The sequence below is a fragment of the Polaromonas sp. genome (assembly GCF_030680935.1).
Lineage (GTDB): Bacteria > Pseudomonadota > Gammaproteobacteria > Burkholderiales > Burkholderiaceae_C > Polaromonas.
Map to the genome: position 1 here is coordinate 1 of NZ_JAUXUP010000042.1, position 55454 is coordinate 55454.

62 protein-coding genes (1 of these 62 running past the window's edge) are annotated in these 55454 nt (G+C 62.0%); 34 read left to right on the top strand and 28 right to left on the bottom strand.

Going from position 1 to position 55454, the window contains the following annotated elements:
• Positions 1–266 precede the first annotated feature (266 nt).
• The 3 genes from Q8L50_RS10850 to Q8L50_RS10860 all read left to right on the top strand — a co-directional run bounded on the left by Q8L50_RS10850 (position 267) and on the right by Q8L50_RS10860 (position 2158).
• A complete protein-coding gene (locus tag Q8L50_RS10850) occupies positions 267–1574 on the top strand; it encodes an NAD(P)/FAD-dependent oxidoreductase (RefSeq protein ID WP_305348687.1) in 1308 nt (435 codons plus the stop codon).
• 52 nt (positions 1575–1626) lie between these two features.
• Positions 1627–1770 carry a hypothetical protein gene (locus Q8L50_RS10855; RefSeq protein WP_300561999.1) on the top strand — a complete coding sequence of 48 codons (144 nt, stop codon included), beginning with the start codon at positions 1627–1629 and terminating at the stop codon, positions 1768–1770.
• Between the two features lie 121 nt (positions 1771–1891).
• On the top strand, positions 1892–2158 hold the full coding sequence (locus tag Q8L50_RS10860) for a VF530 family protein (RefSeq protein ID WP_305348688.1): 267 nt from the start codon (positions 1892–1894) through the stop codon (positions 2156–2158).
• Between the two features lie 9 nt (positions 2159–2167).
• Here Q8L50_RS10860 and atpE read toward each other — a convergent pair whose 3' ends face one another.
• Positions 2168–2407: a F0F1 ATP synthase subunit C gene (gene atpE, locus Q8L50_RS10865; RefSeq protein WP_305348689.1), complete on the bottom strand. Its 240-nt coding sequence runs from the start codon at positions 2405–2407 to the stop codon at positions 2168–2170.
• A 42-nt stretch (positions 2408–2449) separates the two neighbouring features.
• Here atpE and Q8L50_RS10870 point away from each other — a divergent pair, with 42 nt between their 5' ends.
• The 3 genes from Q8L50_RS10870 to Q8L50_RS10880 all read left to right on the top strand — a co-directional run bounded on the left by Q8L50_RS10870 (position 2450) and on the right by Q8L50_RS10880 (position 4694).
• Positions 2450–3142, top strand: a complete 693-nt coding sequence (locus tag Q8L50_RS10870; protein ID WP_305348690.1) for an RluA family pseudouridine synthase — start codon at positions 2450–2452, stop codon at positions 3140–3142.
• A 159-nt stretch (positions 3143–3301) separates the two neighbouring features.
• Complete coding sequence (locus Q8L50_RS10875; RefSeq protein WP_305348791.1) at positions 3302–3874, top strand: protocatechuate 3,4-dioxygenase; 573 nt, start codon at positions 3302–3304, stop codon at positions 3872–3874.
• Between the two features lie 64 nt (positions 3875–3938).
• Complete coding sequence (locus tag Q8L50_RS10880) at positions 3939–4694, top strand: SDR family NAD(P)-dependent oxidoreductase (RefSeq protein WP_305348691.1); 756 nt, start codon at positions 3939–3941, stop codon at positions 4692–4694.
• Between the two features lie 114 nt (positions 4695–4808).
• Here the strand turns inward: Q8L50_RS10880 and Q8L50_RS10885 are convergent, their stop codons facing one another.
• The 5 genes from Q8L50_RS10885 to Q8L50_RS10905 form a co-directional block, all read right to left on the bottom strand.
• A complete protein-coding gene (locus Q8L50_RS10885) occupies positions 4809–5246 on the bottom strand; it encodes a universal stress protein (RefSeq protein WP_305348692.1) in 438 nt (145 codons plus the stop codon).
• 79 nt (positions 5247–5325) lie between these two features.
• Positions 5326–5607 (bottom strand): DUF427 domain-containing protein, encoded by a 282-nt coding sequence (locus Q8L50_RS10890; RefSeq protein ID WP_305348693.1) that lies wholly within the window; start codon positions 5605–5607, stop codon positions 5326–5328.
• 169 nt (positions 5608–5776) lie between these two features.
• Complete coding sequence (locus tag Q8L50_RS10895; protein WP_305348694.1) at positions 5777–6460, bottom strand: glycine zipper 2TM domain-containing protein; 684 nt, start codon at positions 6458–6460, stop codon at positions 5777–5779.
• A gap of 167 nt (positions 6461–6627) precedes the next feature.
• A complete protein-coding gene (locus Q8L50_RS10900) occupies positions 6628–7107 on the bottom strand; it encodes a cupin domain-containing protein (protein ID WP_305348695.1) in 480 nt (159 codons plus the stop codon).
• The gene (locus Q8L50_RS10905) at positions 7107–8141 is read right to left on the bottom strand and encodes a methionine synthase (protein WP_305348696.1); all 1035 of its coding nucleotides are present in this window, start codon (positions 8139–8141) and stop codon (positions 7107–7109) included. Before Q8L50_RS10905 ends, Q8L50_RS10900 begins: the two co-directional genes overlap by 1 nt.
• A 115-nt stretch (positions 8142–8256) precedes the next feature.
• Here Q8L50_RS10905 and Q8L50_RS10910 point away from each other — a divergent pair, with 115 nt between their 5' ends.
• On the top strand, positions 8257–8814 hold the full coding sequence (locus tag Q8L50_RS10910; protein ID WP_305348697.1) for a YaeQ family protein: 558 nt from the start codon (positions 8257–8259) through the stop codon (positions 8812–8814).
• Positions 8815–8817: 3 nt separating this feature from the next.
• Here Q8L50_RS10910 and Q8L50_RS10915 read toward each other — a convergent pair whose 3' ends face one another.
• From Q8L50_RS10915 to Q8L50_RS10925, 3 genes are all read right to left on the bottom strand, one after another.
• The gene (locus Q8L50_RS10915) at positions 8818–9732 is read right to left on the bottom strand and encodes an ion transporter (protein ID WP_305348698.1); all 915 of its coding nucleotides are present in this window, start codon (positions 9730–9732) and stop codon (positions 8818–8820) included.
• A gap of 133 nt (positions 9733–9865) precedes the next feature.
• Positions 9866–10858, bottom strand: coding sequence for a catalase (locus Q8L50_RS10920; RefSeq protein WP_305348699.1), 993 nt, complete (start codon positions 10856–10858; stop codon positions 9866–9868).
• Positions 10859–11012: 154 nt separating this feature from the next.
• The gene (locus tag Q8L50_RS10925) at positions 11013–12758 is read right to left on the bottom strand and encodes a long-chain fatty acid--CoA ligase (protein WP_305348700.1); all 1746 of its coding nucleotides are present in this window, start codon (positions 12756–12758) and stop codon (positions 11013–11015) included.
• A 185-nt stretch (positions 12759–12943) separates the two neighbouring features.
• On the opposite strand from Q8L50_RS10925, the gene Q8L50_RS10930 reads away from it, so the two are divergent.
• The 8 genes from Q8L50_RS10930 (at position 12944) to Q8L50_RS10965 (ending at position 20530) form a co-directional block, all read left to right on the top strand.
• Entirely contained in the window at positions 12944–13930 is a 987-nt protein-coding gene (locus tag Q8L50_RS10930) for a tripartite tricarboxylate transporter substrate binding protein (protein WP_305348701.1), read from the top strand.
• Between the two features lie 6 nt (positions 13931–13936).
• Positions 13937–15343, top strand: coding sequence for an amidase (locus Q8L50_RS10935; RefSeq protein ID WP_305348702.1), 1407 nt, complete (start codon positions 13937–13939; stop codon positions 15341–15343).
• Entirely contained in the window at positions 15340–16092 is a 753-nt protein-coding gene (locus Q8L50_RS10940; RefSeq protein WP_305348703.1) for a 2-keto-4-pentenoate hydratase, read from the top strand. Before Q8L50_RS10935 ends, Q8L50_RS10940 begins: the two co-directional genes overlap by 4 nt.
• Before the next feature lie 220 nt (positions 16093–16312).
• Entirely contained in the window at positions 16313–17104 is a 792-nt protein-coding gene (locus Q8L50_RS10945) for a transporter substrate-binding domain-containing protein (RefSeq protein ID WP_305348704.1), read from the top strand.
• Between the two features lie 93 nt (positions 17105–17197).
• Complete coding sequence (locus Q8L50_RS10950; protein WP_305348705.1) at positions 17198–17857, top strand: amino acid ABC transporter permease; 660 nt, start codon at positions 17198–17200, stop codon at positions 17855–17857.
• On the top strand, positions 17858–18511 hold the full coding sequence (locus tag Q8L50_RS10955; protein WP_305348706.1) for an amino acid ABC transporter permease: 654 nt from the start codon (positions 17858–17860) through the stop codon (positions 18509–18511).
• The gene (locus Q8L50_RS10960) at positions 18495–19229 is read left to right on the top strand and encodes an amino acid ABC transporter ATP-binding protein (protein WP_305348707.1); all 735 of its coding nucleotides are present in this window, start codon (positions 18495–18497) and stop codon (positions 19227–19229) included. Before Q8L50_RS10955 ends, Q8L50_RS10960 begins: the two co-directional genes overlap by 17 nt.
• Positions 19230–19390: 161 nt before the next feature.
• Positions 19391–20530 carry an MFS transporter gene (locus Q8L50_RS10965; protein ID WP_305348708.1) on the top strand — a complete coding sequence of 380 codons (1140 nt, stop codon included), beginning with the start codon at positions 19391–19393 and terminating at the stop codon, positions 20528–20530.
• A gap of 57 nt (positions 20531–20587) precedes the next feature.
• Here Q8L50_RS10965 and Q8L50_RS10970 read toward each other — a convergent pair whose 3' ends face one another.
• Entirely contained in the window at positions 20588–21061 is a 474-nt protein-coding gene (locus Q8L50_RS10970; protein ID WP_305348709.1) for a Cd(II)/Pb(II)-responsive transcriptional regulator, read from the bottom strand.
• 69 nt (positions 21062–21130) lie between these two features.
• Here Q8L50_RS10970 and Q8L50_RS10975 point away from each other — a divergent pair, with 69 nt between their 5' ends.
• From Q8L50_RS10975 to Q8L50_RS11020, 10 genes are all read left to right on the top strand, one after another.
• Positions 21131–21769 (top strand): cation transporter, encoded by a 639-nt coding sequence (locus Q8L50_RS10975; RefSeq protein WP_305348710.1) that lies wholly within the window; start codon positions 21131–21133, stop codon positions 21767–21769.
• Positions 21766–22146, top strand: coding sequence for a DUF3703 domain-containing protein (locus tag Q8L50_RS10980; RefSeq protein WP_305348711.1), 381 nt, complete (start codon positions 21766–21768; stop codon positions 22144–22146). The genes Q8L50_RS10975 and Q8L50_RS10980 overlap by 4 nt, the downstream gene beginning before the upstream one ends.
• A 30-nt stretch (positions 22147–22176) precedes the next feature.
• Positions 22177–22626 carry a hypothetical protein gene (locus tag Q8L50_RS10985; RefSeq protein WP_305348712.1) on the top strand — a complete coding sequence of 150 codons (450 nt, stop codon included), beginning with the start codon at positions 22177–22179 and terminating at the stop codon, positions 22624–22626.
• Between the two features lie 123 nt (positions 22627–22749).
• Complete coding sequence (locus Q8L50_RS10990) at positions 22750–23100, top strand: hypothetical protein (protein ID WP_305348713.1); 351 nt, start codon at positions 22750–22752, stop codon at positions 23098–23100.
• On the top strand, positions 23097–24518 hold the full coding sequence (locus Q8L50_RS10995; protein ID WP_305348714.1) for a TolC family protein: 1422 nt from the start codon (positions 23097–23099) through the stop codon (positions 24516–24518). The genes Q8L50_RS10990 and Q8L50_RS10995 overlap by 4 nt, the downstream gene beginning before the upstream one ends.
• 23 nt (positions 24519–24541) lie before the next feature.
• On the top strand, positions 24542–25975 hold the full coding sequence (locus tag Q8L50_RS11000) for a multicopper oxidase family protein (protein ID WP_305348715.1): 1434 nt from the start codon (positions 24542–24544) through the stop codon (positions 25973–25975).
• Between the two features lie 149 nt (positions 25976–26124).
• Positions 26125–26607 carry a Spy/CpxP family protein refolding chaperone gene (locus tag Q8L50_RS11005; protein WP_305348716.1) on the top strand — a complete coding sequence of 161 codons (483 nt, stop codon included), beginning with the start codon at positions 26125–26127 and terminating at the stop codon, positions 26605–26607.
• A gap of 28 nt (positions 26608–26635) precedes the next feature.
• On the top strand, positions 26636–27130 hold the full coding sequence (locus Q8L50_RS11010; RefSeq protein ID WP_305348717.1) for a cupredoxin family protein: 495 nt from the start codon (positions 26636–26638) through the stop codon (positions 27128–27130).
• 25 nt (positions 27131–27155) lie between these two features.
• The gene (locus Q8L50_RS11015; RefSeq protein ID WP_305348718.1) at positions 27156–27635 is read left to right on the top strand and encodes a DUF411 domain-containing protein; all 480 of its coding nucleotides are present in this window, start codon (positions 27156–27158) and stop codon (positions 27633–27635) included.
• Between the two features lie 11 nt (positions 27636–27646).
• Positions 27647–28000: a copper-binding protein gene (locus tag Q8L50_RS11020; RefSeq protein WP_305348719.1), complete on the top strand. Its 354-nt coding sequence runs from the start codon at positions 27647–27649 to the stop codon at positions 27998–28000.
• 401 nt (positions 28001–28401) lie between these two features.
• On the opposite strand, the gene Q8L50_RS11025 is transcribed toward Q8L50_RS11020, so the two are convergent.
• Positions 28402–28764 carry a DUF4148 domain-containing protein gene (locus Q8L50_RS11025; RefSeq protein WP_305348720.1) on the bottom strand — a complete coding sequence of 121 codons (363 nt, stop codon included), beginning with the start codon at positions 28762–28764 and terminating at the stop codon, positions 28402–28404.
• 155 nt (positions 28765–28919) lie between these two features.
• Here Q8L50_RS11025 and Q8L50_RS11030 point away from each other — a divergent pair, with 155 nt between their 5' ends.
• From Q8L50_RS11030 to Q8L50_RS11055, 5 genes are all read left to right on the top strand, one after another.
• Positions 28920–29600 carry a heavy metal response regulator transcription factor gene (locus Q8L50_RS11030; protein ID WP_305348721.1) on the top strand — a complete coding sequence of 227 codons (681 nt, stop codon included), beginning with the start codon at positions 28920–28922 and terminating at the stop codon, positions 29598–29600.
• Entirely contained in the window at positions 29597–31015 is a 1419-nt protein-coding gene (locus tag Q8L50_RS11035) for a heavy metal sensor histidine kinase (RefSeq protein ID WP_305348722.1), read from the top strand. The genes Q8L50_RS11030 and Q8L50_RS11035 overlap by 4 nt, the downstream gene beginning before the upstream one ends.
• Before the next feature lie 230 nt (positions 31016–31245).
• Positions 31246–31764, top strand: coding sequence for a cupredoxin family protein (locus Q8L50_RS11040; RefSeq protein ID WP_305348723.1), 519 nt, complete (start codon positions 31246–31248; stop codon positions 31762–31764).
• A gap of 184 nt (positions 31765–31948) precedes the next feature.
• The gene (locus Q8L50_RS18940; RefSeq protein WP_370869789.1) at positions 31949–32485 is read left to right on the top strand and encodes a copper-binding protein; all 537 of its coding nucleotides are present in this window, start codon (positions 31949–31951) and stop codon (positions 32483–32485) included.
• Positions 32486–32689: 204 nt separating this feature from the next.
• Entirely contained in the window at positions 32690–33124 is a 435-nt protein-coding gene (locus tag Q8L50_RS11055; RefSeq protein WP_305348724.1) for a hypothetical protein, read from the top strand.
• Between the two features lie 64 nt (positions 33125–33188).
• Here Q8L50_RS11055 and Q8L50_RS11060 read toward each other — a convergent pair whose 3' ends face one another.
• The 17 genes from Q8L50_RS11060 to Q8L50_RS11140 all read right to left on the bottom strand — a co-directional run bounded on the left by Q8L50_RS11060 (position 33189) and on the right by Q8L50_RS11140 (position 50418).
• Positions 33189–34481, bottom strand: coding sequence for an MFS transporter (locus Q8L50_RS11060; RefSeq protein ID WP_305348725.1), 1293 nt, complete (start codon positions 34479–34481; stop codon positions 33189–33191).
• A gap of 24 nt (positions 34482–34505) precedes the next feature.
• Positions 34506–35156, bottom strand: coding sequence for a DUF6629 family protein (locus Q8L50_RS11065; protein ID WP_305348726.1), 651 nt, complete (start codon positions 35154–35156; stop codon positions 34506–34508).
• On the bottom strand, positions 35157–35600 hold the full coding sequence (locus Q8L50_RS11070) for a hypothetical protein (RefSeq protein ID WP_305348727.1): 444 nt from the start codon (positions 35598–35600) through the stop codon (positions 35157–35159).
• A gap of 173 nt (positions 35601–35773) precedes the next feature.
• Positions 35774–35974 carry a hypothetical protein gene (locus Q8L50_RS11075; protein ID WP_305348728.1) on the bottom strand — a complete coding sequence of 67 codons (201 nt, stop codon included), beginning with the start codon at positions 35972–35974 and terminating at the stop codon, positions 35774–35776.
• A gap of 140 nt (positions 35975–36114) precedes the next feature.
• A complete protein-coding gene (locus tag Q8L50_RS11080; RefSeq protein WP_305348729.1) occupies positions 36115–37221 on the bottom strand; it encodes an acetate/propionate family kinase in 1107 nt (368 codons plus the stop codon).
• A gap of 10 nt (positions 37222–37231) precedes the next feature.
• Positions 37232–39595: a phosphoketolase gene (locus Q8L50_RS11085; protein WP_305348730.1), complete on the bottom strand. Its 2364-nt coding sequence runs from the start codon at positions 39593–39595 to the stop codon at positions 37232–37234.
• Positions 39596–39623: 28 nt separating this feature from the next.
• A complete protein-coding gene (locus Q8L50_RS11090; protein ID WP_305348731.1) occupies positions 39624–39782 on the bottom strand; it encodes a hypothetical protein in 159 nt (52 codons plus the stop codon).
• Between the two features lie 107 nt (positions 39783–39889).
• Positions 39890–40327 carry a hypothetical protein gene (locus tag Q8L50_RS11095; protein ID WP_305348732.1) on the bottom strand — a complete coding sequence of 146 codons (438 nt, stop codon included), beginning with the start codon at positions 40325–40327 and terminating at the stop codon, positions 39890–39892.
• Between the two features lie 192 nt (positions 40328–40519).
• Positions 40520–41407 carry a ribose-phosphate pyrophosphokinase gene (locus Q8L50_RS11100; RefSeq protein ID WP_305348733.1) on the bottom strand — a complete coding sequence of 296 codons (888 nt, stop codon included), beginning with the start codon at positions 41405–41407 and terminating at the stop codon, positions 40520–40522.
• The gene (locus Q8L50_RS11105; protein ID WP_370869784.1) at positions 41404–42960 is read right to left on the bottom strand and encodes a thymidine phosphorylase family protein; all 1557 of its coding nucleotides are present in this window, start codon (positions 42958–42960) and stop codon (positions 41404–41406) included. The genes Q8L50_RS11100 and Q8L50_RS11105 overlap by 4 nt, the downstream gene beginning before the upstream one ends.
• Positions 42912–44270, bottom strand: coding sequence for an MBL fold metallo-hydrolase (locus Q8L50_RS11110; RefSeq protein ID WP_305348735.1), 1359 nt, complete (start codon positions 44268–44270; stop codon positions 42912–42914). The genes Q8L50_RS11105 and Q8L50_RS11110 overlap by 49 nt, the downstream gene beginning before the upstream one ends.
• Positions 44271–44304: 34 nt before the next feature.
• Positions 44305–46689, bottom strand: coding sequence for a cation-translocating P-type ATPase (locus Q8L50_RS11115; RefSeq protein WP_305348736.1), 2385 nt, complete (start codon positions 46687–46689; stop codon positions 44305–44307).
• Positions 46690–46741: 52 nt separating this feature from the next.
• On the bottom strand, positions 46742–47392 hold the full coding sequence (locus Q8L50_RS11120; protein WP_305348737.1) for an isoprenylcysteine carboxylmethyltransferase family protein: 651 nt from the start codon (positions 47390–47392) through the stop codon (positions 46742–46744).
• Positions 47389–47673 (bottom strand): DUF2933 domain-containing protein, encoded by a 285-nt coding sequence (locus Q8L50_RS11125; protein ID WP_305348738.1) that lies wholly within the window; start codon positions 47671–47673, stop codon positions 47389–47391. The genes Q8L50_RS11120 and Q8L50_RS11125 overlap by 4 nt, the downstream gene beginning before the upstream one ends.
• A 46-nt stretch (positions 47674–47719) precedes the next feature.
• A complete protein-coding gene (locus tag Q8L50_RS11130) occupies positions 47720–49357 on the bottom strand; it encodes a multicopper oxidase family protein (RefSeq protein WP_305348739.1) in 1638 nt (545 codons plus the stop codon).
• 10 nt (positions 49358–49367) lie between these two features.
• Entirely contained in the window at positions 49368–49814 is a 447-nt protein-coding gene (locus Q8L50_RS11135; protein WP_305348740.1) for a hypothetical protein, read from the bottom strand.
• 163 nt (positions 49815–49977) lie between these two features.
• Positions 49978–50418, bottom strand: a complete 441-nt coding sequence (locus Q8L50_RS11140) for a hypothetical protein (protein ID WP_305348741.1) — start codon at positions 50416–50418, stop codon at positions 49978–49980.
• A gap of 229 nt (positions 50419–50647) precedes the next feature.
• On the opposite strand from Q8L50_RS11140, the gene Q8L50_RS11145 reads away from it, so the two are divergent.
• The 4 genes from Q8L50_RS11145 to Q8L50_RS11160 all read left to right on the top strand — a co-directional run.
• Positions 50648–51052 (top strand): hypothetical protein, encoded by a 405-nt coding sequence (locus Q8L50_RS11145; RefSeq protein WP_305348742.1) that lies wholly within the window; start codon positions 50648–50650, stop codon positions 51050–51052.
• A 72-nt stretch (positions 51053–51124) separates the two neighbouring features.
• On the top strand, positions 51125–52462 hold the full coding sequence (locus Q8L50_RS11150; protein WP_305348743.1) for a TolC family protein: 1338 nt from the start codon (positions 51125–51127) through the stop codon (positions 52460–52462).
• Entirely contained in the window at positions 52462–54102 is a 1641-nt protein-coding gene (locus Q8L50_RS11155) for an efflux RND transporter periplasmic adaptor subunit (RefSeq protein WP_305348792.1), read from the top strand. Before Q8L50_RS11150 ends, Q8L50_RS11155 begins: the two co-directional genes overlap by 1 nt.
• Positions 54099–55454, top strand: partial view of an efflux RND transporter permease subunit gene (locus Q8L50_RS11160; RefSeq protein ID WP_305348744.1) — the beginning only. The gene runs 1818 nt beyond the window's last position; the window shows 1356 of its 3174 coding nt (coding positions 1–1356); the start codon lies at positions 54099–54101; the stop codon falls past the right edge of the window. Before Q8L50_RS11155 ends, Q8L50_RS11160 begins: the two co-directional genes overlap by 4 nt.

Genomic DNA, 55454 nt, shown 5'->3' on the forward strand with positions numbered 1-55454 from the left:
AACCCGCGCCCCTTTGGCATGCCGCCGTTTGTGCTGGTGCTGAACGACAGTGATCTGGCAGCGCTGCTGACCTACCTGCGCAGCGCCTGGGGCAACCAGGCGGCGGAAGTGACGCCGACCGAGGTCAACCGGATGCGGGCGCAAAACCAGCGATAGAGGCAGCACCCCAAACCGGCACCCTCTGCATTTGCCACCCTCCCCGCCAGTTACCATGTCGGCAACAACAACACAGTCGGCCACCTGGTGCCGAGGAGGGAAAAAAACCCATGCATCGCATTGTCATCGTCGGAGGAGGAGCCGGGGGCCTGGCACTGGCCACCCAGTTGGGCAAACGCCTGGGCAAAAAGAAGCTGGCCGAGATCACATTGGTCGACGCAGCCCGCACCCATGTCTGGAAGCCGCTGCTGCACCAACTGGCAGCGGGCAGCTTTGACACCCATGCCGAGGAAATCGAGTACCTGGCGCAGGCGCGCTGGAACCACTTCAAGTTTCGCCTGGGCCGCCTCGAAGGTCTGGACCGCGAAAGTAAAACCCTGCAACTGGCGGCCAGCCACGACGAGGCCGGGCGTGAGATCACGCCGCCGCAGCAACTGGGCTACGACACGCTGGTGATTGCCGTGGGCAGCCAGACCAACGACTTCGGCACGCCGGGCGCAGCCGAACACACGATCAAGCTTGACAGCCCGCAGGCGGCCAAACGTTTCAATGACCGTCTCATCAATGCCTGCATACGCGCCCAGACCGTGCCACGCAGCGCGGGCAGCGGCCGGCTGACGGTGGCGATTGTGGGTGGTGGCGCGACCGGGGTAGAGCTTGCCGCCGAGCTGCACGCTGCGGCCAAGGTGCTGGCCAACTTTGGCTTTGACCACATCCACCCGGAAAAAGACCTGCAAATTGTGCTGGTGGAGGCGGCGCCCCGCCTGCTGGCGCAATTGCCCGAGCGCCTGAGTGAATCGGCCCTGCGCGAGTTACGCAAGCTGGCCATCGAGGTACACACCAACGAGAAAGTGGTGGAAGTCACAGAGGGCAGCCTGAAGATGGCCAGCGGCAAGGTGGTTTCATCGAGCCTGTCGGTCTGGGCCGCCGGCGTCAAGGCCGCAGATTTTCTGAAAACGCTGGGCGGTGACAATCCCGTGGAGACCAACCGTCTCAACCAGCTCGTCGTCAACGGCAACCTGCAGACCTCGGATGCCGGCATTTACGCCTTTGGTGACTGCGCCGCCTGCCAGCAGCCCGACGGCACCTGGGTGCCACCGCGTGCGCAGGCCGCTTACCAGCAGGCCATGTACCTGGTTCGGGCGCTGCCGAAACTGCAGCGCGGCGAGCCGGTGCCGCCCTTTGTGTTCAGGGACCAGGGTTCACTGGTGTCGCTGTCCGAGTATTCTTCGGTCGGCAGTTTGATGGGCAGCCTGACCAAGGGAAGCTTCTTCATCGAAGGTCAACTGGCCAAGATCATGTACTGGGCATTGCACAAACAGCACCAGCTGGCGCTCGGCGGCTGGAAAAAAACCGTGCTGATCACCCTGTCTGAAATGCTTGACCGCACCTACCGCCCGCGCATCAAGTTGCACTGATAATCAGCGAATATTTTCTGGCAGATTTCTTATCAACCCAACGGAGAAAACCATGGCAAAAGGACAGCAAAACAAGGACAAGATGGTCAAGAAGCCGAAGAAAGACACCGCACCGCCCAAAGCCGTGTCGCCCGATGCGGTGCGTCCGACCATCGTCACGCAGGTGCCCCTGCGCGGCAAACTGAAAAACAAATAAAAAGGCCCCCACGCTTGTCACTTCGTGTACTGCGCTGCCCCCCGAGGGGGCGCTGCGCCTGCGGGCCGGCAGAGCCGGACCCGCGGCCCCGGCTGGCGAAGACAAGAGCCCTGCAATCGTGATGACCGAGCAGCCCGAAAATCCGCTGCATGGGGTGACGCTGGAGGCCATCGTCACCGCGCTGTCAAACCACTATGGCTGGGAAGAGCTGGGTCAGCGCATCCATATCCGCTGCTTCACCAGCGAGCCCAGCGTCGCCTCCAGCCTGAAGTTTTTGCGCAAGACACCGTGGGCGCGCGAAAAGGTGGAAAGCCTTTACCTTTTCATGCTGCGCGAGCTCAGGCGCAACAGCCCGACCGTCCATAACTTCCCGCCGCCCAGAGCCTAGCCCTTGTTTTCAGACAAAGGGGTTGGCAAACAGCATCATCATGGCCACACCGACGCCGATCAGGAAGTTGGCGTCAATCAGCCCGGCCAGCAAAAACATCTTCACCTGCAGCGGCTCCATCAGCTCGGGCTGGCGCACTGCTCCTTCCAGAAACCGCGCGCCCATCACGCCTATGCCCAGACAGGCGCCAATCGCGCCCAGGCCGATCAACAAGCCAACTGCAATCGAAATGGCACCTGCGTCACTCATGGTTTTTCTCCTTTTTTGAATCTACTTGCCGATGACTGAATCATGAGCGTCACGCTGCCTGAAACCAATGACCTTGCAGGTAATGGCGGGTCGTCCGGTTTTTCACTGGTGTATGCCGACGCCGGACTGCTGGTGCTCGACAAGCCCGCCGGCCTGTTGTCGGTACCGGGGCGCGGCGCGGACAAGCAGGACTGCCTGAGCGCCCGCGTGCAGGCCGCCTACCCTGACGCGCTGGTGGTGCACCGGCTGGACATGGCCACGTCGGGTCTGATGCTGATGGCACGCAGCGTCGGCATCCAGCGTGCATTGGGCGCACTGTTTGAGCGCCGCGAAATCCATAAACGTTATGTCGCTGTGGTGCATGGCCTGCCGCCGCCTCCTCCAGGCCCGGATGGCTGGGGCCTGATCAACCTGCCGATCGCGGTGGACTGGCCGCGCCGCCCCCTGCGCATCATCGGCGCCGGGGGCAAGCCCAGTCAGACACGCTGGCGGGTACTGGCACTGGACGTGTTGGCGCAGAAGGCGCGGCTGGAGCTCGAACCTCTCACCGGCCGCTCGCACCAGTTGCGTGTGCATCTGCAGGCCCTGGGCCACCCGATTCTGGGCGACCGGCTGTATGCGCCTGAGGCTGTGCAGGCCCTTTCCGACCGCCTGCTGCTGCACGCCTGTACGCTGGGCTTGACCCATCCCGTCAGCGGTGAAGCCGTGCGGTTTGAAAGCGCATTGCCGTTCTGAACAAAGTGTTTGTCGGGCGGAACTTCGCAGACCTGGCGAGCCTCTGACAAACTCCCAGGGAGACCGCCGATGTACGCTGCCACGCCACCCCCACCCACCCGCATCACATCCGCCCAGATACAGCTTGGCCGACGCGCCGTGGCAGTGGCTCTGGTGGCCATGCCCGTCCTGTGGCTGGGTGTCCGCGCCCAGCCCGGGAGCGCCCGCCACGCCACACCCGCGCAGACCGAAGGTCCGTTTTACCCGGTGGTTTTCCCCAAAGACAGCGACCATGATTTGCTGCGCAACGGCGCGCTGAACTACCCTGAGGGGCAAAGCGCATGGGTCGAAGGCAGCGTCAGCGACCTGGCGGGCAAACCGGTGGCAGGGGCGCAGGTCGAGATCTGGCAATGCGACCACAGCGGCCACTACCACCACCCCGGCGACGGGGGCAAGGCCGACACACGATTCCAGGGTTTTGGCCGCGTCACCGTGGGGGCCGACGGCAGCTACCGCTTTCGCACCATGCGGCCTGTGGCCTACGCGGGGCGCACGCCGCATATCCACGTCAAGGTCAAGCTGGGCGCGCGGGAATTGCTGACGACCCAGCTTTACGTGGACGGAGACCCTGGCAACACCAGCGATTTTTTGTGGCGCAGACTGGACCAGGCGGGGCGCGCCGCCTTGACCGTGCCGTTCAACGCCGGCCCCGACGGCCTGCGGGCGCGTTTTCCCGTCGTGCTGGCAATCTGAAGTCCGACAGGCGCCTGTGCCGGCCAGCGTCTGGCTGGAGGTTTTTCGGTAACATCAACAGCCTATGACCTCACATCTTTTTATTCTGACCGGCGCGTCGCGCGGCATGGGCCTGGCCATGGCGCGAAGGCTGCTCAAGCCGGGCAACACCCTGCTGTGTATCTCCCGCAAGAGCAACGACACGCTGGCCACACAGGCCAAAATGGCCGGTACTGCGCTAGAGCAGTGGACGCAGGATCTCACCGCCGGCGCAGACATCAGCGCCCGTCTGGAGCAATGGCTGCGCGAGCAGGCCGGTGCCGGGTTTGCAGGCGCCGTGCTGATCAACAACGCAGGCATGATTCCGCGCATCGGGCCGCTCAGTGAAGCCGATGCCGACAACCTGGCCCAGGCCTTGCGCGTCGGGCTGGAAGCACCGATGCAGCTCACCGCGGCCTTCCTGCGCGCCACCGCCAACTGGCCGGGGCCGCGCAAGGTGCTGAACATTTCTTCGGGCCTGGGCCGCAAGGCCATGGCGTCGCAAGCCGGGTACTGCGCGGCCAAGGCCGGCATGGACCATTTCACGCGCTGTGTGGCTCTGGAAGAAACACTCAAGCCAAATGGGGCAGCGGTATGCTCCCTGGCGCCGGGTGTGATTGACACCGACATGCAGACCCAGCTGCGCGGCGCCGATGCAGCGGCCTTTCCCGACCAGCACAACTTCGTCAACCTCAAGGACAAAGGCCAGCTGACGTCACCGGACGAAGCGGCTGCGCGCGTGCTGGCCTACCTCGACAGGCCGGATTTTGGCAGCCAGCCCGTCGCAGATGTGAGGGACTGAGTCCAGAGTCCGTATTTTTTAGCCGGGGCCGCGGGTCTGGCTTTGCCAGCCCGCAGGCGCAGCGGCCCCCTCGGGGGGCAGAGAGTTACGCGAAGCGAACGACCGTGGGGGCCATCAATCCCGCACGACCAGTATCGGCAGATGCGCATGGGCCAGCACCTGCGCGGCCACGCTGCCGAGCACCAGCTTCTCCAGACCCCGGCGACCGTGCGAACCCATGACGATGAGGTCAACTCCGACCGAAGAGGCGGTCTCCAGGATGCCCCGATAAATCGTATGGGCTTCAATAATGGCTGTGCTGACATTGACGCCAGCTGCCGTCAGCAAGGCAGCCGCCTCCTTGAGGGCCTGGTTGCCTTCTGCCGTCGCCGCATCCAGGTACTGCGCCTGCCCGTAGGCGAAGTCGGCACCTACGCCGCTGAAGGCATAGGGATCAATCACATAGATGGCAGTCACAGTGCTGCCAAAAGCCCGGGCCAGCCCAATGGCCTTCTCAACGGCCGTCAGTGAGGTGGATGAACCATCGACGGGCAACAGAATGTGTTTGAACACGGTGCGGTCTCCTCAATATGTGGCTGGCCCTTTGAAGTATGAACCGTTCGCCCTGAGCCTGTCGAAGGGTTGCGTTGCTTCAGGCCTCGATCTTCACGCCCTTCCAGAATGCCACATGGCCCTTGATGTTGTCGGCCTCGGGTTTTGGGTCGGGGTAATACCAGGCGGCATCGGTATTCATTTCACCGTTGACCAGCAGGGAGTAGTAGCTGGCCTGGCCTTTCCAGGCACACATGGTGTGGTGGTTGCTGAAAGTGATGTAGTCGCGGTTCAGCGCACTTTCGGGAAAATAGTGGTTGCCTTCAAGCACCACGGTGTCATCGCTTTGCGCAATCACGGCGCCGTTCCAGATGGCCTTCATATCACTTCTTTCATGGTTGACTGGGGTGAGCTGCAAAAGCGCAAACATCACGCCGGATCATCTTCGCACACTATGCTGCGTCCGTAGCCGCGCCTTACACGCGCCAAAGAAAAAGGCGTGATGGTTGCCCATCACGCCCTGCAGCAAGAGCGCCTTTCGGCGCGGGCGGTCAGGCCATACGCAGGTTGTTGCCTTCAACAATCACGCGCGAGCCAACCGGCACCGAGCTGGAAACTTCCACAGTGCGGGTTGAGCCATCATTCATGCGCACACGCACCTGATACACCGTGACCTTCTTCATGTTCTTTTCGATCTGGTTGCCGGCAAACGCGCCGCCCGCCGCACCCAGAACGGTCATCGCCGTTTTGCCACTGCCGCCGCCTACCTGGTTGCCCAGCAGGCCACCGACCACGCCACCTGCAACGGTGCCAAGGCCAATCGTGCTGTTGCCCACAGCAACACCGTTGACCTCACCCTGGCGTTGCACGGGCGTGACGGCTTCTACCGTGCCGCAGTCCGCGCAGACCACGGGTTTGGGCGCGGGCGCCTGCACCGGGGCCTGGGCCACGACCACCGGTCGCTGCTGGACGGCGGGTTTGGCAGGAGCCGGTTTCGCAGGAGTCGTGGTGTCGCTGGCCAGTTTGGCCGTGGTGCTCGATTGCGTCATCGGCGCCTTGGCGTCTGTGCCGCCAGGCTGCGCGTCAGAGCGGTTGACTACCAGCGCGGCAGCCAGCGCCATAACGGTGACGCCGAGCACGGCGGCAATCGCAATCAGCGCCTTGCTGTGTTGCATGCGCTGGGAAAAAACAGGTTGAGGGCCAGGGGTGGCAGGGATCTGATTATTTGTATCCATGATGGGTACTCCTTGTAAGAACCCCAGTTGTACCCAGCTCGTGTTAACGCCACTGTAGGACGGAGTGACATTCGTAAGTAATGGTGTACCTGCATCGCCCTGAAGTGTGAGGTTTTACGCAGTTTCAGGCACGTTCATCTGACACTCACACCCGCTTGACAGACGCTTTACACGCCGCCTTCGGGGTGCGTGGGGTCAATCCACAAGACCTGCTCGGGCGTTTCGACAGGCGCAATATCCAGATTGATGGCGACCGCCTCACCATCGCTGCGGCACAGCACACACTCGAGCACTTCGGTCGGGCTGGCATTGATTTCCTGGTGCGGCACGTAAGGCGGCACGTAGATGAAGTCGCCCGGTCCGGCTTCGGCCACAAACTCCAGTTCGTTGCCCCAACGCATGCGGGCCCGTCCCCGCACCACGTAGATCACACTTTCAAGCGGCCCATGGTGATGCGCGCCGGTTTTGGCGTTGGCATGGATGGTGACCGTGCCGGCCCAGAGTTTTTGCGCGCCTACCCGCGCGAAATTGATGGCGGCCTTGCGGTCCATGCCGGGGGTCGAAGGGACATTGCCATCGAGCTGGCCGCCGGGGACCACACGCACGCCATCGTGCTTCCAGTCGGCGGGGGGTGCGGGGGCAGGCATCAGACACCGTACCTTTCGCGCGCCAGTGCCGCGCCCTGGGCCAGGGCCTGCAACTTCTTCAGGGCCACCTCGCGGTTCATGGGCGCCAGGCCGCAATTGGTGCATGGCAGCAGCCGGTTTTTGGGCACATATTTCAGCGCTTCACCAATCGTGTCGGCGATCTGCTCCGGGGTTTCAATCTCGTCGCTGGCCACGTCGATCACGCCCACCATGACATCCTTGCCTTCGAGCAGCGCCATCAGGTGCGGCGGCACATGCGAGTGGTAACACTCCAGGCTGACTTGCTGGATGCTGCTTTTTGCCAGCGCCGGAAACACCGTTTCGTACTGGCGCCACTCCTGACCCAGAGTTTCCTTCCAGTCGGTGTTGGCCTTGATGCCGTAGCCGTAACAAATATGAACGGCGGTGGTGCAGGTCAGGCCCTGCGCGGCACGCTCCAAGGCCTTCACGCCCCAGTCGGCGGCGTCTTTCATATAGACATTGAAGGCTGGCTCGTCGAACTGGATGATGTCCACGCCGTCGGCCTGCAGGGCCAGTGCCTCCTGGTTCAGCAGTTCGGCAAAAGCCATGGCCATTTTCACGCGGTCGCCATAAAACTGGTCGGCCACGGTATCCACAATCGTCATCGGGCCGGGCAAGGTGAATTTGATCTTTTTGGTCGTGTGTGCGCGCAGCAGTTGCGCCTCGGCCGCATGCACGCGTCCCTTGAGCTTCAGGGCAGCGACCACCTGCGGCACCATGGCGTCGTAGCGGTTGTTGCGTATGCCCATCTTGACCTTGTGCTCGAAGTCGATGCCCTCGACCTGCTCAAGAAAGCCGTGCACAAAATGCTGGCGCGACTGCTCGCCGTCACCAATCACGTCCAGGCCGGCATCTTCCTGGGCCTTGATCCAGAGCAAGGTCGCGTCGGCCTTGGCCTGCGCCAGCTCGGCGCCCTCGGCCTTCCACTGCGGCCAGAGTTTTTGGGTCTCGGACAGCCAGGCGGGTTTGGGCAGGCTGCCTGCAATGGTGGCGCTGAAAAGTGGGGTCGTCATGGGAAATGTCCTTTTTTTTGTCTCGTTGATGGTCCTGACTATAGCCAGCACAGATGCGCCGCGCTTGTCTGTTCCAATACAGGGTTAATCACGCCACCCCAAGCAGAACAACACCATGGCACTCAAAGCCACCATTTACAAAGCCCAGCTGCAAATTGCCGATATGGACCGCGGCGTTTACGGCGACCACAACGTGACGATTGCGCGGCACCCGTCCGAGGCCGACGAACGCATGATGATCCGCCTGCTGGCCTTTGCACTGAACGTGCCTGCCGACGACAAGAAAGGCCATCTGGAATTTGCCAAGGACTTGTGGGATGTCGATGAGGCGGCGCTCTGGCACAAGGACTACACCGATGCAATCCTGCACTGGATAGACGTCGGCCAGCCCGACGACAAGCGCCTGATGCGTGCGGCCGGCCGGGCAGAACGCGTCAGCGTCTACAGCTTTGCCAGCAGCACACCGGTCTGGTGGAAAACCATGGAAAGCAAGCTGACCCGCGCCGCCAACCTGGTGGTGTGGCAAATCGACGCGGCGCAAAGCCAGGCCCTGGCGAAACTGGCCAACCGCACCATCCAGTTGCAGGTAACGGTGCAGGACGGCACGGTATGGATGAGCACGGGCGCGGAGTCGGTAGAAATCACGCCGCGCCGGCTGACGCCCGGCGGCTGAAGCTCAGGACAGCGGGGCCGGCCGGGACGTGCCCGCCGCCGGATCCTGCTGGTAGGGCGGCAAGCGCGCGCCGCAGTTAAAGCAGAAATTCGAGTCGGCGGCATGGCCTTCCGTGAGGCACTCGTGGCAGGTGCGCGTGGTGGGCTGCAGCCGCCCCTCCAGACGCCGCTGCATCGCCATCTCCGCGGTCACGATACCGGTGGGAACCGCCAGAATGCCCCAGCCCATCAGCATCATGAAAGACGCAATCAGCCGGCCCAGGTCGGTCTTGGGAGTGATATCGCCGTAACCGACGGTGGTCACCGTGCTGATGGCCCAGTACACCGAGGTGGGAATGCTGGTGAAACCATTGGCCTGCCCTTCGACCACATACATCAGTGTGCCCATGACCAGCACCACCATGACCACGGCGGACAGGAACACCAGGATCTTGCGTCCGCTGGCGGCCAGCGCGCTGAGCAGGAACTGGTACTCCGCCACATAGGCGGCCAGCTTGAAGACGCGAAAAACCCGCAGCAGGCGCAACACCCGCACATCAATCAGCGCATGCAATTCAGGGAAGAACAGCGCCAGGTAGGTCGGCAACACCGCCACCAGATCGATGATGCCGAAAAAACTCGTGGCGTACTGCATGGGCTTGCGCACACACAGCAGGCGGGCCAGGTATTCCGCCGTGAAAAGCAGGGTGAAAAGCCATTCCAGACCGGCCAGCGCCCGACCGTAAGACTGGTGGATGGATTGCACACTGTCTGCCATCACCACGGCAATGCTCAGCAAAATGACGGCGATCAGAGCCTGGTCGAACAGGCGCCCGGCGCGGGTATCTGCTTCAAAAATAATGGTGTAGACACGCAGGCGCCAGCCGTCCAGCGGCCTCTCATGCGCGGGATCGGGAATAGGGGGTAAAGGTTTTTCCATGCAGGTCGGCCACACAGCTGCGGGGCCACTCCAGTTTCATTGCCAGGCGGTACCTTACCCGAGTTCCGGACCGGCGAGCGTCAGCAAACCGCGCGACATCAGCGCATCTGCAGCAGTCCGCTGACCTGTGTGCTCAGGCTGGCTTGCCAGCGGCACGCCTTCCCTGCTGGCTCTGGAAATAAACCACCTTGCGGGCGCGCTGCACGTCGCCCAGCGGGCGATGTTGCACCAGCGCCTGCCAGGGATCAAACACCGCGGCTTCGGCCTGCGCCAGCAGTGCCTGGCTGGCGGCCTGCTGTGGCAGCGTGAGCAGGGCCACGGTGGTGTAAGACGTGGGCCAGTTGACCGACGCATCTTCAATCGGCGTGGTTTTTTCGTCCACAAATGGCTGCAGCTGAAGCTCATACTGCAGGGCGGCACTGGCCAGCCGCTGGCTGAAATTGGCACCCCAGTCCTTGCCGGCGTCGGGCGAGGCCGGGCCGTTGCTGGCGGCCGGCAACAGGCGCACACGCACCGCGTACGGGCCGCAGGCCAGGGGCACACTGCTGAAAAAGGTCTCTGTCGTGAAGCCTTTGAAAGGTTTGCCCGCAATCCTGATCATTTTGGCCAGTTGCAGCGGCCCACCCAAAAAGCCGTAACGCTTGAAGAGAAATTTCAGCAGGGCGCCGTTGCCGTGTGAGGCGGCCTCGACAAAATCAACAAACTCCGCGCTGCCGGTGAATGCAAATTTTTCCTGGTTGATGAGGGTGAAGTCCTGGCTCTGCGCCGGCGCGTTGCCCAAAGCACTGTCACCCTGCACCCCCAGGACCTTGAAGGAAAAGCCGCGGATGTCGGGCATTTTGTCGCTGGCCTTGTCCAGCCCGCCGTTGGAAAGGCGCAGCAGCACCTCATAAGAAGCCGGCGCGGCAAACAGGCCCTGGCGGGCAAATTCCGGAAGGTCCGGCAGCACCCGCAACTCGCCGCGCGCAGCGCTCAGCTGCTTGCGGTGCAGCGCACGGCCGGTGCCGTAACGCGCCGACTTGCGGCGCTGGATCTCCGCAAAAATCCGGGCGTAGCCTTCATAACGCTGTGCTTCGTCAGCGGCGATGCGCTCCCGCCATGCCGTGCTGGGGGCCTGTGTGCTCATTGGAATCTCCTCCAGGGTTTCAGTCTTTGCTTCGCACGATACACCACACCCGCCGGCCCGACCAGCCCCGACCGGCTGCAGGTGATTTGCTCCTGTTTTTATAGCTGACCACGCCCGCCATCAAAGGGCCAGTTGCCTTTTTGATGATCAGCGTTCAGGCAGAAGTGCCTTCCGCCTCCTGCAAGGTGCGCCACATCACCTTGCCGGAACCGCTTTTCGGCAGGACATCGACAAACTGCACCACACGCGGGTATTTATAGGCCGCCATGTTCTCCTTGCACCAGTCGATGATGGCTTCCTCGCTGACCTGGCCCTTGTGGCTTTGTCGCAGCACCACCACCGCCTTGACGGTCTCGCCGCGGTAGGCGTCTTTGGTACTGATGATGCAGGCCTCCTGGATGGCCGGGTGTTTGAACATCAACGCCTCAACCTCGGCCGGCCAGACCTTGAAACCCGATGCATTGATCATGCGTTTGAGCCGGTCGGTGATGAAGAAGTAGCCCTCCTCATCTACCCGTCCGAGGTCACCTGAGCGGAAGAAACGTTTGCCGTCAATCTCGATAAAGGCCGCCGCAGTCGCCTCGGGCCGCTTCCAGTAGCCGGAAAAATTCTGCGGCCCGCACATGATGATTTCACCCTGCTCGCCCAGCGGCATTTCTTCCAGCGTCAAAGGGTCGATCACGCGTGAGTCCACGTTCAGGAAAGGCACACCCAGACACTGCTGCTTGGTGGCATCTGGCGGGTTGCTGTGGGAAGGCGCAGCGGTTTCTGTCAGGCCGTAGCCCTCGGCAAAACGCAGACCGTACTGCTCCCACAGGCGCTGGGCCACCGCCTGCGGCATGGCCGCGCCTCCGCCACCTATGTACACCAGGCTGCTCAAATCAAAACTCTCAAAATTGGGGCTGGCCAGCAGGTCAATGACCATGGTCGGAATGTTGGTCCAGTGGGTCACGCGCCAGCGCGATATCAACTTGCCCGCCAGTTCGCGGTCCCAGCGCGGCATGATGACCAGCGTGGCACCGCCGTAGATCGACGCATGCATAAGCGACACCATGCCGGTGATGTGAAACATCGGCACCACCGACAAAACAATGTTCTCTGGCGTGCTGTTGCCCCACAGGCTGCTGCCCACCGCGTTGTGCATGATGCTGGCGTGGGTGTGCATGCAACCTTTGGGCAGGCCAGTGGTGCCGCTGGTGTAGGGCAGCACAGCCAGGTCCTGCGGTGTCGCGGTGTGTTCGGGCAAGCGACCTGCCGCGTCCCGGCCCAAGGCATCGCCCCAGCCGGTCACAATGCCGCCCGCCATCACCGGCGCCGGGTGCCGGGTGCCCAGCCACTCCTGCCAGGCCGGCGGCAGATCCACCGCTGCGGCGGCCAGATCAAAAGCATCGCTGTAATGGGTGACAACCAGGTGCTGCAGACGCAAGGCGGGATCCAGCTGCGCATTGGCCTTGACCAGCTCAGGCGCCAGGTCGGCAGAGGTGATGGCCACCCGCGCATCGGGGTCGGTGATGTAGTGCTTGAGCTCTTCCGCGCGGTTCATCGGGTTGACCGGCACCACGACCGCATTGGCCCGCAGGATGGCGAAATGGGCAATCACCCACTGCGGACAGTTCTGCATGTTGAGCACCACGCGGTCACCTTTTTTGACGCCCATTTCATGCAGGGTGGCTGCCAGCCGCTCGGCCTTCTGGAGCACCTCGGCGTATGTAAAAACCTGCCCGAAAAACACCAGTGCCGGCTTGTTGGGGTAACGCAGCGCGCTGACCGCCAGGTTGTGCCAGAGCGATATGGCCGGCGCGGTGATACGGTGCGGCAAACGTTTGGGCCAGACCTTGTGATGCAGGGTGTGCGGATTGGAAGAGGGGGTCGCAGGTGCAACTGCATTCGGGTCGGACAATTCAGGCTCCAGGGTTGTGCGCGGCGGACCCTGAGCCTACCCCGGCTGTGGCGGGTGTGCATCGGGGAAGCTCCCGATAAAACACTGTCGCCTCAGCGACCACCACTGACTATGATCAGGAGCCAGCGAAAGCTCTCACACAGCAGCAGATCCACTTCCACCACCGACTTTTGAGCAGAGACACCATGCGCCTCAACCCCTGGACTTCACCCTTTTTCCGCAAAGCCCTGGCGACTTTGGGGCTGCTTGTTGCCGGCAGCACAGCGCTGGCGGCCTATCCCGAAAAGCCGATACGCGTGGTCATCGGTTTTCCGGCGGGCGGCCCGCTCGATCAACACGCGCGACTGCTGGCGGAGAGGTTGCAGGCCGTGCTGGGGCAGCCCGTTCTCATTGACTACAAGTCGGGCGCAGGCGGCACGGTCGGCGCGCAAGACGTCATGAAGGCCCCGCCAGACGGCTACACCCTGATGCTGGCCAACACCGGCGTCATGGTCATCAACCCTGCCCTGTACACCCGCCTGCCCTACAACACGCTGAAGGACTTCACCCCCATTGCCCGCACTGCCATGCAGCCGCTGGCACTGCTGGTCAACCCGAAGCTGCCGGTGACCACGCTGAAAGAGTTTGTCGATTACACCCGGGCCCGCCCCGGCCAGATCAACTACGGCTCTGCCGGCAATGGTGGCATCAGCCACCTGGTGCCGGAAATGTTCAAGAATGCCGCAGGGCTGTTCATGGTGCACATTCCCTACCGGGGCAGCGCGCCGGCGTTCACCGATCTGATGGGTGGACAGGTGCAGTTCATGGGTGAGTCGATTCCCCAAGCCGCCAATTACCACAAGCAAGGCAAGGTACGCGCCCTGGCGGTGACCAGCAAAGAGCGCAACCCCGCGCTGCCAGACATCCCGACCGTCATCGAGTCCGGCTTCAAGGGTTTTGAGGTGGTCGGTTTTTACGGTTTTCTGGCGCCCGCCGGGCTGCCTGCCGACATCACCGCCAAACTGAGCGACGCCTTCAAGCAGGTGATGACCAGCGCCGATATCCGCAATCGCATGGTCGCGCAGGGCGCAGATCCGGCTTTCCTGGGCAGCGAAGACTTTGCAAAATTTCTTGCCGCCGAAATGCCGCGTTGGGCCCAGGCGGTGAAAGCCTCTGGCGCAAAACTGGACTGAAGCCTGATGGCAGAACTCTGGCAATTCGACGCAGCTGCGCTTTCTGAGGGTTACCGCACCAAGGCATTCACGCCGGTGGACGCGCTGGAGGCCTGCCTGGCCCGCGTGGCAACATGCCAGCCACACCTGAACGCCATGGCGCACATTGACGACGCGGGCGCGCGGCATGCGGCCGACGCCAGCCGCCAGCGTTGGGCGGACGCCCAGCCGCTGGGGCCGCTTGATGGGGTGCCGGTAAGTTTGAAAGACAACCTGCACGCTGGCGGCCTGCCCACCGGCTGGGGCAGCCGGCTGCTGCGCGGATTCGTGGCCAGCCAGGATGAGCTGCCTGTGGCCCGGCTGCGCGCCGCAGGCATGGTGATCTTTGGCAAGACCACGCTGCCGGAGTTTGCGATGCAGGGCCATACCGGCAACCTTGCCACCGGCATCACGCGCAACCCGTGGAATACAGCGCTAACCCCGGGCGGCTCTTCGGGCGGCGCAGCCGCTTCGGTGGCCGCAGGCTGCGGGCCGCTGGCGCTGGCTACTGACGGCGGCGGCTCCATCCGCCGGCCGGCATCGCATTGCGGCGTGGTTGGGTTCAAGCCGTCGGCCGGACTGGTACCGCGCGCGGGCGGCCTGCCGGAAATCTTCCTCGGCCATGAAACCGTGGGGGCGATTGGTCGCACCGTGCGAGATGTGCAGCATGTGGTGCAGGTGCTGGCCGCACCTGCAAACAGGCTGGCGGCGCTGGATGCGGCGCCAGCGCGGATTCTTTTTGCGCCCCGTTTCGCCGCGCACCCGGTCGATGCGGGCATTGCCGGACAGATGGCCGATGTCGCCCGGCGCTTTGAGGCGCTGGGCCACCGGGTGGACGAGGCCCAGGGCTTTGATTTGTCAGAGCCGCTCAACGCCATGTGGTCCCTCCTGTCGTGCACGGGTCTGGCCTGGATGATGGGCGAGGCAGCTCACTTGCCCGAGTTCGGACTGGAGCCCGGACAGCAGCCCGACATGGCCCAGTGCACCCAGGCCATTCAGAACAACCTGCGCGACGGGTTGGCCGCCGAAGCCACGGCGCTGTTCAAATTGCTGGCCTGCATGCAAACGCTCAACCACCGGCTGCATGCCCTTTTTTCCACCTGCGACTTCATCCTCACACCCGCGGCAGCCGCACTGCCCTGGACTGCCGAAGAGACACATCCCACCGTCATCGCCGGCCAGACCGTGGGGCCGCGCGGCCATGCGGTGTACACCGCCTTCGCGAATGCTGCAGGCTTGCCAGCCATTGCCCTGCCTGCGGGGATGTTGCTGGGCCTGCCCGCCGGTTTCCACCTGGTCGGCCGACCCGGCGCCGACGCGCAGCTGCTGGCGCTGGCGCTGCAGTACGAGCAGGCCCATCCCTGGGCCAGCGCCTGGCCGGCGCTGCCCGCATGAGCAGCCATGCCCACGCCCTGGCGGCCCGGCTGCTCGCTGCCCGCAAAGGCTACGCGCCCGCGCAGTGGCGCGATCTGGTGCCTGCCGATCGGGCGGACGCCTACGCAGTTCAGGATGCGGTCATGGCGCAATTGGGGGTTATCGGCGGCTGGAAGGTGGGCGCCAAGGGGCCAGCGGTGGAGCCCGCCTGCGCACCCATACCGGCCAGCGGCTTGCTGCGCTCGGGCGCCGCAGCGCTGATCGGCCCGCCCTGGACCCTGCGCGGCATCGAGGTGGAAGTTGCGGTGCGGCTGAGCCGAGACCTTCCGGCCGCAGGCGGCATCCCTTGCGCTGCAGAGATCATGGCCGCCATTGACGCAGTGCTGCCGGCGATCGAAGTCGTGGAGACGCGGCTGGCCAACTGGCATGGCAGCGAGCCACTGGCTGCGCTGGCTGACCTGCAAAGCCACGGCGCGCTGGTGCTGGGCGAGCCCTCGGCGCAGCGTCCGCAAGACATCGACCTGCGGACCGTGCAGGCCACCTTGGCGTTTGACGGCAAGACTGTGGCCAGGACGCAGAGCGGCAACCCGGCTGCCGACATCTGGCGGCTGCTCGGCTGGCTCGCGCATCACTGCGCGCAACGCGGCACGCCATTGCGCGAGGGCGACGTGATCACCACCGGTTCGTGCACCGGCATGCTGTTCGCCCCCGAGGGTGCCCATGTGCAAGGCCAGCTCGCTGGCTTGGGCAAGGTAGAACTGCGCTTTTAGCGGTCGGACGGCAGCCCCCAAGTTGGTGCGGATCGCACCGTCACCTCACGGGAGCTCCAGATTGGTGCACACCATAGTGTGCCCATGGCGCGGCTAGCGCTGGTGGCATTGCGCGATAGATTGCCCGCACAACGGCAAGGCACAGGACTTGCGTAAAAGCTTTGCACCCCCGTCCGCGCCAATGGCGAACAAAGACATCCACACAACCTGGAAAAGTTTTATGAACATCAGCAAACGCACCTTCACCCTGGGCCTGGCCGCCGCCCTGCTCACCGCCAGCGCCGTGCAGGCGCAAACCGCACTCGACGACGTGATGAAGGCAAAGGAAATCAAGATTGCCATCCCTACCGACTTCCCGCCCTACGGCTTCGTCGGTACCGATCTCAAGCCCCAGGGCCTGGACATCGACATGGCCAACTACATCGCCGCCAAGCTGGGCGTGAAAGTGGAACTGCTGCCCGTCACCACCGCCAACCGCATCGCCTACCTGCAGACCAAAAAGGCCGACCTGGTGATCTCCACCCTGGGCAAGAACCCCGACCGCGAAAAGGTGATTGACTTCACCATTGCCTACTCGCCCTTCTTTATCGCCGTGTTCGGCCCTAAGACAATTGTGGTGAAGTCACCCGCCGACCTGGCGGGCAAGTCGATCTCCGTCACCCGCGGCTCGGTCGATGATGCCGAGCTGACCAAGGTGGCACCGCCAAGCACAGAGCTGCGCCGCTTCGAGGACAACAACTCCACCATCTCTGCCTTTGCCGCGGGCCAGACGCAGCTGGTGGCCACCAGCGCGCAAGTGGCCGGCAACCTGATGGCCAGGAGCCCGCAGTTGGGCACCGAATACAAGTTCGTGCTGAAAGATTCTCCGAACTTCATCGGCGTCGGCAAGGGCGAGGACAAAATGCGCCTGAAGATCAATGACATCCTGGCCGATGCCAAGAAAAGCGGCGACATTGACAAGATGGCGATGAAGTGGCTCGGCCGCCCGGCGGGTGACCTGCCGCTGAACTGACAAGATCTGTCCTTCCTTGCTTGACCTGGGCTCTAGGCCGGCGCGCCGGCACGGATGCCGGACCGCGTCCGGCATGACAGCCCACACAAGAAGATGATCTCCTTCGACTTCCCCATCGTCCTGGCCCAGTGGCCCCTGCTCGCCAAGGGTGTGGCCTGGACCGTGGGCCTGACGGCTGTCTCGGCCGTCATCGGCGTCGCGCTGGGAGTCGGCTGCGCCTGGGCACGCTCGCAGGGGCCGATGTGGCTAAAGTGGCTCGTGGGCGTGTATGTGGAACTGATCCGCAACACACCTTTCATCGTGCAACTGTTTTTCATCTTCTTCGGCCTGCCAGCTGCGGGCGTGAAGCTTTCGCCCGAGACGGCATCCATCATCGCCATGGTGGTGAACCTGGGCGCCTACGCCACCGAGATCATCCGCGCGGGCATCGAGGCCACGCCGCGCGGTCAGGTGGAGGCGGCCCTGAGTCTGGCGCTGACACGCGCGCAAATTTTCATCCGCGTGGTGCTGCCCCCGGCGCTGCGCAAAGTGTGGCCGGCTCTGGTCAGCCAGATCATCATCGTGATGCTGGGCTCCGCTGTCTGCGGCCAGATATCAACAGAAGAACTGAGCTACGCCGCCAACCTGATCCAGAGCCGTAATTTTCGCGCCTTCGAGGCCTTCATCATCGCCACCGCCATCTACCTGGTGTTATCCATGGCGCTGCGCAGGCTGATGAACTGGCTGGGGCCCAGATTTCTTTTTGGCCGCTAAATGGTTGAGTTCTCTGCCTGGGACATCTTCCGCAACCTGCTGCTGGCTGCGCGCTGGACGGTTGTGTTGTCGCTCATCGCATTCATTGGCGGTGGCATCGTGGGCATGACGCTGCTGATCGCGCGCTTGACCAAATCGGTATGGGCTGAACGCTTCGTCGCCGCCTACGTGGCGCTGTTCCAGGGCACACCGCTGCTGATGCAATTGTTCCTGGCGTACTTCGGCATCGCCCTGTTCGGCATCAACACCTCGCCCTGGGTGGCGGCGGCGCTGGCGCTGACGCTTTACACCAGCGCGTTCCTGGCTGAAATCTGGCGCGGCTGCGTGGCTTCCATTCCCCGCGGCCAGTGGGAAGCGGCGCAAAGCCTGGCCATGAATTTCGGCGAGCAGCTGCGTCATGTCGTGCTGCCGCAAGCCACCCGGATCGCCATCCCACCGACTGTGGGTTTTCTGGTGCAGGTGATCAAGGGCACGGCGCTGGCATCGGTGATCGGCTTCATCGAGCTCACCAAGGCCGGCACCATGATCACCAATGCCACCTTCAAGCCCTTTGTGGTGTACAGCTGCGTGGCGCTGCTTTATTTCGGGCTGTGCTACCCGATCAGCTGGTACGCCAAGAAACTGGAGAGAAAAATCAATGAAGCCCGTCGTTGAAATCACGGCCCTGCGCAAGTCGTTCGGGACCAACGAGGTACTCAAGGGCATCGACCTGACGGTGCAAAGCGGCGAAGTGATCGCCATCATTGGCAAGAGCGGCTCGGGCAAGAGCACGCTGCTTCGCTGCATCAACGGCCTGGAGACTTTCCAGGACGGCGCCCTCAGTGTGGACGGCAAGCCCCTGCTGCACAACAACCCGGCCGCCATGCGCGAGCTGCGCCAGCACGTAGGCATGATCTTTCAAAGCTTCAACCTGTTCCCACACCTCACCGTAGGCCGCAACATCATGCTGGCGCCTACCCTGGTAAAGAAGACAGACCAGGCCACTGTCAAACAGCTGGCTGGCAAGCTGCTGGACCGGGTGGGCCTGTCCGAAAAATTTGACGCCATGCCAGATCAGCTCTCCGGCGGGCAGCAACAGCGGGTGGCGATTGCACGCGCGCTCGCCATGCAGCCCTCGGTGCTGCTGTGCGACGAGATCACCTCGGCGCTGGACCCTGAGCTGGTTGGCGAGGTGCTGCAGGTGGTGGAAAGCCTGGCGGCGGAGGGCATGACGCTGCTGATGGTCACCCACGAGATGAACTTTGCCCGCAAGGTCTGTGACCGGGTCGTCTTCATGCACCAGGGCCGGGTGCATGAAATCGGCGCGCCTGACGAGGTTTTTTCAAACCCGCAGACGCCAGAGCTCAAGCAGTTTCTCGGCATGATCCAGTAAGCGCGGGCCGACCAGCCCCGGCGCGCCGCGCCGTCCGTGCACAATCAGGGCAGCGCGCCTGCCAACACCCGCCATCGACTCGCCAGGCGCGCTCATTTTGATATCCGCTTGCGCATATGTCCACTGGGCTGGTGCCTGATTTGATTGTGTAAACCCACCCCATGCCGCCCGTCCTCTACCTCTTCGCCCTGTGCAACCTCGTGATCGGCAGCGGCGCTTTTGTCATCGGCGGCATTCTTGTGCCGATCAGCGAATCCCTGCACATCAGCGTGGCTGCGGCCGGGCAGGCGATGACGGCCTATGCACTTGCCACCGCGGTTCTGGCGCCCCTGCTGATCATCCTCACCGCGCGTTGGCCGCGCAAACGCGCGATACAGCTGGCGCTGATACTTTTCGGCGCGGGTTGTGTGGTGTGCGCGCTCTCTGGCAACCTCACGGTGCTGCTGCTGGGGCGCATCCTGATGGGTGCGGGCGCCATGTTTTCTGCGGCGGCCTCGGCCCTGGCTGTCAGCCTGGTCGCCCCGGCCTTGCGCGGCCGGGCCTTGTCGATCACCTTTCTGGGCATGAGCATCAGTTATGCCGTCGGCGTGCCGGTCGGCGCCTGGCTGGGGTTTGAATATGGCTGGCGCGTGCCGGTATGGCTGTCAGCAGGCGCCAGCGGCGTCATGCTGGTGGCCGCCAGCTGGTGGGTGCCGGCCAACATGGCCAGCGCCGGTGCCAGCTTTGCAGGCTTTGGTGCGGTGGCGCGCCAGGGCGCCGTGTTGCGCGTGTGGCTGCGCACGTTGCTGTATTTCATCGCCATCTTCAGCGTGTTTGCCTATGTCGGGCCGGTGTTGCAGGCACTCAACCCGATGACATCGACCCAGCTGTCAATCACGCTGGCGGTGTTCGGCCTGGCGGGCGTAGCCGGCACGCTGTCGGGCGGCTGGGCCAACGACCGCTTCGGCCCGATTCGCAGCATGCGCGCGCAGCTGGTGCTGCTGATTGCCATGATGTTGATCCTGCCGCTGACGCGCGGTCACCCGCCAGCCACCCTGGTCACGCTGGTGCTCTGGGGCATCGCCGGCTTCGGCATGATGGCGCCCCAGCAGAGCTTGCTGGCCGGCCTGTCGCCGGTGCAGGCGCCCTTGCTGCTGAGCCTGAATGGCTCGATGCTCTACCTGGGCACCGCGCTGGGCGCGGTGATCGGCGGCTCGCTGATCGGCCAGCTGGACCTGTCCCAGCTGAGCTGGGTCGGCGTGCCGTTTGGCCTGCTGGCGTTGGTCACACTGGCGTTTGAGCGGCCGAAGCCGAGATCCTGAATTCATGGCACCAAAGCGCTGACTGGGCTGGTGCGGTGCAGCAAGGGCGGCACAAAGTCAGACGTGTCGCTTTGTCAGTACCGCTGTCGGCGGGGCAGCGGCCTGGGCATCGGCCAGTTCGTGCAGCGCTTCGATGATGTGGCAATGCGCATCGCTGCCATCGCAGCGGTTGCGCAAGGCCTTCAAGTCCTTTTCCAGCGCCTTCAGCTCACCCAGGCGCTCGCGTACATGACCGAGGTGGCCATCCAGCGCCTCACGCGCCGCCGCGCAATCGGTCTTGTTGTTCAGGTCCAGCCCAAGCAGGTGGCGTACCTCGTCCAGCGACATGTCCATGGCGCGGCACAGACGGATGAAGCGCAGTTGATGCACATCACCGTCGCTATATAAACGATAGCTGCTCACGCTTCTGCCATAAGGGCTGAGCAGCTTTTCTTTCTCATAAAACCGTATGTTGGCAGGGCTGACGCCGCTTTGCCGTGCGGCCTCGCCGATCTGATAACCCTGTGGCGGGGATGGACTTGAAACCGGCATCGCTTGACCTTGAAGTGACTTGAAGGTTTCCAATCATGCCATCAACCTGAATTTTTGGAGAAACCTTCCATGTCTGCCCACTGCTGCGACCACGACGCCACCGCCGCCCAGGCCAACAGCCCGCGTTACCGCAAGATCCTCTGGATCGCGCTGGTCGTCAACCTCGCGATGTTTGCCATCGAGATCGCGGCGGGCCTGCGCTCCGGCTCGGTGTCGCTGCTGGCCGATGCCATCGACTTTTTTGGCGACGCCGCCAACTACGGCGTGAGCCTGGCGGTGCTCTCCATGGGCCTGGCCTGGCGCTCGCGGGCGGCGCTGCTCAAATCGGCCAGCATGCTGGTCTTCGGCTTATTTGTGCTGGCCCGCGCTGGGTGGGCTGCCACTCAAGGCGGTGCACCTGAAGCCCTGACCATGGGGGCCATCGGACTGCTGGCCCTTGTGGCCAATGTGCTGGTCGCGACCCTGCTGTACGCATACCGCGAAGGCGATGCCAACATGCGCAGCGTCTGGCTGTGCTCGCGCAACGACGCCATTGGCAATCTGGCCGTGATGCTGGCCGCGCTGGGCGTGTTTGGCACCGGTAGCGCCTGGCCCGACCTCGCCGTGGCAGCGGTGATGGGCAGCCTGGCGATCTGGGGCGGCTGGTCGGTGATGCAGCAGGCGCGGCGTGAACTGCGGGCCAGCCGTTTATCACGGGCATCGGCATGAACAGCTACACGCCCGAACAGCGGCGGCAGGTTTTCATGCAGCTGGTGCGCAGCTTCCATGCAACAGCCTCGGCTGAATCCGCCGGGCGCTGGGCCTACCTTGAAGCCGCACACGTCCTGGGCCAGCAGGACCTGGCCCTGCACTGGACCTCGCACGCAGCGATGCTGCGTTTTGCGCTGCAAACCGGAGATCTGGGCGAAGCGGCGGGGCAATTGCTGCGTCTGGCTTTGGTTCCGCTGGGTCACCTGCTGCAGCGTCTTCCCGCTGGCAACCCCGGCCGCGCCCACGTCAGCGCGTTTGCCCCCATGCCGGTTGACGCGCGCTTGAGCGAGCTGATCAGGCATGCCGCCGCCGCCACTCAAACCCCTTCTTATTGAACTTTCACAACTTCGCCGTATCATTCATCCATGCGCCGTCCCCTGTTCATTGCCATGATCTTCCTGCTGCTTCTGCGCGGCTGGGTGGGCGACGCGATGGCCACTGGCATGGCCATGGGCCATTTGCAGCAAGTTTCTTTTGCTACTGAAATAATAGCTACCCCTGCTCATGAGACAAGGGCCGAAGGCCATTTTGACCATCAAACGGCAGGGCCAGCGGCAGAGTCTCTGCCTCATCAGGCGGCGAGTTCTCCCGATTGCGCAGGGCACGCAGCGGGACAGGCTTACGACCCCTTGGGCCAGGAAGCCGCCGGGCATTGTGAATCCTGCGCCGCCTGCCAGGCCTGCCACGCGGTTGCCCTGTCGCCATTGGTGAGCAGCGTCACCGCCCTCTCCATCCCACCCGCGCTGCCGCGTTCGCCCGCAGCCCAATTTGCCAGCGCCGTCGCCGCGCTCGGTCAGAAACCACCGATCTCCTGATATCCAGGCCCCAACTGGGCCTGTACTTGCCTCCGGCGCGGTTTTTTTGACCGCCCGCATCAGCCCGTGATGCCCGGATACCGCGATGCCCACCATCGCCCCGCTTGTTTTCAGGAGATTTTCGTGAACTTACGTTCTATTTCAAAACTGTTGGCGCTGCTGGCTGCGCTCGCCATGTGGCCCGGAGCCTACGCGCAGGGGCAAACACAGCCCTCGCCCAGTCCGGCGGCAACCCCGGCGTCTGCAGCCACTTCTTCAGCCCCTGAATTTCGCTCCGCGTTCGAGGGCTACCAGCCCTACACCGACGAAAAAATCATCAGCTGGAAAGAAGCCAACGATGTCACTGGCCGCATAGGCGGTTGGCGCGCTTACGCCAAAGAAGCTCAACAGCCTGCGGGTGACAGCGGACCCGCTGTGGCCAAACCAGCTGACCCGCGCGCCGGGCAAACCAAACCGGTACAGGTCAAACCATGAACAAGATATTTCGACTGGGCACTGTGGCTGCGGCCACACTCGTGTTGGCCGGTTGCGCTTCGGTCAACTTTGACCAGTCTGTGCAAGACACCAACAACGGCACCGCCACCTTCACGCAGGGCAAACTCGAACTGAGTCGTACAGACCAGCAGCAACAAGCGCGCAGCAAATTGAGCGGCGAGCTGCTGGCCAAACCGCTGAGCCAGGACGATGCAGTGCAACTGGCACTGGCCAACAGCCCTGCGGTGCAAACCCTGCTGGCGCAAAGCTGGGCCGATCAGGCGTCGGCCAACCAGTTGGGCCGTATCGCCAATCCGATCTTCACATTTGAACGCGTTCGATCCGGCAACGAGCTCGATATCGGCCGGATGTTGTCGTTTGGTCTGCTGGATCTGCTCACGCTGCCCCGGCGCATGGAAATATCGCGCGGGCAGACAGCGCAAACCAAGGTGCAACTCAGCGCCAACGTGGTCGAGCACGTCACCCAGGTGCGCCAGGCCTGGGTGCGGGCCGTGGCGGCCCAGCAGACCCTGCAATACGCCGAACAAATCAACGCGGCCGCACAAGCCAGTGCCGAGCTGGCCAAACGCATGTACCAGGTCGGCAACTTCAACAAACTGCAGCGCGCCCGGCAGCAATCGTTTTATGCCGACAGCGCGGCCCGACTGGCCTCCAGCCAGCACGCAAGCACCGCAGCGCGCGAGGAGTTGGTCCGGTTGCTGGGCTTGACCACCGAACAGTCGGCGCAACTGAAACTTCCGGAGCGGCTGCCCGACCTGCCAAAAGAGGCACATCCGGCAAGCGTGGTGAACGCCACCGCCCTGCAGCAACGCCTGGACGTGCAAATGGCGCGCAACCAGCTGGATGTGGCGGGCAAGTCACAGGGCCTGAACCTGCTCAACAGCCTGGTTGATGTGGAGCTGGGCATCATCCGCAACACCACGTTTGAGAACAATGCGCAGGGTCACAAAACAACGGCCAGAGGTTACGAGCTGGGCATTCGCTTGCCGATTTTCGACTGGGGCTCGGCCCAGCGCGACAGCATGAACGCGCAATCGCTGGCGGCGGCCAACCGTTACGAAAGCACAGTGCGCGGCGCCTCGTCCCAGCTGCGCGAAAGTTATTCGGCCTACCGCACGGCTTACGACGTGGCACGGCATTACCGCGACGAAATTGTGCCGCTGCGCAAAACCATGGCCGAAGAAAACGTGCTGCGCTACAACGGCATGTTGATCGGCGTGTTCGAGTTGCTGGCCGATACCCGCGACCAGATCTCCAGTGTGCAGGCCGCCATCAGTGCCTACCAGCAGTTCTGGCTGGCCGACGCGGCGCTGGCCGCCTCGATGACCGGCAAACCCACAACGATGGGCGCCATGTCTTTGGCGGGCGGCGCTGCTGCCGCCGAAGCCGGCCACTGAAACAAGATTTAAACGGATTACACATGAACAACAGAAGAAACTTTCTTGCAGGCGCGGGCGCCATCACGACAGCCGTTGCGGCTGCGGCGGTCAGCCGGGTGGCGATGGCGGCCCTGCCTGAACCCATGATCCAGACCAAGCCCGACACCGTGGCACCGCTGGTGCCCAACACCGGCCGCCCTTACAACCCGGTGGTCACCCTCAACGGCTGGACCCTGCCCTGGCGCATGAACCAGGGAGTCAAGGAGTTTCACCTGGTGGCCGAGCCGGTGGTGCGCGAAATGTCGCCTGGCTTCAAGGCCCACCTGTGGGGCTACAACGGCCAGTCGCCTGGCCCCACCATCGAGGTGGTGGAGGGTGACCGTGTGCGTATTTTTGTCACCAACAAGCTGCCAGAACACACCAGTATTCACTGGCATGGTCAGCGCCTGCCCAATGGCATGGATGGTGTGGCGGGTCTGAACCAACCTGCCATTCCCGTGGGCAAAACCTTTGTCTACGAGTTTGTGGCACGGCGCCCCGGCACCTTCATGTACCACCCGCATGCGGACGAGATGACGCAGATGGCCATGGGCATGATGGGCTTCTGGATCACCCACCCCAAAGCCAAACACCCGCTGATCGACGAGGTGGACCGCGACTTTGTCTTTCTGCTCAATGCCTATGACATTGACCCCGGCGCCTACACCCCCAAGATCATGACCATGCTGGACTTCAATATCTGGAGCTGGAACAGCCGGGTCTTCCCCGGCATCGACCCGCTGGTGGTGCGCAAGAACGACAAGGTGCGCATACGCATGGGCAATCTGACCATGACCAACCATCCGATACATCTGCACGGGCATGAGTTTCTGGTCACAGGCACCGACGGCGGACCGACCCCTAAATCCACGCGCTGGTATGAAGTGACCACCGACGTGGCAGTGGGCCAGATGCGGCAGATCGAGTTTCTGGCCGACGAGGAAGGCGACTGGGCTTTTCATTGCCACAAAAGCCACCACACCATGAACGCGATGGGCCACGATGTGCCGACGCTGATTGGTGTGGACCACCGCAAGATAGTCAAGGACATCACCAACGTGATCCCCGACTACATGGTGATGGGTGAGCGCGGCATGGCCGACATGGCCGAGATGGATATGCCCCTGCCCGACAACACCGCCAAGATGATGACGGGCGAAGGCCCGTTCGGCTCGGTCGAAATGGGCGGCATGTTCTCGATGGTCAAGGTGCGCAAGAACCAGAAAGCCGGCGACTACAAGGACCCGGGTTGGTACAAACACCCGCCCGGCGAAATCGCCTATGAATGGACGGGCGCACTGCCGAATCCGGCACGTTTTGCTGCCGAGGGCGGGCAAACGATGAAAGCGCAGAACATGCCGATGAAGGACGTTGAAGTCCAGGTCCGCAAACCCGTGATGGGTGGCAAGGGCAGCATGGGCGGTATGAAGCACTGAATGCCATTGAAAGACACCCAATGAAAATCCAAAACACTATCAAATCAATAGCTGCTTGCGCAGTATTGACAGGAACTACCGCCAGTTTTGCGCAGCATACCCACGGAAATGGGCAAATACACGGCACGCCCACTGTCAACCCGCCGCCGGTGAGCGCTTACGCTGGCCAACAGAGCCGCAGCATCAAGGCTCTGTCCGAAGCGCAGACGCAGGACCTGCTGGCTGGCAAAGGCATGGAGCTTGCCAAAGCGGCCGAGCTCAATGGTTACCCCGGCCCCATGCACACGCTGGAGCTGGCCCAAGCCCTGGCCCTGAGTCCGGCCCAGCAACTCGCGACGCAGACGCTGATGGAGCGGCACAGGGCCGATGCGCGCCGCCTGGGCGCCGAGTTGGTGGAAGCCGAACGCGCGCTGGATCAGGCTTTCATGACGCGCCAGATCGACACCGCCAGTCTGAAAGGCCACACCCAGCGCATCGCAGAGCTGCAGGCCGCTTTGCGCGCCAGCCATCTTCAGACCCACTTGCAGCAGACCGCGCTGCTGAGCCCGCAGCAGATCAAGCGCTACGCCGAGTTGCGTGGCTACACCGTCGGCTCCGCCCCCGTTGTCAAGCCCTTGTCCCACACGCACTGAACATCAACCCAGCTAAAAGAAGATATCCATGAAAACATTGACCTCCGCCCTCCTCGCCATGCTGATTGCTGGCGCCAGCACTTTCGCCTTCGCTCACGGTGACGATGCCCACGCCAAAAAGGCCGTGGCCGTCAAGAAAGAGCAAAAGGAATGGGGCATTGCGGGAGATGCCAAAGCCGTCCAGCGGACCATCACCGTCGGGATGAGCGACGACATGCGTTTCACCCCTGGCGATCTCGCTGTCAAGCAGGGTGAGACCATCCGCTTCGTCATCAAAAACACGGGGAAGGTCATGCATGAAATGGTGATCGGCACCAAAAAAGAAAACGACGAACATGCGGCGCTGATGATCAAGTTTCCTGGCATGGAGCATGACGCGCCCTACATGGCGCACGTTGCACCGGGCAAGACCGCCGAGATCATCTGGACCTTCAACAAACCCGGCAATTTTGACTTTGCCTGCCTGATTGCCGGCCACTACCAGGCTGGCATGATCGGCAAGATCAAGGTCACTGCCCGCTAACAAAAACCCCAGGAAAGGAAACCTCATGCAAAGACGCCATGCTCTTCAGACCCTTGCAGGCCTTGCGGCAGCGACTATCGCCCCGTGGGCATTGGCCCAAACCCGCCCACAGGTCGAAGTCTGGAAAGACCCGAACTGCGGCTGCTGCAAGGACTGGGTCGTTCATATGGAAGCCAACGGTTTTGACGTCAAAGTCAACGACAGCGGCAACACTGCGGCCCGTACCCGTCTGCGCATTCCGGAAAAGATGGGCTCCTGCCATACCGCAACAGTCGGTGGCTATGCCCTCGAAGGGCACGTGCCCGCGCGCGAAATTCAGCGCTTGTTGAAAGAAAAACCAAAAGCCATCGGTCTGGCCGTCCCCGGCATGCCAGTGGGTTCGCCCGGCATGGACGCGCCGCTTTACGGCGGACGTGCAGATGCCTACAAGGTGCTGCTTGTCCTCGAGGATGGCAGCTCGCGCGTTTATCAGTCTTATCCCCGTTCCTCCCCCACCCGCTCCTGAAGGAAATTTTCATGAAAAAACTCAATGCCTTCCTGCTTGCCTCTGCCCTGCTAGCGGGCGCAGCTTCTGCCCACGCGGCCTCACATGCCGGTGCACCCATGGCCGGCGACGCCAAAAAAGACACTGCCATGAAAGCCGCCACCGACATGGCCGACGGCGAAATCCGCAAGGTCGATGTGGACAACAAAAAAATCACCATCAAGCACGGCGAGATCAAGAACCTGGACATGCCCGGCATGACCATGGTGTTTCAGGCCAAAGACCCCGCCCTGCTGGGCAAGGTCAAGGTCGGCGACAAGGTCCGCTTCAAGGCCGAGAAAGATGGCACGGCTTTTGTGGTGACAGACATTCAGCCCGCGAAGTAAAGACCAGAGGAACCAGAGGAAGATCGCAACGACCTGCCCGCGCAGACTCCTGATTCGCTACGGTTGGCGCTCACCGTCGCCTGAAACCCTCGCGCCACGATGACCGAGCAAGCCAGCCGCCTCAGAGAGGCATCCATCAGGGGTGGGGCACCGCGGCCAGCTCTTGAGGGAAGCGCGCAACAAGTACCCTGCGGCGTGCGATCAGCCGGGCTCGGGCGGTATGCTGCGTTGAATTTCTTGCTAATAGCCAGCTATGAGTTGCGAAATTTGCCTTGCATCCCATCCCCATCCGGCGGCCGCCCATCCGCCAGGACAGTCCAGCGCTTCCCTGGCTGGCAGCCTGATCGACAGACCCAAAAGAGGCCGACTGATACTCAGCCGGCCCAGCCGCATCTGCTTCCTCAGTTGATGTACTGTTCCCGGAACAGTTGACGCTCCGCATTTGTCATGGCCAAAGATGGCTTGGGCGTGTTATGGGCGATGGTGTCCGTATGAACCAGCTTGCCCTCCTGAAAGGCATAGCTGTGCTGGGCACGGATGTAGCCGGCTTCGCCACCGACCAGCGTACCGCCGTCAGAGGTCAGGCGGTTTGCGCGAAAGGTTTCAAATTCTTTTTGAACAACTGCGCGGCTTTTGTTACTTTGAACGCGGTGACTGTCAAAGCCCGCCTCGCCGCCCACCCAGGTACTGCCACCGTTGGCAAAAGCGGCCGGAATGGATGCACTTACCAGTGCGAGGACAAATACGGTTTTACGAAACGACATGATCAAACTCCTTTAGGATCGATTGCAGGGTGTGGCCCCAACCTTTGAGGCCACTGCGATGCAAGCGCTGCATCACGGTTTTCAATGTAGATGTCCGGGTGCGACAACGCCCTGACCCGCAGATTACAAATGCGTTATTTCAATCGAGGCTTGTTTTGAAAATTCTGGTGATTGAAGATGAACCCAAGGCCGCCGACTACCTGCGCAAAGGTCTGAGCGAAAACGGTTATGCGGTCGAAGTTGCCCACAATGGCACAGACGGCCTGCACGCGGCTGTTACTGGTGACCATGACCTCGTCATCCTGGATGCCATGCTGCCGGGCATAGACGGCTTTACCGTTCTTTCGGCATTGCGCAGCTCCCGGGAGCTGCCGGTACTTATGCTCACTGCGCGTGGAGACACAGACGACAAGGTGCGCGGCTTCCACCTCGGCGCTGACGACTACCTGGTCAAGCCGTTTCAGCTTCCTGAGTTGCTGGGGCGCGTCAAGGCCATCCTCAAGCGTGGTCAACCCGCCGCCGTGGAGCAGGTGCTACGCACGGCCGATCTGGAAATCGATTCGGTACGCCACCGCGCGACCCGCGCCGGCCAGCGCATTGACCTGTCGGCGAAGGAGTTCGCCCTGTTGACCCTTCTGGCCCAGAAAACCGGAGAGGTCCTGTCTAGAACGCAGATTGCCTCCCTGGTCTGGGATATTCATTTCGACTCGGACACCAACGTGGTGGAAGTAGCGATACGGCGGCTGCGCGCCAAAATCGATGACCCTTTTGAACAGAAGCTGATCCATACCGTGCGCGGCGTGGGTTATGTCCTGGAGCGACGAGGCGCACTGTGACACCCGGTCGGCGCTTCCGCTTCTGGGCTGGAAATTCCCTGGCGGCCAGCATTGCGCTGGCCAGTGCCTTCTTCGGCTTTCTTGTGACAGGGACTGCCATCGTGATCGGGTTCTACGCCCTTTCGCATCAGCTGGATGCGCGGTCTGAAACCGAGTTGCTGGGCAAACGTGATCTGCTGGTTCATGTTCTGTCCGAAATTCCCTCCCTGGAAGAAGTCAATGCGAACAAACACCGCTTTGGCGATTTACTGATAGGTCACGACGATCTGCATCTGGCGTTGGTCGACCCCGCCAGCGGTCAAAGCGTGGCAAGTTTTTCGCTACTCGCTCAGCAATCCGTGTCTTCGCTGACCGCTACTCCGCCCGTTTCGACGCCAGTCCAACCATGGGTGGCGGCCTCAGGAGAGCGGCTAGGCGCTATTCAGGGTAGCAGCACGCTAGGCAACGGGACGGCGGTGCGGTATTTCCTGTCGCTCGATCGCCGCCATGATCGTCGGCTACTGAAAGGGTTCATCCAGACCACACTGGTCGGCTGGCCCCTTTTGTTGATGATTGTCGCGTTCGGCGCCTGGCTCATGGCGCGTACCAGCCTGGCGCCTTTGCGGCGGTTTCACCGACTGGCCGCAGCCACCAGCGTGCAATCCCTCAGTCACCGAATATCTTCCGCCGGCCTGCCCACCGAACTGTACGAACTCGCAGAAGAATTCAACGGCATGATGGGGCGTATCGATGCAGGCTACCAGCGCTTGCAAGAGTTCTCTGGTGAGCTTGCGCATGAGATGCGCACCCCGATTGCCACGCTCATGGGTAGAACGCAGGTGGCGCTGTCTCTTCCGCGCACCGGTGCCGAGTTACAAGAGGTACTCGAAGGCAACATTGAAGAGCTCGAGCGATTGTCGCGACTGATCTCCGAGATGCTCTTCATTGCGCGCGCAGACCACCATCAGGACCCGTTACACCACGAACGGGTGAAGCTTGTTGATGAATCGTTACGGATCGCAGACTATCTGTCGCTGATCGCAGAAGAACGCGGTGTGAGCGTCAAAGTGACCGGCACGGCCACAGTGACGGCAGATCGCAACCTGGTGCAGCGTGCGATCACCAATTTACTGTCGAATGCAATACGTCATGCCACGATCCAATCGACGATACATCTTGCAATCGACGAAGAAGGGGAGCAGGTGACGCTTGCAGTGACCAACCACGGCGACACCATTGCACCAGAACATCTGGAGCGGATTTTTGACCGCTTCTATCGTATTGACTCCGGGCGAGCACGCCTTGATGGTGGTACAGGGCTGGGGCTGGCCATTGTGCGCTCCATCATGGCGACCCACAGCGGGCAGGTGAAGGCGCACAGTTCAGTGGGGGGCGAAACGACATTCACGCTGACGTTCCCCAAAATGGCGGAATGAGTCATCTACGTCAGTTTTCACATATTTGGCGTGTCAGCGGTTCATGACCCACCTGATGACCTGTCTGCGGATAACAAATTTGTAATCTTCAGGTCATCGCGATGTGGGGGCCTGTTTTGTAAAGTCATGACCGTGATGCAGAGTATGCGTCGCAAAGACCCCGGGTATCGATTTACCCAGGCCTTGATGTTCCGAGAGCCAAACCAGCTCCTCTTCTTTCAGGAATCGCTATGACCTATCGTCTTCGCACACTCACTTTGGCCCTCTTCCTCGGCGCTGCCTCGGCAGCAAGTTTCGCGTCGGGCACCCATACAGGCGGTCATGAAGGAAGTGCTATCGGCAAACCCGGGAAGGCAGCCAATGTGAGCCGGACCATCAAAGTTGACATGACGGACAACATGCGTTTCACATCGGCCGACATTGCAGTGAAGCAAGGCGAGACCATTCGTTTCGTCGTTCAGAACTCGGGCAAGGTCAAGCACGAAATGGTGCTGGGTACCGCCAGGGAGCTCAAAGAGCACTACGAAGTAATGAAGAAAAATCCGGAGATGGAACATGCCGATGAAAACATGATCTCGGTGGCTCCCGGAAAGAGCGGCGAAATCATTTGGCAGTTTACGAAATCAGGAAAAATCGATTTCGCCTGCCTGCAACCCGGCCACTACGACGCCGGCATGAAAGGCTTGGTCAACGTCGCCTCAGATCGTACGGTCACCAAAAAAACATCAACTCCCGAGCACAAACACTGAGTCAGCCCTGCTGGCCACCGATGCAACTTTTTTGAATCTTCAAGGACTAATCATGAAACCTCTCCATACTCTGCTGATCTTCGCCGCCATGCTGGCTGGCAATGCGCAGGCCGCCTCTCATTCGGGCGCGCCTACAGCCACCGGCAATGTCAAAGCGGCCGGCGCACCATCGGCTTCATCCGACATGGCTGTCGGTGAAATCAGAAAGATTGACCTCGCCAACAACAAAATCACGATCAAGCATGGCGAGATCAAGAACCTTGACATGCCTGGTATGACCATGGTGTTTCAAGTCAAGGAAGCTGCCCTGCTGAAGAATGTCAAGGTAGGCGACAGTGTCCGCTTCAAAGCGGAGAAGGCTGGTGGCGCCATCGTGGTGACGGATATGCAGGCAGCTTTGCCTCTGGTCGTTGCACAGACGGGTCTTTCGACCACCCAGCCAACCGGCGTCATGGCGCCAGTTTCCGCGACGAAGAAGGAAACCGCCGAGTCAGCCCCGGAGATGACCGAAGGTGAAATTCGCAAGGTTGACGTGGCCAACGGCAAAGTCACAATCAAGCATGGTGAGATCAAAAACCTCGACATGCCTGGTATGACCATGGTGTTTCAGGCCAAGGATCCCGAGCTGCTCGCCAAAGCAAAACCGGGCGACAAAATTCGCTTCAAGGCCGAAAAAGCCGGCGGCGCTATCGTGGTGACGGACATCCAGCCTGCCAAGTAACTGGGGATACCGCAACCCTTTTGCGATGCGCACCGTGCAGCTTCGCGCACTGGGTGGCCGCCATGCAATGTAGGCTGTCACCTACAGCATGCCCACGTTCAGCCTTGATTCAAGCATCTGACGGTGCCCTGTCATCTGCGCCATTCGCCGCAGTTGAAAACCGGGTTACGCTTCAGCATGGCAAAACCAGCTCACACCGGCAAAATGCTTCCCAGACTGGCCGCGCTGTTTGTGATAGCTGTGCTGCTCAATTTTCCCTGGGAAGTGGCTCAAATGCCACTGTATGTTGAGGAGGGGAGCTGGTTCGAGTTTGCGTTGCACTGCATCATTCCCAGCCTTGGGGACGGGCTTATCGTCATGCTGATTTTCGGCGTTGGTTGGGCCGTCCGAGGCCGATCAGACTGGACGGACCAACCGGGATGGGCCGCATACGTGCTGATGCTGATGACCGGGTTCAGCGTTGCGGTGATGGTGGAATGGGTGGGCTTTTATGGCCTCAATCGCTGGAGCTACACAGCCAGCATGCCGCTGCTGCCGGGCCTGGGCATTGGTGTTGTCCCCGTCCTGCAGATGCTGATACTCCCGCCCATCATTTTCAGGATGACTGGCTGGTGGCTTGCGAGGCAGCAGCGCGCTTGAATCCCCTCCCCGCCGGCCTTCCAAAAGAGCGTTCGCCACTCTCAACGACAAATGGGGGGCTGTTTTAGCAGGCCGAACGCGGTGGCTGAGGGGTGCGGCGGGGAAAGTCTGCACACCAGTCGCGCCGTGCCCACAGGAAACCCAACAGAACGACCAACGAAATACCCAGCCATCCAAAACCGCCCTGTGCGAAGCTACCGAAAAGCCATCCGCCAAAGGCTGAGCCAAGCGTCTGTCCAAAGCCAGCGGCTGCGGCCAGACCGCCCATGGTGGCACCCAGCTTGTTGAATGAAGCGCCAGCGGCCAGGTAAGCAACGACCGGCAAAATGAGACCGGTCCCGGCAGCTGTCAAACTGACGCCCAGGTACATCCAGACGGCGGACCGATGTATGGTCAATACGGCCAATCCTGCCACAGCAAGAATGATCCCAGCGGCTAGCAAGGTGCGCGACGGAACCTTCTCAAGCAGCCCCGTGAAGAAAAGAATTGCGTTAATGGCTAGCATCACGAGGCTGCACTCTGCCAGCATCATCGCGGCCTGGCGAGCCGACAGCACTGCCTGCTGCTGCCCCTGCAGAACAATGCCCAATTCAAAACCCGCGAGTACAAACATCACTGTACCGCTGACCCACCACATCGACACGAGGCGGGCTCCGCTGGGGGCTGCAGGCCCCGCGTCAGTACGTGCAGGTGCACGAGCAGCAGCAGTACCAGGTGCAGGCAGAGTTCGGTTCAGCCCCACCATCATGACCGCGCCTGACAGCGCAGACAGAACAATCACTGCCCGCGCTGAAGAAATAAGCCCCTCACCTGTCCATCGCGCAACAACATCAGCCACAACGTTCAGTGCAGGCCCGAACAGGAATCCAAGAAGCGACACCGCGCCTAGCCACGCGAAACGTCGTGCGCGATGCTGGTCGGGCGTATTTTCCGCAACAAGTGCTGAAACCACGGGAACAACCGCCGCCACAAAAAAACCGGTCATGCCACGCAGCGCGTATAGGCCCCACAAACCGGAAAAAGCCGGAACAAGCAGAAGAAGAAGGCTTGCAACGTATCCAATAAACCCGACGATGAGTATTTGACTTCGCCCGGTGCGATCTGAAACGATTCCCCACAAGGGGGCTCCAATCAGCACGCCTGCAGCATACACGCCGCTGAGGAAGCCGACATGGCGAGCTACTTCCGGGCCGGAGGCGATGGGGATGATCGAAGTCAGCCAACCCGGCAGCAGTGGCAGCAATGCCCCGTAGCCAGCCGAGACAACAAATACCGCAGCCGCCAGCCACGCCAATTGCGCGGGCCGCAGGTCCGCAGGCTCCACCCGCGATACATCAAGGGCGGTGGGGCGGCTCATGGTTCAACGTGCGCGGCGCAGATATCACCAGTTCACTTCCTCGCGGGTAAGGCGCCGCTGTACAAGGCGAAAATAGATGATGCCACTCAGGATAGCTGCAAAAAAACACCACACCGAAATGAACCATGCTGCATAAAAATAGTACGCTGCGCCAAATGACAGAAGCGCCAGCACGCCGAAGACTTTCACGGTTCGGTACGTAGAAAGAACAGGGCTGACGGTGGTCGACAGCAAGTACAGACTCATTACCGTCGCTGCAAAGAAATGCGGTGCAACATACTCAATGTGCTGGCCAGTCGGTCGCGAGACGATGGGAAAAGCCAGCAGGGCGTACATCAGATAAGCCCCCACGGCAACACCGCCGGCAACAAACAAGGTCAGGGCTTTCCGGCGCCACTCTGATGGCTCGATCAGCAGAACTGCCAGCGGCACCCAGACCGGCCACAGTACGTGAGAAAAGAACGAGTAAAGATGCGTCATCACTGCGTTGAGCAAGGGCGCCTCATAGTTGAATGTCAGCCAGATCACGCCTTCGATCAATTGCTGGATACCAAACAACAGGGGGATGGCGCCAAGCAGCAACTCCCGTGGGCGGCGTACCGCGCGAAGGGTCAGCGTACCCAATCCCACCAGCATGACGCCAGCAGAAAAACTGGCGGTGGCCGAGAAACACATTCAGTTCACTCCGGTCGTCGATTCAGGAGCCCCCTCCCGCAGGTAACACACCACCCCCATCAGCCACAGCAGCGCAGGCACCAGCAGCAACCAGCGAAAGTCCGAATGCAACATGAAGTTCGTGGCACTCATGAGTCCCACACTGGCGGTACCCGTCGCGACCAGTGCAGTCAATGTCCCCCGCGCCCGGATTGCCAGGTAGCGGCATGCCACCAATGTGGTCAGCGAACCAGTGGCAATCATGAATCCACCCATCACGTTGAACACATGGCCGAGCCAGCGCTCCAGGCCGGGCGCTGCAGCCCGGAGTGTTTCAATAGAAGCACCCATGAAGCGGGGGTCTTCGGGCAGCAGGGCCGGACGCAGGAGCAGGAAATAGACGCCCAACGCCGCCAGCCAGAGTCCGCAGACGGCGAAAACCCTGCCGGACAGCTGCAAGCGCATGCGCGCGGCTTTCAAGAGCTCACGCCAATCCCCTCGCTGCGAAGCGTGGCACCGTGGTCGTGCACGTGCAGGACTCCGAAGCCGTGACGAATCACGGCCGACCCCAGATTTTTCGAGGCCTGTGCGAATGATTTTTTTGTTTGGGCGACGTAGTCCATGAGCCCGCGACCCCGTTACTTCTTGTTCTGCAGAATGGCCCAGACGACTATGGCGACAACCGCAATCATCACGCCCGCCATCCAGAACCCACCGTATCCGCCCATCCAGCCGCCGCCCCACCAATCGCCATTCATCATCGTCCCGCCTTGCGCGAAGGAGGGGTTGGAATTCAAAAGCGGCACCGTGCCAGCCGCCCATGTCATCAAGTGTTTCATGATTTTCCAAGTAAGAGTGAATTCATCGGATCCATTGACAGTGTCCATGGATCCGGGCGTATCGACGAGGCCGAAAGCGCCCCTTGCTTGATCCATGTCAAACGCAGCGCCTCCCGTTTGCCACGGTCAGCCAGGACGTTTCAGATCAATGCCCGGGTGTGGCGGGCGATCTGTTCATCTTCCTGTGAGGTCAGAACCAGGACTTCACAGCGCGATGCAGAATCGTTGATCGGATTGCTTGTGGAACGGTTCCGGGCGTCGTCCAGGCTGATGCCGATCCAGGACAAGCCGACGCAGATCGCAGCGCGAACGGTCGCGTCGTGCTCGCCAATGCCGCCGGTGAAGACAACCAGGTCGACACCGTCAAGCACGGCAATCATGGCGGCGATCTGCTTGCGCAAGGAATAGCAGAACATGTCGATCGCAAGTCGTGCATCAGCGTTTGTCGAGGCATCCTGATGGAGTCGCCGCATGTCGCTGTCCGTGCCAGAAATCCCCATCAGCCCGGACTGCCGGTTGACCAGAGCTTCCACCATTGCCGCGTCGTAGTTCTTTTCACGCATCAGGTAAACCAGAACGCCAGGGTCAAGATCGCCGCTGCGCGTCCCCATGACGACGCCACCGGCCGGCGTCAGGCCCATGCTGGTATCGATCGATCGGCCACTCTCTACAGCGGTGACGCTGGCACCGTTGCCGAGGTGGGCGACGATGACGCGCCTTGGCAGATCGCTTCCCAGCTGGTGCACGATGGATTCGATTGAGAGGCCATGGAAGCCGTAGCGCTGGATGCCCTCGGATTGCAATGCCTTGGGAATCGGCAAGACGCGAGCGACGTCAGGCAATCCGGCGTGAAAGGTGGTGTCAAAGCATGCTGCCTGAGGAATCCCGGGGAAATTTTCCTGGGCGAAGCGAATCACAGACAGGGTCGAGGGCGTGTGCAGCGGCGCAAAGGCGATCGCAAGCTCCAGTTTGGCGAGGACCGAGTGGTCAATGAGGCAATGCTGACGCAGCGCCGGCCCGCCATGGACGATTCGGTGTCCGATGGCGCCCGGTTTCGGCATTCCGGATTCACCAAGAATGGTCTTGATGCGAATGAGGGCGTCGAGCGGGGGAGTCGAACGCGTCTCGACGTCACCGGACAGCAGGGTGTCGGTCCTTGCTGCTTCGACACGGTACAAACCATACTTCAATGAGGAAGACCCGCTGTTCAGCGCCAGAACATGCAGGCCGGAGTCAGTGTCAGTCATGTTGTTTCCCTTACGGGTTCCAGCGCCAGTTCTTGACCTCCGGCATGTCGTCGCCATGCTCGCCGATGTAGAGCCTGTGACGCTGCATGGTCGTATCAAAGCGGGCGGTTTTCGCCTCAACCTGGTCTGCGAGCCTCGGGATACGCCGTATCGCGTCCAGTGCCAACTGATAGCGGTCCAGGTTGTTGAGCACGACCATGTCGAATGGCGTCGTGGTGGTGCCCTCTTCCCTGTAGCCGCGCACGTGAATGTTGTCGTGATTGCGCCGCCGGTAGGTCAGCTTGTGAATGATCGCAGGGTAACCGTGGAACGCGAACACTACCGGCTTGTCGGTCGTGAACAGGGCATCGAACTCGTGGTCTGTCAGGCCATGCGGGTGTTCTGACTGGGGCTGCAGCACCATCAGGTCCACGACATTGACGAAGCGGATGCGGATGTCAGGGACGTAAACACGCAGCAAGGTCACGGCGGCCAACGCCTCCAGTGTCGGAACGTCGCCGGCGCACGCCACAACGACATCAGGCTGCCCCGCATCGTTGCTCGCCCAGTCCCAGACGCCCACCCCCGCCGTGCAATGGCGCACCGCCGCATCCATGTCCAGCCATTGCGGCGCGGGCTGCTTGCCGGCGATGATCAGGTTGACGTAATTGCGGCTGCGCAAACAGTGTTCGGCCACCGACAGCAGGGTGTTGGCATCGGGCGGCAGGTAAATGCGAACGACATCGGCTTTTTTGCTCGCCACATGGTCGATGAAGCCGGGGTCCTGATGCGAAAACCCGTTGTGGTCCTGCCGCCAGACATGCGAGGTAAGCAGGTAGTTGAGCGATGCGATCGGTTTGCGCCAGGGAATCTGGTTGCATACCTTCAGCCACTTGGCGTGCTGGTTGAACATCGAATCGATGATGTGGATGAAAGCCTCGTAGCACGAGAACAGGCCGTGGCGTCCGGTGAGCAGGTAGCCCTCGAGCCAGCCTTCGCACAGGTGCTCGCTTAACACTTCCATCACCCGGCCGTTGGCGCTGAGATGGTTGTCGTCCGTTTGCACACCATCCAGCCACGCCTTGCCGGACACCTCGAACACCGCTTCCAGGCGGTTCGACGCGGTTTCGTCCGGGCCGAAGATGCGGAAGTTGGCCGCATCCAGGTTGAGCTTCATCACGTCGCGCAGGAACTTACCCAGGACGCGCGTTGCTTCCCCTTCCACGCCGCCGGGCTCGTGCACCGCCACGGCATAGTCCCGAAAGGCCGGCATCGCCAGCGGCTGCAACAAGCCCCCACCATTGGCGTGCGGGTTGCAGCCCATGCGGCGCTGGCCTGTTGGCGCAAGCGCAGCTAAATCGTCACGAAATCGGCCAAGCTCATCGAACAGCTCCTCTGGGCGGTAACTCTTGAGCCAGTCTTCAAGCTGCTGCACATGCCCGGCGGTCTTGAACTCGGCGATCGGCACCTGGTGCGAGCGCCAGCTGCCTTCGACCGGTTTGCCATCGACGAGCTTTGGCCCGGTCCAACCCTTGGGTGTGCGCAGGACGATCATCGGCCAACGGGGCCGCGCAGGGGTTTGTGCTGCGTTCAGGGACCGCGCCTCGCGCTGGATGTGCTGGATCTGCGCCAGCACCGCATCCAGCGCGCCGGCCAGTGCCTGATGCACCAGCGCCGGGTCGTCGCCCTCGACGAAGAAGGGCTCGTGGCCGTAGCCGCGCATCAGGTCCGTCAGTTCCTCCCGGCTGATGCGCGCCAGCACCGTGGGGTTGGCGATCTTGAATCCGTTGAGGTGCAGGATCGGCAGCACTGCGCCGTCGCGCGCGGGATTCAGGAATTTGTTGGAATGCCAGCTAGCGGCCAGCGCGCCGGTCTCCGCCTCGCCGTCACCGACGACGCAGGCGACGATGAGGTCGGGGTTGTCGAACGCCGCCCCGTAAGCGTGGGCCAACGAATAACCCAACTCGCCACCTTCATGGATCGAGCCCGGCACCTCGGGTGAAACGTGGCTGGGAATCCCTTGCGGCCAGGAAAACTGGCGGAACAGCCGCTCGAGCCCGTTGCGGTTGCGCTCGATGGCAGGATAGTGCTCGGTGTACGACCCTTCCAGGTAGGTGTGCGCCACAATGCCCGGCCCACCATGCCCAGGACCTATGACATACATCATGTTCAGGTCATGCGCCTTGATCAGCCGGTTCAGGTGCACATAGATCAGGTTCAGCCCCGGCGTCGTGCCCCAATGTCCCAGCAAGCGGGGCTTGACATGGTCGAGCGTGAGCGGGGATTCAAGCAGGGGGTTTTTCTGCAGATAGATCTGGCCGACCGAAATGTAGTTGGCCGCGCGCCAGTAGGCGTGCATCTTGTGCAGCAGGTCGGGTGAGAGGGGATCAGGCATCAGGGCCTCCGTGATGGGATGTCAGGCTTCAGGAAATGGCGACGTCCACGATGGCCTGCGCCTCTTGCAGCATGCGCTGCAGATGCTCGTCAGGGTGGCGATCAACGCGCGCGTGCTCAACCGTGTTGTCGCCCCCATCGGTCACACAGGCGAAGCCTGATCCCCTTGCATCAAGGGCCTCAGGCATGGTGCTGCTCCTTCGCCGGGGTTGTCTCGCCGAGCTTGATGCGCTTGAGCAGAGCCCAATTGACAATGGCCGACCAGGAAGATGGCGCCACCGCATCAACAGCTTCATCAGAGTTGCCAACGGAATATCCGGGGTGCGGACTCGCCCGGCCGAGCGATCTTGAGTTCAACCGCACTAGGCCGCGGCGCTGCAACGTCGAATGCCAGCACGCCTTCACGGTGGTGACCGGTGGGGCCTGCGCCCACCCAGCCCGTGGGCTTGAGGGTGCGCCCATCGTTGGTCGTCAGGGTGGCAATTTGAGTCAAATCGTCGCTCAGGTCGGCACTGTGGGTTTCAAGCACGATATTGAATTCCCAGCGGTTGCCCGATGACCCAATCCACTTCGGCGTGACTTTGACCGTCACCCCTCGATCACTTGACGAGCGCGTGGCCGATGCTTCCGTGCTGGTTTGCGCCAGGGCCGACAAGGGCGCAACCACCCCGCCGAGCGTGGCCGCAAGAATCCAGCCGATTCTGACTTTTTGGAAGTTCCGTACTAAAGACATGACTTTCTCCTTTGCAGTGGTGGGTAAATTCGGTAACCAGGCGGTAGCACGCGAGCCCCGCTATTCAAGACACGCGTGCAGACTACTTTGCTTGCAGTTCGTCGCGTTTCCGGAGGAACTCTTCGCGGTCGATTTTTCCGCTGGCATAAACTTTTTCGAGTATTTCAAGCGCACTCTGGTCCGTGCCCGGCTTCATGGCAGCAACTCGCGCACGCTGGATGCAATGGCGGAGGCCAGTCCGATGCGATTGGACGGGTGAGAAATCGTGTCGCAGCTCACTATGTCAGCCGCACCGGCTGCATGCAGATCCTCAAAAGCCGTTTGTGCGAACACAGCATGCACGGCCACGCACACGGGTGCGGCCAGACCGATACGGCGTAGATGCCCAACGGTTTCGATCATGGTCCGGGCGGTCGAAACGATGTCGTCCACCAGCACTGGCGTGTGCGAGCGCCAGCGATCAACCTCAGGGACGGACACTTCGACATCACGATCGCCTCGCCGGGTCTTTGCCAATATGATGAAAGGCACTTCCGCGCGCTGCGCCACATCCCTTACCCACTGGGCGCTTTCCTCGTCCGGCCCAATCAAAAGCGGTTGGCTTACATGCAGCCGTACCCAGCTTGCGACGCCCTCTGCCGCATGTGTCACCCGCGAAGGAATACTGTAAACCTGCGATAAATCCGCAATGCGGTGCAAATGAGGATCTACAGTGACCAACCAGTCCACATGGCGTGAGATCCACGCCGCTACATGCTGCGCGCTGATCGTCTCACCCGCGTGAAACTGCCGATCCTGACGCATGTAGGCCAGGTATGGAGCCACCAAGCCGACCGATACCGCCCCAGCTTCGCGGATGGCGCATGCCAGAAGCAGGAGCGGCACCAGTTTGTCATCCGGCCTATCCAGTGTGCACACAATGATCGCGTGCCTTCCCTCGACGGCTGTCTCGACTCGCACATGGGACTCTCCATCAGGAAACCGCCGCACCGTGGCCGCGCCGCGCTCCAGGCCGAGTTCGGCCGCCAGCTCATCGGTGAGGCGTTCATTGCCGGGCATGGCGATGGCCACCGGTTTCATGCTGGCACCTTATCGGCCAGGGTAATGACAGGGTGAGTCTCAAGATATCGCATGGCGTAGGTCAGCTCGCCGGCCGCCTCTGCATGCAGGGTGAACAGCGGCATGGCACGGCGTACGTGGTCACCCAGCTTCACGTGAAGATCAATCCCCGCCGTACTCGCGCTGGGCGCCCCCGCAAGTTTGGCGACGCGCGAGAGGCGCCGGTTGTCGATGTGGGAGACGTAGCCGTCTTGCTCCGCCATCACCACATCACGTAAAGGGGCCACGCCCGGCTCCCGCAATCCACCCTGAGCCTCGCAGATCGCCTGAAACTTCGTCCATGCCGCGCCGCTGTCGAGCAGTCGGCCCGCATCCGACATGCCAGCACCGGGCATGCTATGCCCACAGAACTCCAGAAGTTCACCGGACAGCACCAGAGACCGCATGCGAAGATCCACCGGGGCCGAAGCAGCACCGCGTAACACCGCCAGTACGTCATGCGCTTCAAGCGCGGGGCCGACACCTCGCCCCACCGGCTGTGAGCCACGCGTGCGCAGGATGCGCAGTTGCAAGTCATTGGCGGCCGCCACCTGTTCCAGCAGCACCTCCAGGCGATCAGCGTCATGGTCGCTTCGTACCTTGGCGGTCGACCCGACCGGGATATCGATCAGAACATGCGTCGCCCCTGCGGCAATCTTTTTTGAAAGTATCGATGCGACGAGCTGTGAGTCGCTGTCAAGATCGAGCGGACGGGCGACCCGAATCAGCAGGTCATCAGCCGGACTCAAGGTTAGCGCGCCACCCCAGACAAAGCAGCCACCCTCGCGCTCGACGACGCGCCGCATCGCCGGTACATCGAGCTCGACGCGGGTCAGCGTCTCCATCACATCGGCCGTGCCGGCAGGCGAGGTGATGGCGCGTGATGAGGTTTTGGGCATGGTCAGCCCCGCAGCCACCGCAATGGCCACCACGATAGGCGTCGTACGGTTGCCCGGCAGGCCGCCAACGCAATGCTTGTCGGCAATGGGTACCCGTCCCCAGTCAATGCGATCCCCCACGTCGACCATCGCCCGCGTCAGGTCAATGGTTTCCTGTACATCCATTCGTCCACCGGCGCAGGCGGTGAGGAAGGCTGCGATGTGCAAGTCCGAGTAACGGCCCGCAGCGACATCGCCCAGGATGGCGTTGAATTGAGACCCCTCAAGCCGGTGTCCGTAAATTTTGGCACGCATCGCGCTTAGCGAGTCAAGCGGTGGCGCGTGCATCACCCACACGGTATCGCCTGGCGCAGCGCCCAGCGCTCGCCAGGCGCTGGTTGACAGGCTGACCTCCTCCTGCGCCAGCAGTTCAAACCCCACAACGTTGATCTTTGCAATGATCTGACGGTCTCCCAGGGTGACTTCGACCCGTGTCTGCGCCTCAAAGCCTTCTGCCCTGCAGACGTGGCAGTCGCGCCGCATGTAGATCACAAATTCCTGAAGCGTGTCTATCCCCAGCGGTCGCAAGCGAAGCCCGGTCACCTCGATCACAAAATCTCCACCGCCTGTCCCAGCCGAGGCACGCTTGCAGGCCATTCGAGCTCACGCTCGATGCGTTGCCGCAGTGCGTCCGCCGGTCCTGGTTCGCCATGGTTGAGGTAGATGCCCTTGGGCGCCTTGGGCGCTGTTTTTAGCCACTGCACGATCTGCTCGGCATCGGCATGGGCCGACATGCCGGGCAGGGAGACAACCTCTGCATTGATCGCCACGTCCTCACCGTGAATGCGGATGCTGCTTTCACCGGCGACGATCCTGCCGCCACGTGTACCGCCGGCCTGAAACCCCGCAAACACGATGGTGTTGCGCGAATGGGGCGCCAGCGCTTTCAGATGATGCAGCACCCTCCCCCCGGTGGCCATACCACTGGCCGACACGATGACGGCCGGCTGGCGCCGGGCCACCAGAGCGCGCGACTCATCGGGCGTTCGAACCATCGTGGCGACCCGGGCCATCCCGATGCATTCTTCTATCGACAGCCTGTGCTCCGCACGATGCCGGTGATAGATGTCGGTCATGTCGATGGCCATCGGGCTGTTCAAATAGATGGGCAGATCGGGAATTTCCGAGCGCTGCTTCAAGCGGTAAATCGCATGCAGCAGCGACTGCGCCCGTCCAACGGCGAACGCAGGAATCACCACGATGCCGCCGCGCGCCGCTGTACGCTGAATCACCTGGCCCAGCAGCAGTTCGGCATTCGACGCTTCGTGAAGACGGTCACCGTAAGTCGATTCGGCCACGATGTAGTCGGCCCGTTCAATCGGCGCAGGCGCGCGCATGATGAGATCGTCGGGGCGCCCCAGATCACCCGAAAACAACACCGTGGTGTCCCCCGCCGTCAACTCAACCGAGCTGGCGCCCAGAATGTGGCCCGCAGGCCGCAAGCGCAACTGCATGCCCGCGATGCTGTCAGAGCGCTCCTCAAAAGGCAGAGGCCTGAGCTGGCGCAGGGCCCGTTTGGCATCCTCTTCGGTGTAAAGCGGCAGTGGCGGGTGGTGCCTGGAGCGCTCGCGGCGGCCCGCATACTCCGCGTCTTCTTCCTGAAGCCGCCCGCTGTCTGGCAGCAAAACTCCGCAAACCTCGATCGTGGACGGCGTGGCGAACACCGGGCCGCGAAATCCCCGCTTGACCAACAGTGGCAAGGCCCCCGAATGGTCCAGGTGGGCGTGCGTCAGAACGACGGCATCGAGTTGCTTCGGATCAAAAGGGAAGTCTTCCCAGTTCATCGAGCGCAAGTTCTTGTAACCCTGAAACAGGCCGCAATCGACGAGCAACTGCTTGCCTTCCTGCGTGACCAGAGTTTTTGACCCGGTGACGGTGCCGGCGGCACCCAGAAATGCGAGTTTCATGAGCACCTTTCTGGTGAGAGGTTGATGCGTTGGTTCATGCCGATGCTCCCGATGCCGCTGGTGTGGCTGCAGCAGATGCGTTTTCGATTCGCGCAAGCTTGATGCCCGCCAGCTTGGTGCGCTTTAGCATCAGAGCGTTGAGCGCCACCAACGCGGAACTGCCCGACATCGACAGCGCCGCAATCTCCGGGGAAAGAGTGAAGGGATAGAAAATGCCCGCGGCCACCGGAAATGCAATGACGTTGTAGGCCACGGCCCACCACAGGTTTTCGTGCATCTTGCGCAGCGTGGCACGCGACAGCTCGATGGCACCGACGACGTGGTAGGGGTCGCTTTTCATCAGCACCACCTGAGCACTCTCCATGGCCACGTCGGTACCTGCGCCGATGGCAAAGCCCACATCCGCCTGGGTCAACGCGGGCGCATCGTTGATGCCGTCGCCGACCATGCCCACCTTGTTTCCCTGATCCTGCAGCTCCTTGATCTTTTCCGCTTTCTGACCGGGCAGGACTTCAGCCAGCACTATGTCTATGCCAAGCTCCTTGCCGATACGATCGGCCGTTGCCTGGTTGTCGCCAGTCATCATCGCGACTTTGACGCCGCGCTCTTGCAGCTTGGCGATTGTTGCCTTGGACGTCGGCCGCACCGCGTCTGCAATGGCGATAAGGCCGATAAGCTTGCCAGCGCGGGCCACATGCACGGCAGTGCGTCCGCCACTTTCCAACCGCATAGCCTCAGACGACAGCGCATCGAGGCTGATATTTTCTGACTGCATCAGTTTGCGGTTGCCGAGCAAGACGTTATCTGCTCCAATGCTGGCCCGGGCACCCTGCCCATCAATGTTGGCGAAGTCCGTGGCAATCTCCACGGCGGCAATACCCACCCGCTTGAGAATCGCATGCGCCAGAGGATGCTCGGAAAACTTTTCGACAGCCGCAGCGGTAGCGAGCAACTGTGCTTCGCTGATGCCTGGGGCCGTCACCATCTCGACCACATCCGGCTGCCCCAGTGTGAGCGTGCCGGTCTTGTCGAAGACGATGACAGTCAGCTTGGTGGCGTTTTCCAGCGCGGAAGCATTTTTGAACAATATGCCGTTCATCGCACCCAAGCCGGTTCCCACCATGATGGCCATGGGGGTTGCCAGCCCGAGCGCGTCGGGGCAGGCGATCACAAATACTGTGATGGTGAGTGTCAGGGCAAACAGCAAGGTCTCCCCCAGTACCCAGAACCACACACTGAAAGTCAACAAACCGATGACGATAGCGGCCAATACCAGCCACTGCGACGCACGATCCGCCAGCAGCTGCCCTGGCGCCTTGGAGTTCTGCGCCTCCTGAACCAGCTTGACGATTTGCGCCAGGGCCGTGTCGGCCCCCACCTTGGTCGCCTTGTAGCGAAAGCTTCCGCTTTTGTTGATGGTGGCGCCTATCACCGGGTCACCGGTGACTTTTTTGACCGGCATCGATTCGCCTGTCAGCATGGACTCGTCCACTTGCGAGCTGCCTTCAGTGATTTCGCCATCGACTGGAATCTTGTCCCCTGGTTTGATGACGACGATCTCTCCGGCCAGCACCTCCGAGGTGGGCACCTTGATCTCTGCGCCATCGCGCACCACCGTGGCCAGGGGCGGGGCCAGGTCCATCAACGCGCGGATCGCGTCCGAGGCGCCCGCACGGGCCCGCATTTCAAGCCAGTGGCCCAGAAGAATGAACACCAGAAGCACAGCCGATGCTTCGTAAAACACTTCGCCCTCGTAAAAGAAGGTGGCACCGACGCTGAAGATGTAGCCCGTGCCGACCGAGAGCACGACCAGCGTCGCCATGTTGGCGACTTTGTTCCGGGCCGACCGCCAGGCGGCGACCAGAAACGGCCAACCCGGATAGGCGATAGCGCCGGTGGCGGCGATAAACAGAAAGAGCTTGCGGTCCAGTCCGAAGGGCGCAGGAAAATCGCCAAACATCTCACCCATCGGGGAATACAGGAAGACTGGAATCGCAAATACCAGGGCCACCAGAAAGCGGTTGCGCATATCGCGCGCCATGTCCTGCATGGACATACCCGGGGCATGGCCCATGTCGTGCATCATGTCGGCTTTGTCTTGCGATGCCGAGCCGCCCGCGGTTGCATGGGCGCGATGTTCCCCGTGGCCTGCGTGACTCTCCGTGCCGGCTGTATGCCCGGCGGTGTTACAGACATGTGTGGGCAGGAGTTCACCGCGGCAGTGGTAGCCGCAGTCGTTCACGCGTTTGCGGATGGCTTCCAGCGTGACTTTGGTTTCGTCATAGTGCACGGTGGCGCTGCCAGCAACGTAGTTCACGTCCGCATGGTGAACGCCAGCCAGCGTTCCGAGCTGGCGCTCGACACCAACCGCGCTCAGGGTAGAGATCAACTCGGCGACTTCGATGGTGCTGGTTTTCAAGACGGTTCCTTCCAAGTGGTATCAGCGGGCTGAACAGTGAGGCCAATGGTTTTCAGGCGACTGAAGCTGCTTGTTTGAACGAAGGCAAAAAACGAGGCGTGCGCGCTGCGTAGGCTTCAAACTCGGCGCCAAACTGCTCGCGCATCTGCTTTTCCTCGGTGATGGCAAGCCGTCCATACATCAGCAGCAGGACCGGGAACATCAACAAGGTAAGCAGCGTCGGCCATTGCAGCAAAAAGCCCAGCAGGATGAGCACGAAGGCCACGTATTGCGGATGGCGAATGCGCGCATAGGCCCCGCTCGTGGCCAGGATGCCCTTGCGCTGCGCGTGGTACAGCACGTTCCAGGCGCTGGACAACAGATAGAAGCCGAAGCCGAGGAAGGCATAACTGGCGATGTGCAGCGGACTGAAGTGCGGATCTCCCTTCTCGCCAAGAAGCGTTGACCACAAGTGACCGGAGTTGTGGGACAGCAGATCGAGGCCCGGAAATTTGGTCTGCAGCCAGCCCGACATCAGGTAAATGCTTAGCGGAAAGCCATACATTTCGACGAACAGCGCGACGACAAAGCCCGCAAACGCTCCGAAGGTACGCCAGTCGCGCGCGGTCTGCGGCTTGAAGAAGCTGAAGGCAAACATCAGAAAGATCGCTGAATTGAGGACAACGAGCGTCCAGAGCCCGTACGCAGAGGTGTCATTTGTCATGGTTGTTCTCTGGTGGGGGATTTCGGCGGACCCACGGGAGGGGTCGCATCCGGTTTGTTGCCGCCGTGGTGTCCGCCATGGCCACCATGCATGAACACATGCATCAGCGGGCAGGCGAGCAGCAACAGGAACGGCAGCGCTCCAAAGAAATGGGCGCGGTGCTCGCTCAATAAAAAATAGGCGGCAATGGCGCCAAACACCAGCAAACCCCATGCGTATCGGGAGCGCCAGAATGGCTGTGGGGCGACGTGTCCGGGCTCGGACGTGTGGTCGTTGTTCATTTGAATCTCCAGAGGTTGGGCAGCCTGAAAACCAGCGTGCCAACTCTCACGCCTGCACGCGAAAGTTAATCATCATTCCGGCGTCTTCATGCTCCAGGTTGTGACAATGAAACACATAGGTCTGGTCGCCGGGGTAGTCGTGTGCAAAGTCGATCGCCACCCGCACCGTTTCGCCGGGCCAGACCAGCACGGTGTCTTTCCAGCCGAGGTCACTCACAGTGCGGCCCTGGCCGAAGCGCGCCGTGGACGCGACCTGTGGCGGGCTGTTCAGCCGTTCAAGCACCTGAAACGAAAAACCGTGGATGTGCATCGGGTGCGGCATGCCCAGCGCCGGGTTGCTGATGCTCCATATTTCCACTGCGCCGCGTTTGACATCAAACGCAATCTCATCCATTTTGAAGGTGCGTCCGTTGATCAGAAAACGCATTTGACCCATGGACAGTTCGATCTTGCGCTGTGCGGCACCTTCGGTCCGGATCGGCTTGACCTGAGAAAGCGTGGCTGGCAAGTTGGCGACGACGCGTTCGCCCGCCGTCACCGACAGCTTCAACACGTTGAACTCCGCGCCCAGCGGCAGCCGTGACGAACTCATGGCGGCCATCATCTGCCCCATGCCCATGCCGCCCATGCCGCCAGCAGGTCCTTCGTTTTCCATCGCATCGAACGCCAGGCTTTTGAGAAAAATGTCTTCCCCAGGCTGTGCCTGACCCGCGTCGAACAACACATCAAGTCGCTCACCCGGTGCGAGAAAGGCTTCGCTCACCGTTTCCGGCAGCTCGATCAGGCCGCCGTCGGTGCCGATGACGGTGAAGTTCAGCGCTGTCTTGCCCTTGACGAAGGCGAGCCGGTAGATGCGCGCGTTCGAGCCGTTGAGCAGCCGCAGGCGGTAGCTGCGCGGGGTGACGGCCTGCACCGCATTGGGCGTCAGGTTGGCGAGCACGATGTCGCCGAGCCAGCCCATCATCGCCTCATGGACACTGGGCTTGTACAACAGCTTGCCCTGCGCGTCGAACTGCTTGTCCTGGATGACCAGGGGCAAGTCGGTGACGCCGAGTTGCAAGTCAAGTGCTTTGCTGACTCGGCGCTGGTCGTCGTCGTCCACCAGGAAGAAACTCGCAAGGCCGTTGTAAGCTTGCTCGGCGGTCAGCTCGTGCGCGTGGGTGTGGTACCAGTAGGTGCCGCCGCGGTTGCGCACCGTGAAGTCGTAGTCGTAACGCCCGCCGGGGCCGATGGTGCTGGCCGGATGGCCGTCCATGGCGGCGGGCGTGTGCAGGCCGTGCCAGTGGATGATGGTCGGCTCCTTAAGCGCGTTGTCCAGGCTGGCCGTGAAGCGCGCGCCGCTCTCGATGCGCAGGATGGGGTTCTGGTAGGCCTTGCCCGCCTGTTCCGTCTGGTACAGCAGGAACGGTGATTCGCGACCTGGCAGAAGAGGAAAGCTGGCCGCAGCGGCGCGGATTTTCAGGGGCCCGGCGACATCAAGCACGCCAAATGGCCCGCTGCCGACGGGGATGAACAGCTTTTGCTGGAAATTCTCAGCGGCCACCGGATCAAACGGGTAGTGGCGAAACGGCCCGCCTGCCAGCGCGGTGGAGCGCCCCGATCCGTAATACATCCAGGCGGCGCCGCCGGCAGCGGCCACGGCGGCTACGCCGGCAAACTGAAACAGCTGTCTTCTTTGCAACATGCTGTTCCCCTTAGCGCGCTGGCGCAGCCGGCATCCGGTCCATCATCATTTTCATCATGGTCTGCATCATCTCCATGCGCTTTTCCATCATCTGATGACGCGCGCCCATGTCGCCGGTCATTCCCGTCATGCCTTTCATATCGCCCTTTCCCTTCATGTCGCCCATACCAGCGCCGGCCATGCCCTCCATCATCTTCATGCCGTCCTGCATGGACTTCATGTGTTCGGCCATCAGCTTGTTGCGCTCTTCCGGAGTTTTGGCGCTCATCATCTTGTCGTGCATGGCCTGCATGCTCTTGATCTGCGTGTCCATATGTGCCAGGTGATCAGGCGGTGCAGTGCCGGGCGTAGCGGCCATAGCCATTGGCATGGGCATCGACGGGGCGGTATTGCAGGCTACCAGGGTGGTGGCAGCGGTCAGGGCAATGGCAAGGGGAATAAATCGAAAGTTGGTCATGAAAGACTCCTGGTGGGTGAATAGGAAATACAGCGGGTTCTAAGGCGTCAGGGGGCGCGTGTGGTGGCACCGGTTGCCACCTTTGGCTCGACGCATTTACCCGGATGGACGGGGAGGGGCACAGTCGGTGCGCCCGAAATTGCGCGCCGACTTTGGCGCCCGGCTAGAGCGCCAGTCGTGAGTAACGGAGCCGGATAGGCCGCTCGGAGGCCAGCGGTTGCATCCGATCCAGCCGGACCAGCGCTGGAACCACAGGTGTTGCTGCGGTCCAGAGGATGGAAACAAGGGACATTGGCCCAGGGTCTGCCTGCGCAGTCGTCAAATCCTGCCGGTGCGGAGATTTCGCAACATCCTCACACGCCTTCTGGCACGGGGCTAGGGAGCTATCCGCGTCATCGTCATGGTGGGCCACGGCTCCGGCATGGCCGGCCGATACAACTGGCGCCGCTGCTGCTTCAGAGCCAACAGCCGCCAGATGCCCATGGGTCCCGCGCACTTCCAGCAAACAGGCATTGGCGACACCGGAAGCCAATGCAAATACCCACAGCAACAACACCAGAAATGCGGTGTGGCGTTTGGCACAGGTACTGGAAAGAAGTTTCATGGGGATATGAGCGGAGAATGATTCATGCTATCCAGCGACCTGCGGACGTCTGTTGATCTTTGTCAACCAAGGCCGTATGGATGCCAGCCGTGGATAGGGCCTGAAGACAGCGAAACGCTTGCTGTGTGCCCAAGCTTGCTTTTGAACTTTCCGCCTGCGCGGCACTCCATGGGTTTAAACTGCTCGTCAACCCTTGCATCCTGCAACCACCCGTTTTCAACCTGTCCCCATGATCTGGAACCGACGCAAGCGTTTTACCATCGTGCTGTTCGCGCTGGTGAACCTGCTGTTCATGCAACTGGCATTGGCCGCCTATGCCTGCCCGGCTGGCCTGTCCGCCAGGGCATCGGCGCAGCCCCCCGACATGAAAGCACCGGGCATGCCCTGTGCAGAGTCGATGACGCTGGCCTCGGACGAGGAGCAGCCCGGTCTGTGCGCCGCTCATTGCAAATCGGACCAGCAAACCGCGGACAAATACGAGCTCCCCGCCCAACAAGCGCTGGCCGCAGCTGCCAGCAACTACCCGCTGCTGCGCGTGCATTTGCAGGCCCTTGCCTCGTCCGGAGAGACACCCCCGCCGGGTCGAGCCAGCGGGCCTTCGGTGGCATTGCGCCACTGCTGCTTGCGCCTTTAAATCCTCCTGCTTCCTGTTTTCTGTCCTGGCGCGTGTTGCGCCCGGGCGGTTTCCATGTTGTCTGGAGGTTTCATGTCTGTTTTTTCCACTACTTGTCGGGCGCGTCTGATTCGGAGTCTGCTCGCGGCCACCTTGCTGGCTCCTGCCACGGGGTCGCTCCGGGCCACCGAACCCTTGTCTTTGCAGGAGGCGCAAAAACTTGCTGCCGCCCGCTCCGGGCAATTGCTTGCGCAGAACGCCTCCTCAAGAGCAGCACGCGAGATGGCGGTGTCGGCCGGCCAGTTGCCGGACCCGGTCCTCAAGCTCGGCATTGACAACCTGCCTGCCTCCGGCCCCGACCGGCTGAGTCTGGGCCGCGACTTCATGACCATGCGCCGCATCGGGCTGATGCAGGAACTGCCGCGCGCTGAAAAACGCCAACTCAGGGCTGAGCGTTTTGAGCGTGACGCCGAACGCGCTCTGGCACAAGGACAAGTGGCGCTGGCTGGCCTTCAGCAAGGCACGGCGCTGGCCTGGCTGGAGCGTTACTACGCGCAAGCCATGCGCGCGCTGCTGCAGCAACAGATGGAGGAAACGCGGCTGCAAGAGCAAAGCGCCGACATCGCCTTTCGCGAGGGGCGGGGTGCCCAGGCCGACGTGTTTGCGGCGCGCGCGGCGCAAATTGAGCTCGATGACCGCCTGAGCCAGATCGACCGTCAGGCCAGAGGCGCCAACCTGATGCTTGTGCGCTGGATTGGTGCGGACGCAAACCGCCCCCTGTCGGGCGCGCCGGAGTGGAAAACCCTGAAGGGCAACAACCTCAACAACCCTGACGCCACCTTTTCCGGCGAAGAGCTCAGGCAGCACCCCAAACTGGCCGTGTCTGCGGCTGTGCTGGAGGCGGCGCAAACAGAGGCCAGGCTGGCCCAGGCCAGCACGAAGTCGGACTGGACCGTGGAAGCCGCCTACCAGCAACGCGGGCCAGCCTATTCCAACATGGTGTCGATTGGCGTTTCCATCCCCCTGCAGTGGGACCCCAAAAACCGTCAGCACCGCGATATTGCCGCCAAGCTGGCCGCCGTGGACGAGGCCCGCGCCAACGACGAGGAAACACGCCGTGCCTACGAGGCCGAGGTACGCAGCCTGATCAATGATTGGCAAAACGGCAAGGAACGTATTGCGCGTTACACCGGCCAGATGATTCCCGTGGCCGGGCAACGCTCGGCGGCGGCGCTGACGGCTTACCGCATTGGTAAAGGCGATCTGGCCAGCGTGCTGGCGGCGCGGCGCGACGAGATCAGCACGCGCATTCAGACCTTGAGCCTTGAGCTGGAAACCGCGCGGCTGTGGGCGCAACTGAATTACCTGAAACCCGACAACAGCATCGCGCCCGCCGCGACCGCCACCACATTCTTCAAAGGCCAGCCATGATCACCCAGAAAAAACTTGTCGCGGCGCTGCTGGCCACAGGCCTGATCGCCCTGCTCGGAGCGGGCGCCTATGGCCTGTACACCCTGGGCATGCAGCGTGGCATGCAGGCCGCAGAAACAAGCACAACTGCCGCCCCAGGCGCTGCCGCAGAACCGGGAAGCGCAGCATTGCCGCAGGGCATCGCGGAAGGTGAAGACGCGACGCGGCGGCACATCAGCGCCGGCATCAAGGCGGGTGATACCGACCCGGCCAACGGCCAGCGCGTGCTGTACTACCACGACCCCATGGTGCCGGGCAACAAGTTCGACAAACCGGCCAAGTCGCCCTTCATGGACATGATGCTGGTGCCGGTCTACGCCGGCGGCGACACCGACCAGGGCAAGGTGACTGTCAGCCCGCGTACCCAGCAAAACCTGGGCGTGCGCACAGCGCCGGTGACCGAGGGCACGCTGTCGCCCGAGGTGGCGGCCGTCGGCAGCATCGCCTTCAATGAGCGCGACCAGGTCATCGTCCAGGCCAGGGCGGCGGGCTATGTGGAGCGTCTGCATGTGCGGGCCACGCTGGACAGCGTTGTGCAGGGCCAGCCACTGGCTGAACTGTATGTGCCGGAGTGGGTGGCAGCGCAGGAAGAGTACGTTGCCGTCAGCCGCATGCAGGGTCCCAACCTGGCAGGTCTGGTGGACGGCGCGCGCCAGCGCATGCGCCAGGCCGGCATGAGCGAAACACAAATTGCTGCGGTGCAGGCCAGTGGCAAGCCAAGCGCGCGCAGCACGCTGGTGGCACCGATAAGCGGTGTCGTCACCGAGCTGGCCGCACGGGAAGGCATGACGGTGATGCCCGGCGCGACTCTGTTCCGGATCAACGGCTTGTCTACCGTCTGGGCCAACGCGGAGGTGCCGGAAAGCCAGGCGGCGGCCTTGCGCCCCGGCGCCAGGGTGCAGGCCAGAAGCCCGGCGGTGCCGGGCATGACGTTTAGCGGCAAGGTCCAGGCCATCCTGCCGGAAGTCAACCCCGGCACACGCACCATCAAGGCCAGGCTGGAGCTGGCCAACCCCGGAGCGCGCCTGGTGCCCGGCATGTTTGTGCAGATGCAGCTGATGGATAGCCGGGTTGGCAAGGTGCTGCTGATTCCGACCGAGGCGGTGATCCAGACCGGCAAACGCAGCGTGGTGTTGCTCGCCGAAAAGGAGGGCCGCTTCCGGCCGGTGGAAGTCGAGATCGGCATCGAAAGCGGCGGCCAGACCGAAATCACCAAGGGGCTGCAAGCGGGCCAGCAGGTGGTGGTGTCATCGCAATTCCTGATCGACTCGGAAGCCAGCCTCAAGGGCGTGGAGGCCCGGCTCAACGACCCGGGCGCAGGCGCCGCGGCCAGCGCCGCACCGAGGCATCTGGGTGAAGCCAAAGTTGATGCCGTGGACGGGAGTGCGGTGACACTCACCCACGGGCCAATCGCCTCGCTGAAGTGGGGCGCCATGACCATGGACTTCAAGCTGCCCGCCACCGGTCTGCCGCGCAATGTGCGTGCTGGCGATGCGGTGACCTTTGAGTTCTACATGAACGCCGAGGGCCTGCCGCAACTGACCGGCATCACGCCGATGACCTCGGCAACGGCGCCAAAATCCCTGGGCAACAAGCCATGATCGCGGGCCTGATTCGTTGGTCCATCATCAACCGCTTTCTGGTGCTGCTGGCCACGCTGATGATCAGCGCCTGGGGTGTCTATGCGGTGCTGAAAACGCCGCTGGATGCCCTGCCCGACCTGTCGGATGTGCAGGTGATCATCCGCACCACCTACCCCGGCCAGGCGCCGCGCATTGTGGAAAACCAGGTGACCTATCCGCTGACCACCACCATGTTGTCAGTACCAGGCGCCAAGACGGTGCGCGGCTACTCCTTCTTCGGCGACTCATTTGTCTATGTGCTGTTCGAAGACGGCACCGATTTGTACTGGGCGCGTTCGCGTGTGCTGGAGTATTTGAACCAGGTGCAGTCACGCCTGCCCGCCGGTGCCAAGGCCTCACTAGGTCCGGACGCCACCGGCGTGGGCTGGATCTACCAGTACGCGCTGGTTGACCGCAGCGGCACGCAGGATGCGTCGCAACTGCGCGCCCTGCAGGACTGGTTTTTGAAGTACGAACTCAAGACGGTGCCCAACGTGGCCGAGGTGGCGTCCGTAGGCGGCATGGTGCGGCAGTACCAGGTAGTGCTGGACCCCGACAAACTCGCCGCCTACCGCATCCCTTTGAGCCGGGTGCAGGAAGCGCTGCAAAAGGCCAACCAGGAAAGCGGCGGGTCGGTGCTGGAGCTGGGCGAGGCCGAATACATGGTGCGTGCCTCTGGCTATCTGCAGAATCTGGACGACTTTCGCAAGGTGCCGCTCATGACCACCGATGCGGGTGTGTCGGTGCGGCTGGGTGATGTGGCGCGCATCCAGCTCGGCCCCGAGATGCGGCGCGGTATCGGCGAGCTGGACGGGGAAGGCGAAGCCACCGGCGGCGTGATCGTGATGCGTTCGGGTAAAAACGCGCTGGAGACCATTGCAGCCGTCAAGGCCAAATTGCAGGAGCTTCAGGGCAGCCTGCCCAAGGGCGTGGAAATTGTCCCGGTGTATGACCGCGCCGGTCTGATCGAGCGGGCCATCAACAACCTCGGCTTCAAGCTGCTGGAAGAGTTTGCGGTGGTGGCGCTGGTCTGCCTGCTCTTCCTGTTTCACCTGCGCTCGGCGCTGGTGGCGATTGTCTCGCTGCCGCTGGGCATTCTGGCGGCCTTTATCGTCATGCATTACCAGGGCGTCAATGCCAACATCATGTCGCTGGGCGGCATTGCCATTGCCATAGGCGCCATGGTTGATGCGGCAGTGGTGATGATAGAAAACGCGCACAAACACCTGGAGCAGTGGAAGCATGACCATCCTGATCTCACGCTTGCCGGTGAGGCCCGCTGGAAGGTGATCGGTGACTCGGCGGCGGAAGTCGGCCCAGCGCTGTTTTTC

Bases quoted from the DNA above. Each gene is read 5' to 3' on its own strand.
- Q8L50_RS10950 (WP_305348705.1), top strand. From the start codon at position 17,198: ATGATCTCCTTCGACTTCCCCATCGTCCTGGCCCAGTGGCCCCTGCTC.
- Q8L50_RS10970 (WP_305348709.1), bottom strand. From the start codon at position 21,061: ATGCCGGTTTCAAGTCCATCCCCGCCACAGGGTTATCAGATCGGCGAG.
- Q8L50_RS10870 (WP_305348690.1), top strand. From the start codon at position 2,450: ATGAGCGTCACGCTGCCTGAAACCAATGACCTTGCAGGTAATGGCGGG.
- Q8L50_RS11110 (WP_305348735.1), bottom strand. From the start codon at position 44,270: ATGAAACTCGCATTTCTGGGTGCCGCCGGCACCGTCACCGGGTCAAAA.
- Q8L50_RS10850 (WP_305348687.1), top strand. From the start codon at position 267: ATGCATCGCATTGTCATCGTCGGAGGAGGAGCCGGGGGCCTGGCACTG.
- Q8L50_RS11135 (WP_305348740.1), bottom strand. From the start codon at position 49,814: ATGACCAACTTTCGATTTATTCCCCTTGCCATTGCCCTGACCGCTGCC.
- Q8L50_RS10930 (WP_305348701.1), top strand. From the start codon at position 12,944: ATGCGCCTCAACCCCTGGACTTCACCCTTTTTCCGCAAAGCCCTGGCG.
- Q8L50_RS10860 (WP_305348688.1), top strand. From the start codon at position 1,892: ATGACCGAGCAGCCCGAAAATCCGCTGCATGGGGTGACGCTGGAGGCC.
- Q8L50_RS11015 (WP_305348718.1), top strand. From the start codon at position 27,156: ATGCAAAGACGCCATGCTCTTCAGACCCTTGCAGGCCTTGCGGCAGCG.
- Q8L50_RS10955 (WP_305348706.1), top strand. From the start codon at position 17,858: ATGGTTGAGTTCTCTGCCTGGGACATCTTCCGCAACCTGCTGCTGGCT.
- Q8L50_RS11000 (WP_305348715.1), top strand. From the start codon at position 24,542: ATGAACAACAGAAGAAACTTTCTTGCAGGCGCGGGCGCCATCACGACA.
- Q8L50_RS10940 (WP_305348703.1), top strand. From the start codon at position 15,340: ATGAGCAGCCATGCCCACGCCCTGGCGGCCCGGCTGCTCGCTGCCCGC.
- atpE (WP_305348689.1), bottom strand. From the start codon at position 2,407: ATGAGTGACGCAGGTGCCATTTCGATTGCAGTTGGCTTGTTGATCGGC.
- Q8L50_RS10905 (WP_305348696.1), bottom strand. From the start codon at position 8,141: ATGACGACCCCACTTTTCAGCGCCACCATTGCAGGCAGCCTGCCCAAA.
- Q8L50_RS10995 (WP_305348714.1), top strand. From the start codon at position 23,097: ATGAACAAGATATTTCGACTGGGCACTGTGGCTGCGGCCACACTCGTG.
- Q8L50_RS11125 (WP_305348738.1), bottom strand. From the start codon at position 47,673: ATGAACAACGACCACACGTCCGAGCCCGGACACGTCGCCCCACAGCCA.
- Q8L50_RS10890 (WP_305348693.1), bottom strand. From the start codon at position 5,607: ATGAAGGCCATCTGGAACGGCGCCGTGATTGCGCAAAGCGATGACACC.
- Q8L50_RS18940 (WP_370869789.1), top strand. From the start codon at position 31,949: ATGGCTGTCGGTGAAATCAGAAAGATTGACCTCGCCAACAACAAAATC.
- Q8L50_RS11095 (WP_305348732.1), bottom strand. From the start codon at position 40,327: ATGTCTTTAGTACGGAACTTCCAAAAAGTCAGAATCGGCTGGATTCTT.
- Q8L50_RS11065 (WP_305348726.1), bottom strand. From the start codon at position 35,156: ATGTGTTTCTCGGCCACCGCCAGTTTTTCTGCTGGCGTCATGCTGGTG.
- Q8L50_RS10855 (WP_300561999.1), top strand. From the start codon at position 1,627: ATGGCAAAAGGACAGCAAAACAAGGACAAGATGGTCAAGAAGCCGAAG.
- Q8L50_RS11055 (WP_305348724.1), top strand. From the start codon at position 32,690: ATGCTTCCCAGACTGGCCGCGCTGTTTGTGATAGCTGTGCTGCTCAAT.
- Q8L50_RS10980 (WP_305348711.1), top strand. From the start codon at position 21,766: ATGAACAGCTACACGCCCGAACAGCGGCGGCAGGTTTTCATGCAGCTG.
- Q8L50_RS10965 (WP_305348708.1), top strand. From the start codon at position 19,391: ATGCCGCCCGTCCTCTACCTCTTCGCCCTGTGCAACCTCGTGATCGGC.
- Q8L50_RS11130 (WP_305348739.1), bottom strand. From the start codon at position 49,357: ATGTTGCAAAGAAGACAGCTGTTTCAGTTTGCCGGCGTAGCCGCCGTG.
- Q8L50_RS10880 (WP_305348691.1), top strand. From the start codon at position 3,939: ATGACCTCACATCTTTTTATTCTGACCGGCGCGTCGCGCGGCATGGGC.
- Q8L50_RS11100 (WP_305348733.1), bottom strand. From the start codon at position 41,407: ATGAAACCGGTGGCCATCGCCATGCCCGGCAATGAACGCCTCACCGAT.
- Q8L50_RS10935 (WP_305348702.1), top strand. From the start codon at position 13,937: ATGGCAGAACTCTGGCAATTCGACGCAGCTGCGCTTTCTGAGGGTTAC.
- Q8L50_RS10960 (WP_305348707.1), top strand. From the start codon at position 18,495: ATGAAGCCCGTCGTTGAAATCACGGCCCTGCGCAAGTCGTTCGGGACC.
- Q8L50_RS10900 (WP_305348695.1), bottom strand. From the start codon at position 7,107: ATGCCTGCCCCCGCACCCCCCGCCGACTGGAAGCACGATGGCGTGCGT.
- Q8L50_RS10945 (WP_305348704.1), top strand. From the start codon at position 16,313: ATGAACATCAGCAAACGCACCTTCACCCTGGGCCTGGCCGCCGCCCTG.
- Q8L50_RS11075 (WP_305348728.1), bottom strand. From the start codon at position 35,974: ATGAAACACTTGATGACATGGGCGGCTGGCACGGTGCCGCTTTTGAAT.
- Q8L50_RS10920 (WP_305348699.1), bottom strand. From the start codon at position 10,858: ATGAGCACACAGGCCCCCAGCACGGCATGGCGGGAGCGCATCGCCGCT.
- Q8L50_RS10910 (WP_305348697.1), top strand. From the start codon at position 8,257: ATGGCACTCAAAGCCACCATTTACAAAGCCCAGCTGCAAATTGCCGAT.
- Q8L50_RS11150 (WP_305348743.1), top strand. From the start codon at position 51,125: ATGTCTGTTTTTTCCACTACTTGTCGGGCGCGTCTGATTCGGAGTCTG.
- Q8L50_RS11120 (WP_305348737.1), bottom strand. From the start codon at position 47,392: ATGACAAATGACACCTCTGCGTACGGGCTCTGGACGCTCGTTGTCCTC.
- Q8L50_RS11080 (WP_305348729.1), bottom strand. From the start codon at position 37,221: ATGACTGACACTGACTCCGGCCTGCATGTTCTGGCGCTGAACAGCGGG.
- Q8L50_RS11145 (WP_305348742.1), top strand. From the start codon at position 50,648: ATGATCTGGAACCGACGCAAGCGTTTTACCATCGTGCTGTTCGCGCTG.
- Q8L50_RS11040 (WP_305348723.1), top strand. From the start codon at position 31,246: ATGACCTATCGTCTTCGCACACTCACTTTGGCCCTCTTCCTCGGCGCT.
- Q8L50_RS11105 (WP_370869784.1), bottom strand. From the start codon at position 42,960: ATGGCCTGCAAGCGTGCCTCGGCTGGGACAGGCGGTGGAGATTTTGTG.
- Q8L50_RS11070 (WP_305348727.1), bottom strand. From the start codon at position 35,600: ATGCGCTTGCAGCTGTCCGGCAGGGTTTTCGCCGTCTGCGGACTCTGG.
- Q8L50_RS11090 (WP_305348731.1), bottom strand. From the start codon at position 39,782: ATGCCTGAGGCCCTTGATGCAAGGGGATCAGGCTTCGCCTGTGTGACC.
- Q8L50_RS10895 (WP_305348694.1), bottom strand. From the start codon at position 6,460: ATGGATACAAATAATCAGATCCCTGCCACCCCTGGCCCTCAACCTGTT.
- Q8L50_RS11010 (WP_305348717.1), top strand. From the start codon at position 26,636: ATGAAAACATTGACCTCCGCCCTCCTCGCCATGCTGATTGCTGGCGCC.
- Q8L50_RS11060 (WP_305348725.1), bottom strand. From the start codon at position 34,481: ATGAGCCGCCCCACCGCCCTTGATGTATCGCGGGTGGAGCCTGCGGAC.
- Q8L50_RS10975 (WP_305348710.1), top strand. From the start codon at position 21,131: ATGTCTGCCCACTGCTGCGACCACGACGCCACCGCCGCCCAGGCCAAC.
- Q8L50_RS11020 (WP_305348719.1), top strand. From the start codon at position 27,647: ATGAAAAAACTCAATGCCTTCCTGCTTGCCTCTGCCCTGCTAGCGGGC.
- Q8L50_RS11085 (WP_305348730.1), bottom strand. From the start codon at position 39,595: ATGCCTGATCCCCTCTCACCCGACCTGCTGCACAAGATGCACGCCTAC.
- Q8L50_RS10875 (WP_305348791.1), top strand. From the start codon at position 3,302: ATGCCCGTCCTGTGGCTGGGTGTCCGCGCCCAGCCCGGGAGCGCCCGC.
- Q8L50_RS11025 (WP_305348720.1), bottom strand. From the start codon at position 28,764: ATGTCGTTTCGTAAAACCGTATTTGTCCTCGCACTGGTAAGTGCATCC.
- Q8L50_RS10985 (WP_305348712.1), top strand. From the start codon at position 22,177: ATGCGCCGTCCCCTGTTCATTGCCATGATCTTCCTGCTGCTTCTGCGC.
- Q8L50_RS11140 (WP_305348741.1), bottom strand. From the start codon at position 50,418: ATGAAACTTCTTTCCAGTACCTGTGCCAAACGCCACACCGCATTTCTG.
- Q8L50_RS10915 (WP_305348698.1), bottom strand. From the start codon at position 9,732: ATGGAAAAACCTTTACCCCCTATTCCCGATCCCGCGCATGAGAGGCCG.